Annotated in this window: 37 protein-coding genes and 1 tRNA gene; 31 read left to right on the top strand and 7 right to left on the bottom strand. The window is 67.8% G+C overall.

The window, feature by feature from the left end; genetic code table 11:
* The first annotated feature begins 351 nt into the window (after positions 1-351).
* Positions 352-1,419 (top strand): calcium-binding protein, encoded by a 1,068-nt coding sequence (locus VGC47_07435; protein ID HEX9855129.1) that lies wholly within the window; start codon positions 352-354, stop codon positions 1,417-1,419.
* Between the two features lie 64 nt (positions 1,420-1,483).
* On the opposite strand, the gene leuS is transcribed toward VGC47_07435, so the two are convergent.
* Positions 1,484-4,225, bottom strand: a complete 2,742-nt coding sequence (gene leuS, locus VGC47_07430) for a leucine--tRNA ligase (GenBank protein ID HEX9855128.1) — start codon at positions 4,223-4,225, stop codon at positions 1,484-1,486.
* A gap of 75 nt (positions 4,226-4,300) precedes the next feature.
* Here leuS and VGC47_07425 point away from each other — a divergent pair, with 75 nt between their 5' ends.
* The 5 genes from VGC47_07425 (at position 4,301) to VGC47_07405 (ending at position 9,417) form a co-directional block, all read left to right on the top strand.
* Positions 4,301-4,735 (top strand): hypothetical protein, encoded by a 435-nt coding sequence (locus VGC47_07425; GenBank protein ID HEX9855127.1) that lies wholly within the window; start codon positions 4,301-4,303, stop codon positions 4,733-4,735.
* A complete protein-coding gene (locus tag VGC47_07420) occupies positions 4,732-5,547 on the top strand; it encodes a CPBP family intramembrane glutamic endopeptidase (protein ID HEX9855126.1) in 816 nt (271 codons plus the stop codon). The genes VGC47_07425 and VGC47_07420 overlap by 4 nt, the downstream gene beginning before the upstream one ends.
* Before the next feature lie 229 nt (positions 5,548-5,776).
* Positions 5,777-6,235, top strand: coding sequence for a helix-hairpin-helix domain-containing protein (locus tag VGC47_07415; protein HEX9855125.1), 459 nt, complete (start codon positions 5,777-5,779; stop codon positions 6,233-6,235).
* Positions 6,232-8,379 carry a ComEC/Rec2 family competence protein gene (locus VGC47_07410; GenBank protein HEX9855124.1) on the top strand — a complete coding sequence of 716 codons (2,148 nt, stop codon included), beginning with the start codon at positions 6,232-6,234 and terminating at the stop codon, positions 8,377-8,379. Before VGC47_07415 ends, VGC47_07410 begins: the two co-directional genes overlap by 4 nt.
* 48 nt (positions 8,380-8,427) lie before the next feature.
* On the top strand, positions 8,428-9,417 hold the full coding sequence (locus VGC47_07405; GenBank protein HEX9855123.1) for a hypothetical protein: 990 nt from the start codon (positions 8,428-8,430) through the stop codon (positions 9,415-9,417).
* Positions 9,418-9,441: 24 nt separating this feature from the next.
* Here VGC47_07405 and greA read toward each other — a convergent pair whose 3' ends face one another.
* On the bottom strand, positions 9,442-9,918 hold the full coding sequence (gene greA, locus VGC47_07400) for a transcription elongation factor GreA (protein ID HEX9855122.1): 477 nt from the start codon (positions 9,916-9,918) through the stop codon (positions 9,442-9,444).
* A gap of 18 nt (positions 9,919-9,936) precedes the next feature.
* The gene (gene rpsT / locus VGC47_07395; protein ID HEX9855121.1) at positions 9,937-10,203 is read right to left on the bottom strand and encodes a 30S ribosomal protein S20; all 267 of its coding nucleotides are present in this window, start codon (positions 10,201-10,203) and stop codon (positions 9,937-9,939) included.
* A 92-nt stretch (positions 10,204-10,295) separates the two neighbouring features.
* Between rpsT and lepA the strand changes: the two genes are divergently transcribed.
* The 12 genes from lepA to VGC47_07335 all read left to right on the top strand — a co-directional run bounded on the left by lepA (position 10,296) and on the right by VGC47_07335 (position 26,022).
* On the top strand, positions 10,296-12,098 hold the full coding sequence (gene lepA, locus VGC47_07390) for a translation elongation factor 4 (protein HEX9855120.1): 1,803 nt from the start codon (positions 10,296-10,298) through the stop codon (positions 12,096-12,098).
* Positions 12,091-13,320, top strand: a complete 1,230-nt coding sequence (hemW, locus tag VGC47_07385; protein ID HEX9855119.1) for a radical SAM family heme chaperone HemW — start codon at positions 12,091-12,093, stop codon at positions 13,318-13,320. The genes lepA and hemW overlap by 8 nt, the downstream gene beginning before the upstream one ends.
* 9 nt (positions 13,321-13,329) lie before the next feature.
* Complete coding sequence (gene hrcA, locus VGC47_07380) at positions 13,330-14,331, top strand: heat-inducible transcriptional repressor HrcA (protein HEX9855118.1); 1,002 nt, start codon at positions 13,330-13,332, stop codon at positions 14,329-14,331.
* 2 nt (positions 14,332-14,333) lie between these two features.
* Complete coding sequence (locus tag VGC47_07375) at positions 14,334-15,416, top strand: J domain-containing protein (GenBank protein ID HEX9855117.1); 1,083 nt, start codon at positions 14,334-14,336, stop codon at positions 15,414-15,416.
* Positions 15,416-16,084 (top strand): 16S rRNA (uracil(1498)-N(3))-methyltransferase, encoded by a 669-nt coding sequence (locus tag VGC47_07370; protein HEX9855116.1) that lies wholly within the window; start codon positions 15,416-15,418, stop codon positions 16,082-16,084. Before VGC47_07375 ends, VGC47_07370 begins: the two co-directional genes overlap by 1 nt.
* Before the next feature lie 133 nt (positions 16,085-16,217).
* A complete protein-coding gene (locus tag VGC47_07365; protein HEX9855115.1) occupies positions 16,218-16,694 on the top strand; it encodes a transcriptional regulator in 477 nt (158 codons plus the stop codon).
* A gap of 213 nt (positions 16,695-16,907) precedes the next feature.
* Positions 16,908-17,843 carry a PhoH family protein gene (locus VGC47_07360; protein HEX9855114.1) on the top strand — a complete coding sequence of 312 codons (936 nt, stop codon included), beginning with the start codon at positions 16,908-16,910 and terminating at the stop codon, positions 17,841-17,843.
* Positions 17,840-20,149: an HDIG domain-containing protein gene (locus VGC47_07355; GenBank protein HEX9855113.1), complete on the top strand. Its 2,310-nt coding sequence runs from the start codon at positions 17,840-17,842 to the stop codon at positions 20,147-20,149. Before VGC47_07360 ends, VGC47_07355 begins: the two co-directional genes overlap by 4 nt.
* The gene (gene ybeY, locus VGC47_07350) at positions 20,146-20,613 is read left to right on the top strand and encodes an rRNA maturation RNase YbeY (GenBank protein ID HEX9855112.1); all 468 of its coding nucleotides are present in this window, start codon (positions 20,146-20,148) and stop codon (positions 20,611-20,613) included. Before VGC47_07355 ends, ybeY begins: the two co-directional genes overlap by 4 nt.
* A complete protein-coding gene (locus tag VGC47_07345) occupies positions 20,610-21,788 on the top strand; it encodes a hemolysin family protein (protein ID HEX9855111.1) in 1,179 nt (392 codons plus the stop codon). Before ybeY ends, VGC47_07345 begins: the two co-directional genes overlap by 4 nt.
* Positions 21,785-22,660, top strand: coding sequence for a GTPase Era (gene era / locus VGC47_07340; GenBank protein ID HEX9855110.1), 876 nt, complete (start codon positions 21,785-21,787; stop codon positions 22,658-22,660). The genes VGC47_07345 and era overlap by 4 nt, the downstream gene beginning before the upstream one ends.
* Positions 22,661-22,968: 308 nt before the next feature.
* The gene (locus VGC47_07335) at positions 22,969-26,022 is read left to right on the top strand and encodes a sigma-70 family RNA polymerase sigma factor (protein HEX9855109.1); all 3,054 of its coding nucleotides are present in this window, start codon (positions 22,969-22,971) and stop codon (positions 26,020-26,022) included.
* 9 nt (positions 26,023-26,031) lie between these two features.
* Here the strand turns inward: VGC47_07335 and VGC47_07330 are convergent, their stop codons facing one another.
* Positions 26,032-26,307 carry a 4a-hydroxytetrahydrobiopterin dehydratase gene (locus VGC47_07330; GenBank protein ID HEX9855108.1) on the bottom strand — a complete coding sequence of 92 codons (276 nt, stop codon included), beginning with the start codon at positions 26,305-26,307 and terminating at the stop codon, positions 26,032-26,034.
* Between the two features lie 127 nt (positions 26,308-26,434).
* Between VGC47_07330 and recO the strand changes: the two genes are divergently transcribed.
* The 7 genes from recO to rpoD all read left to right on the top strand — a co-directional run bounded on the left by recO (position 26,435) and on the right by rpoD (position 34,962).
* Entirely contained in the window at positions 26,435-27,157 is a 723-nt protein-coding gene (gene recO / locus VGC47_07325; GenBank protein HEX9855107.1) for a DNA repair protein RecO, read from the top strand.
* Positions 27,150-27,887, top strand: coding sequence for a polyprenyl diphosphate synthase (uppS, locus tag VGC47_07320; protein HEX9855106.1), 738 nt, complete (start codon positions 27,150-27,152; stop codon positions 27,885-27,887). The genes recO and uppS overlap by 8 nt, the downstream gene beginning before the upstream one ends.
* Before the next feature lie 123 nt (positions 27,888-28,010).
* The gene (locus tag VGC47_07315; protein ID HEX9855105.1) at positions 28,011-29,414 is read left to right on the top strand and encodes a multicopper oxidase domain-containing protein; all 1,404 of its coding nucleotides are present in this window, start codon (positions 28,011-28,013) and stop codon (positions 29,412-29,414) included.
* 137 nt (positions 29,415-29,551) lie between these two features.
* Positions 29,552-30,853 (top strand): glycine--tRNA ligase, encoded by a 1,302-nt coding sequence (locus VGC47_07310; GenBank protein ID HEX9855104.1) that lies wholly within the window; start codon positions 29,552-29,554, stop codon positions 30,851-30,853.
* 94 nt (positions 30,854-30,947) lie between these two features.
* On the top strand, positions 30,948-32,006 hold the full coding sequence (locus VGC47_07305) for a hypothetical protein (protein HEX9855103.1): 1,059 nt from the start codon (positions 30,948-30,950) through the stop codon (positions 32,004-32,006).
* Positions 32,007-32,074: 68 nt separating this feature from the next.
* Positions 32,075-33,829, top strand: a complete 1,755-nt coding sequence (gene dnaG / locus VGC47_07300; GenBank protein ID HEX9855102.1) for a DNA primase — start codon at positions 32,075-32,077, stop codon at positions 33,827-33,829.
* A complete protein-coding gene (rpoD, locus tag VGC47_07295; GenBank protein ID HEX9855101.1) occupies positions 33,826-34,962 on the top strand; it encodes an RNA polymerase sigma factor RpoD in 1,137 nt (378 codons plus the stop codon). Before dnaG ends, rpoD begins: the two co-directional genes overlap by 4 nt.
* Positions 34,963-34,993: 31 nt before the next feature.
* Here the strand turns inward: rpoD and VGC47_07290 are convergent, their stop codons facing one another.
* The gene (locus VGC47_07290; GenBank protein ID HEX9855100.1) at positions 34,994-35,257 is read right to left on the bottom strand and encodes a YtxH domain-containing protein; all 264 of its coding nucleotides are present in this window, start codon (positions 35,255-35,257) and stop codon (positions 34,994-34,996) included.
* 254 nt (positions 35,258-35,511) lie between these two features.
* Here VGC47_07290 and VGC47_07285 point away from each other — a divergent pair, with 254 nt between their 5' ends.
* Both VGC47_07285 and VGC47_07280 read left to right on the top strand, forming a co-directional pair.
* Complete coding sequence (locus VGC47_07285) at positions 35,512-36,732, top strand: MFS transporter (GenBank protein HEX9855099.1); 1,221 nt, start codon at positions 35,512-35,514, stop codon at positions 36,730-36,732.
* 68 nt (positions 36,733-36,800) lie between these two features.
* Positions 36,801-36,873, top strand: a tRNA-Asn gene (locus tag VGC47_07280).
* Between the two features lie 116 nt (positions 36,874-36,989).
* Here VGC47_07280 and VGC47_07275 read toward each other — a convergent pair.
* Positions 36,990-37,724: a hypothetical protein gene (locus VGC47_07275; GenBank protein ID HEX9855098.1), complete on the bottom strand. Its 735-nt coding sequence runs from the start codon at positions 37,722-37,724 to the stop codon at positions 36,990-36,992.
* A gap of 155 nt (positions 37,725-37,879) precedes the next feature.
* Between VGC47_07275 and VGC47_07270 the strand changes: the two genes are divergently transcribed.
* Complete coding sequence (locus tag VGC47_07270) at positions 37,880-38,467, top strand: TetR/AcrR family transcriptional regulator (protein HEX9855097.1); 588 nt, start codon at positions 37,880-37,882, stop codon at positions 38,465-38,467.
* Positions 38,468-38,500: 33 nt separating this feature from the next.
* Here VGC47_07270 and VGC47_07265 read toward each other — a convergent pair whose 3' ends face one another.
* On the bottom strand, positions 38,501-38,857 hold the full coding sequence (locus tag VGC47_07265) for a DUF5615 family PIN-like protein (protein HEX9855096.1): 357 nt from the start codon (positions 38,855-38,857) through the stop codon (positions 38,501-38,503).
* Positions 38,858-39,101: 244 nt separating this feature from the next.
* Here VGC47_07265 and VGC47_07260 point away from each other — a divergent pair, with 244 nt between their 5' ends.
* The 3 genes from VGC47_07260 to VGC47_07250 all read left to right on the top strand — a co-directional run.
* A complete protein-coding gene (locus VGC47_07260) occupies positions 39,102-40,031 on the top strand; it encodes an ethylbenzene dehydrogenase-related protein (GenBank protein ID HEX9855095.1) in 930 nt (309 codons plus the stop codon).
* 580 nt (positions 40,032-40,611) lie between these two features.
* Positions 40,612-42,093: an FAD-dependent oxidoreductase gene (locus VGC47_07255; GenBank protein ID HEX9855094.1), complete on the top strand. Its 1,482-nt coding sequence runs from the start codon at positions 40,612-40,614 to the stop codon at positions 42,091-42,093.
* A partial coding sequence (locus VGC47_07250) for a cytochrome B6 (protein HEX9855093.1) occupies positions 42,090-42,451 on the top strand: 362 nt, incomplete at its 3' end. The genes VGC47_07255 and VGC47_07250, both read left to right, overlap by 4 nt.

Below are 42,451 nucleotides of genomic sequence, written 5' to 3'. Positions count from 1 at the left end.
TCCCGCTTTGCGGGGGACCGGCGAGCGGTCGCTGTGCGACCCGAGCCGAGGGGGTGGCTTGGGTTGGCGGGGCCCCCCTCGACTCGGCCTGTGGCGCACTCCACGCTGTCTCCCGCTTTGCGGGGGACCGGCGAGCGGTCGCTGTGCGACCCGAGCCGAGGGGGTGGCTTGGGGATGGGGCCCCCTCGACTCGGCCTGTGGCGCTCGTCGATCCCCCGGCTGGCGCCGGGGGATTGCGTGTTGGGGGCAACCTATCCACGGAATCCCGGCGACCCTCGCCCCGCGTGACGTTCCCGGAACCACTCTGCGCCCTATAGGCTCGTGATGTCCGCGAATCCGGGAGTGTGAACGATGACCCGCAAGTTCTTGGCCGTGCCTGTCGCGCTTGCCCTGTCGGCGACGATGTTGTTCGCGCCGACGGCCGGGGCGGCGGCGGCGAGCTGCAACGGCGAGGCGGCCACGATCACGGGGACGGCAGGGGACGACATTCTCGTGGGGACCCCGGGTGACGACGTGATCGTCGGGCGCGCTGGTCGGGACCGCATCGACGGGCGCGGCGGGGACGACATCATTTGCGGAGGGGCCGACCACGACCGGATCGACGGCGGCGGCGGACGTGACTGGATCTCCGGGGGCGACGGCAAGGACTACCTGCTCGGCGGGAAGAAGCGGGACGAGCTGCGCGGGGGCTCCGGGCGCGACGCGCTCGCCGGGGGAGGCGCCGCAGACACGCTGCGCGGAGGTGCACAGCGCGACGTCATCGGCGGCGGCGGCGGCGCAGACGAGATGTTCGGAGGGAGCGGCCCCGACATGTTCCTGGGGGGCGGTGCCGTGGACTCGGCCAACGGAGGCGACGGCGTCGACTGGTGTGGCGCCGAGACGATCGTGGCGTGCGAGATGCTCCCCCACGCCCGTGAGCTCCACCCCGACGGGCTCGGAGCGCAGACCTTCGGCTCGAACACCGAGGCGGTGCTGCTCGAGTTCGCCGCGGCGCTCGGCGACCCGGCCGACATGGGCGATCCCGACGACGATTCCGGATGGATCGACAGCTTCTCGCCGTTCGGCACGTGCCCGGGTACACAGGTGCGCGTCGTTCGGTGGGGGAACGTCCAGATCTTCAACACGCGGGACAACATCGCCGAGGACGGCGAGTTCTTCACCGTCGAGGTATCCGACCCGGCCGGGAACCGCGCCGACAAGCGGATCCACACCGACGAAGGCCTCCAATGGAACGACACGAGAGCGCAGCTCCAGGTGATCTACGGCAGCAGGGTGACGATCGAGGTCGCCGACCCCTTCGGGTTCTGGCTGTTCTTCGTGGACGGGAACCCGAGCGGGATCCGCGGGACGTTGGAGAGCAACGGGCGCTACTACCACGACGTCTTCCTGCTCGGGGGAGGAATCGGCTGCGGCGAGTGAACGGTTCGGCGGACCCGGCGCTTGCACCTCCGAGGACGCCCGTCTGAGTCGTTGCGCCGAGTCGTCAGACGACGATGTTGACGAGCCTCGGGGCGCGCACGATCACGGTACGAACCTCGCCGCCCGCCAGCCACGCCTGGATGTTGCCGGTCGCCAGGGCCCTTTGCCTCGCCTCGTCCTCCGAGATGTCGGCTGAGACCTCGATCCGGTCGCGGACCTTCCCGTTCACCTGAACGACCATCGTGACGGTCTCGTCCCGTGCGAGGTCCTCGTCGGCGACGGGCCATGCCTCCAGATGGATGGAGCCGGGGTTGCCTCGCAGATGCCACAGCTCCTCGGTGACGTGTGGGGCTATTGGTGCCAGCAGCTTCAGCAGCGTGTCGACCGCCTCGCTCCAGACCTCAGGCGACGCCGTTGCGACGACATTGAGGTGCTGGGTGAGGTCGTTCCTGAGCGACATGAGCGCCGCGACCGCCGTGTTCCACTTGAAGTCCGTCAGGTCGGCCTCGACCTTGAGGATCGTCTGGTGCAGTGACCGAAGGAGCGCAACGTCGCCGCTGGAGGCGATCGACTGGTACTCGGCCGTCCCGATCTTCCAGACGTCCTCGATGAACCGACGAGCTCCGACGATCCCGCGACCGTCCCACCGACCACCCTTCTGCCACTCGAACGCGAACATGAGGAACGTCCGCATGGTGTCCGCCCCGTACAAGGCGACGAGATCGTCGGGTGAGACGACGTTGCCGCGCGACTTGGACATGCGTTGCACGTCGAGGTGGTGCTTGAGTTGGGTGACGTCGTTGTCCCCGGGGATGGTCGCGATGTCGACGACGGCGGACGCAGGCACCTCGACGGTGACGAGATCGCCGTCGACCTCCACCTGCAGAACGTTCTCGGTGCGCCGCTTCAGCTCCCCGGTGATGAGCCCGGCCTGCGCCGCTCCGTCGACCCGAACGGACGTGGCGACGATGCGTCCGTCGAGCCACTCACCGTTGACGACGACGACATCGCCGGTGCGCTCCTCGCCGAGGATCTGTCCTTGGTTGCGCAGGATCATGAACGGCTCGTCGAACAGACCGGCCGGGTCCCTGTCGTGCTCTTTCATGACGGCGACGGTGTCGTCGAACACGCCCATGTCCCGCATCGCCTTCACGAAGAAGCGGGCGTACAGGAGGTGCATCACTGCATGCTCAGCTCCGCCGGTGTACGTGTCGACGGGCAGCCAATAGGCCGCCTCCTCCGGGTCGAACGGTGCAGCTTGGAAGTGCGGCGAGAGGTAGCGGAACCAGTACCACGACGAGCACATGAACGTGTCCATCGTGTCGGTTTCCCTCCTGGCGGGCTGGCCTTCGGAGTCCGTGGTCTCGACGAAGGGCGGGTACTCGGCGAGCGGGCTACGCCCCTGGAACTCGACGTCTTCCGGCAGAACGACTGGTAGGTCGTCGTCGTGCACCGCCTCGATCCCACCGTCCTCGCGGTGGATGATCGGGATGGGCGAGCCCCAGTACCGCTGCCTGGAGATGAGCCAGTCGCGGAGCCGGTAGTTGATCGCCTCCTCGCCGACCGCTTCCTCCTCGAGCCAGTCGATGGCGGCCGCGATCGAAGGGTTGGCCCTGCCCTTGGCGTCGGTCGTCTCGGCTCCGTCGATCGGTCCGCTGTCGACCATCACGCCGGGACCCACGTACGCCTCGGCCATGTCGTCGGCAACGAGCGGGGCCGCGCCCGCAGGCTGGATGACGGGGACGATGTCGAGCCCGAACTGCCTGGCGAACTCGAAGTCGCGCTGGTCGTGAGCGGGGACTGCCATGATCGCCCCGGTTCCGTACGAGAGCAGCACGTAGTCGGCGATCCACACCGGGAGGCGCGCTCCGTTCACGGGGTTGATGGCGTGTCCGCCGGTGAAGACACCGCCTTTCTCGCGCTCGGCTTCCATGCGCTCCAGCTCGGTGCGCCTCGCCGTCTGTTCCCGATAGGCGTCGATCTCCGGGCGCATCTCGTCCGTCGTGAGCGAGTCGACGAGCGGGTGCTCGGGGGCGAGAACCATGAACGTCGCACCCCACAAGGTGTCGGGGCGGGTGGTGAAGACCTCGATCGGGTCGGCCTCTGTCTGGAAGGTGACCCTGGCGCCCTCGGAGCGACCGATCCAATTGGTCTGCATCGTCTTGATCGGCTCTGGCCAGTCGATGCCCTCGAAGCCGAGCAGCTCCTCGGCGTACCTCGTGATCGCGAAGAACCACTGCTCCATGATCCGCTGCACGACGGGCTGGCCGGTGCGCTCGTCCCTGCCGTCTATGACCTGCTCGTTCGCCAGCACCGTTTGTAGCGTCGGCGACCAGTTGACGACCGCCTCACCGCGATACGCGATGTCGTGCTCGAACATCTGCTTGAAGAACCACTCGCTCCACGTGTAGTAGTCGGGCTCGCAGCTGACCGCCTCGCGGGCCCAGTCGAACATGGCTCCCATCGACCGCAGTTGGCCCCGCATGTGTCTGATGTTCTCGTGGGTCCATTTGGCGGGATGGACGTTGCGCTGCACGGCGGCGTTCTCCGCCGGCAACCCGAAGGCGTCGAAGCCGATCGGGAACAGGACGTTGTGCCCCTTCATGCGCATGAACCTGGCGCGGGCGTCGGACGGCGTCATGGCGTACCAGTGCCCCATGTGGAGGTCGCCTGAGGGATACGGGAGCATCGTGAGCGCGTAGTGCTTCGGTTTGTCCCAATCGACGACCGAGCGGTAGAGGCCGTCTGCCTCCCAGCTCTCCTGCCAGCGCTTTTCGACGTCGGCGTGGTCGTATTGCCTCGACATTCCGGCTCCTCGTGGAGTGACAGCATGGTAGAGGGCGGACGGGGCGGTACGGTCGCCCATCGGTAGGCTCGCCCGATGGCGAACGCCGTCACGGCACTCGACTTTCTCCTGGCCGGCGGCATCGACGTGCAAGCCGTGCACGACCGGCTTCCTCATGTCGACCCCTCCACCGTCGAGGTCCGCATCGCCGGCCCGACCTTCCGTCGCTTGTGGGCAGAGGGTATCGCCGCGGTGACGACGCCGTGGGCGGTGTACGTGCAACCGTCCGTGATGGAACGCCAGCTCGCAGGCGGAGACACGACGGACATCGCCGTGCTGATGGTGCACGAGCTCGTGCACGTCGAGCAGCTGGCTCGACTCGGCATCCCGCGCCAGGTCGTGCTTTACGCGGCCGACTACGTGCGGGGCCGGGCGCGCAGGCTGGGGCATTGGGATGCGTACCGCGCCGTGCGCTTCGAGATCGAGGCGCGCCGGATCGCCAGCGAGTTCATGCCAGGATCTCCGCTGTGAGCTTCACGGATGAGCCGGTCGCCGAGAGCGGCCGGCCGGCAGGCGGCTACCTGCCGGGGACGCCCTGGACGTACGCCGACCCGATGTGGGTGTTCCTCGGCGGGCTGGCGGCCTCGTTCATGGCCGCGATACCTCTCGCGCTCCGGTACGGCGACTCCGGCGTGCCCGACTCGGCGATCATCGGGATCCTCGCTCCTGCGCAGTTCGGCGGCATGGCTTTCGTGATCTTCGTGCTGTGGAGGTCGCGCGACCCCCGCCCGCTCGGCGAGGCCCTCGGCCTGAGGATCCGGATGGCCGACTCATGGGCGCTCGTCGTCGGCGTCGCCCTCCAGATCGGAGCCGGTGTGCTGCTGCTGGCCCTCCGCGAGCTCCTCCCGATCTCAGATCCTCCCGATCAAGGGATCACGGAGTCGCTCGAGGTGATCGAGGGGGCGGGTGTCAAGCTCGTTGCCCTGTTCGTCGTCGTTGCCTTGGCGCCCACCGTCGAGGAGATCATGTTCCGCGGGATGTTGCTCTCCCGTCTCCTCCGCTCATTCGGCCGCCACACCGCGGTCGTGTTCTCCGCAGCGGCATTCGCCGTCTCCCACGTGATCGGCGATCCCAACTCGTGGTTCGCATCGATCGCGCTCCTGCCGGTCGGGATGGGGCTCGGCTACCTGGCCCTCTCCTGCAGGAGCCTGAGCAGGGCGATATGGGCTCACGCAGGGGTGAACCTCCTCGCCGCCATCGGATTGCTGTTCCTAGAAGACCTGCAGCGGATCCAGAACGAGCTGGAGCAATCCGTCGAGTCCGTCCTGCGGCTGCTCTTCTAGGTCGCCCCAACACGCCGGCTACCCCCCGGATCGGCGGAGCTCCGTCGGCTTCCCTCTTCAATCTGTCCGACTCCGGTGATATCTGTGATGCCGCGGAGTCTGCGGTGGGCCGGCCGAGGAGGTCCCCATCGAGCCACCCCGCAACATCGGTGGTGCAGCCTGGCTCGTCGTCGTTGCGCTCGCCGCCGGCGCATGGTTCGGCTGGCGGTCGATCCCTCCCGTCCCCGGCGTGGTCGCCCCCGGCATCGAGCTGACCTCCGAGCCGGGCAGCGGCCAGGTGACGGTGCACGTGTCGGGAGCCGTGGTCGCACCGGGCCTCGTCGAGATCGCCGAGGGCGGCCGGATCGCCGACGCGATCGCCGCAGCAGGCGGCGTGCTGCCGGGCGCCGACCTCGAAGGACTCAACCTGGCCGCGACGGTTCGAGAGGGCGAGCAGGTCGTGATCCCGTCGGCGGATGGGGGAGGTCCCCTCGGCCCCGCTGCCGTGACCGATACGGGCGTGCGGGTCAACACGGCATCCGAGAGCGAGCTGCAGCAGCTGACGGGCGTGGGTCCCGTCCTGGCGGCTCGCATTGTCGAGCATCGGGAGGCGAACGGCCCATTCGAGAGCCCCGAGGATCTGCTCGACGTGCCCGGTATCGGCGAGGCGACCCTGGCTGAGATGCGCGACGACCTCGTCGTGCCGTGAGTGGTGCCGCCGGGCTCGGCTGGCCCAAGGGGCGGGGGAGGCGGGTGTGCGCCTGCGCGGTGGCCGTCTGGGCGGGGGTGCTCGTCGGGGGTGCGCTCGGAGTCGCACCCGCCGTCTTGGCGGCCGTGCTCCTTGCCGGTGTCGGCGGCCTGGCCGGGCGGTTGCCGGTTGTCCTGTGCGTGGTGTGCGGCATGGCGTCCGGGGCACTCGGCGCCGCCCGGGTCTCGGCGACGCTGGCTGCCGACGTCCCGGTGGGGAGGGTGGAGGTCGGTGGACGGGTGGCGACCGAGCCGTACCGGGGTCCCTTCGGAACCTCGTTCGCCATCCGACCGGCATGGCTCGTCGTCGCGGGAGAGCCCGTGCCTTGGGACGGCCCCCGCATGACGGTCGATGTCGAGGACCCACCCGACGGCCTCGACGTGGGGGCTGCCGTCCTCGTCACCGGGAGGGCCACAGCCCGACCGTCGGCCACCAGGGCCGGGCCGGTCGCCGGATCGATCGACGCCGCCGCAGTCGCAGTGCTCGGTCCCGCCGGTGATCCCATCCTGCGGGCCGGATCGGCACTCCGCAACCGCGTGACGACTGCGGCCGCCCGCGAGACGGGCGCCGGCTCGGCGCTGCTCGCAGGCTTTCTCGTCGGCGACACCAGCCGATTGACTCCGGCCGACGTCGATGCTCTCCGACGCTCCGGACTGGCCCACTTCGTCGCAGTGTCCGGTGGCAACGTCGCCCTGGTGCTCGGCGCCTGGTGGCTCGTGATGGCTCCGCTCGGCGTGTCGGCAAGGGTCAGATCGGTTCTCGGCCTCGGCGCCCTCGGCGTGTTCGTCGCCGCCACCCGCTGGGAACCTTCGGTCCTGCGCGCCGCCGCCATGGCCGCCCTCGTCCTCGGCGGGAGGGTGGCCGGCGTCCCGGTCGATCCGTGGGTGGCGCTCGGTTCTGCCGTCAGCATCCTCCTCGCCGTCGCACCCGAGCTGGCGATGAGCGTTGGCTTCCAGCTGTCCGCCTTCGCCACCGCCGGTTTGCTCCTCGGCGCCCCCGTCTTCGGCGCCAAGCGGCCCCGCCTGCTCTGGACGGCCCTGGGGGCGACACTGTCGGCTCAGTGCGCCGTCCTCCCTCTGCTGCTGATGCGCTTCGGGACGGTGCCGCTGCTCGCTCCGGCCGCCAACCTGGTCGCAGCTCCACTCGTCGCCGCGGCGACATCGATCGGCGGAATCGGGACCCTGTCGGGCGTCTCGTCACTCACGGCTGCCGGGGCCGCGCTTGCCGGCGTCGTGCTCCGGCTGGCACACCAGGCGGCCGGGTGGCCGCAACTCGGGCCGGTGGCGGCTGTTGCCGTCGTTACCGGTGCAGGGGCGGCGCTCCGCCTGCCGAGGGCCCGGCCGCTCGTCGCGGCGCTCGCCGTGGTGGCGCTGGGCGCCTCACTCCTCCCCGTTGCCGGAGTCAGCGTTGCTACCGCCACGGTGCTCGACGTCGGCCAAGGCGACGCCATCCTGCTCCAGGTGCCGGGCGGGGCCGTGGCGCTCGTCGACGGCGGCCGCGACCCGCTCGTCTTGGCGAGCGGGCTCCGGCGTCACGGTGTCGACCACATCGATCTCCTGGTCGCCACCCACGGTGACGGTGATCATGTCGGCGGCCTCGTCGGTATCTTCGACGTCGTCGACGTCGGAGCGCTCTGGCTGCCCCGAGAGCAGGTGCTCGACGCCGTGCTGGACGGGATCGTCGCCGAGGCAATCGCCCGCCGGATCGCCGTCGCATCCCCGCCACCTGGTACGCGGGTGGCTCTCGGCGAGCTCGAGATCGAGGTCATCGGACCACAGCGGCGCTTCGCCGCCCAGAACGACGGGTCGGTCGTGCTCTGGTTGGAGGCAGGCGGGAGGACGATGCTCCTCGGAGGGGACATCGAGGCGATCGCCCAAGGCGAGCTGCCACCGTTGCGACCAGACGTGCTGCTGGTGCCGCATCACGGCTCGAAGACCACCGACCTCGAATGGCTGGCCGACACCGTCGGCGACGTGGCGATCATCAGCGTCGGTGAGAACTCGTACGGCCACCCGTCGCCGGCAGTGCTCGAGACGCTCGCCGGTCGAGGCGTCGAGGTTCACCTCACACGGGACGAGGGAGACATCGGAGTCCCGTTTCGGTGACACCGGGTCCTCGAGCTCCTGTCGGGCTCGCTGCCTATCGTCCGGACCGTGAAGTCGATCGTCGTCATCAGCGGCCCTGCGGACGGTGGGCCGGGAGAGCGCGAGCTGATGTTGGAGCGCGCCGCTGCCGCCTTCGTGCAGCTCGGTGCCGATGAGGTCACTCGCGTCGACGTGCCGGGCAGGGGGGCGGGGGAGGAGTCGAGCGACGCCGGCGTTCGGGGCCCGGTCCAAGTGGCCATTCCGGCGCTGCAGAGCGGGTCGCTCTTCGGGGGTGTGACCGGGCTGCTCGTGGTGGACGCCCAGTCCCTACTCAAGGCCGAAGCGACGATCCTGTCCGAGGTGCTGGCATCTGCGGATCAATCGGCCGTCGCCGTCGTGTTCGTCGCATCCGGTGCGATTCCGGCTCCTCTCTCCAAGACGCTCACGGCGATCGGCGAGAAGATCGAGGTCAAGCGGATCAATGAGCGCGGCGCAGCGGAGTGGTTGGCCGGCGCCGTGCGTGATCGGGGCATACGAATCGATCCGCCGGCCGCCGAGGCGCTCATTCAACGGTTCGGCACCGACGTCGCCTCGATCGGCCAAGCGCTCGATCAACTGGCGTCCTCGGGAGCGCCGATCACGGCCGAGGAGGTCTATGCCCGGTTCAAGAACCGGCCGGACGAGCCGACCTGGATGTACATGGACGCCGTGTCGTCAGGCGACCGTGCCGAGGCGCTCCGCCGCCTCGAGGACTTCCTGCTGCACGGCCACCCGCTCGTGCTGCTCGCCACCATCCAGACCGACCTGCGTCGGCGGTCCCTCAGCACGGCGGCCAAGACGTACGACGAGTTCGCCGAGATGGAAGGGGGGCGCAGGGGCTTCCCACTCGAGAAGGTCTGGAAGCAGCGCAATCGCGTGAACGACTCGGACCTGCGCCTTGCTCTGGGCGCCCTGGCTCGGGCGGATCTCCAACTGAAGACGGCGCCCGAAGCGACCCATCGGGTGACCATGGAGCGGCTGACCGTGGCGTTGTGCCGCTGGTACGGCGGGAGGAGATGACCGGGGCGCTCAGGGAGCCGGGCGTCAACCGCCGTAGACCCTGACGTCCTTCACGAGGTAGCTGAACGTGCCGCCCGGAGCTTGGTACGTCACCTTGTCGCCGGGAGCGGCGCCGAGGAGGGCGGCGCCGAGCGGGCTGTCGGGAGAGGCGAGCAGCATCCCGGCGATCTTGTTCTCGGCTGGTGCGACGAAGAACTCCACCTCGTCGCCATCTTCGTCGACGACGGTTGCGATCGTCCCGACCTCGACGGCGCCGCTGTCGGAGGCGGCGCGCACCTCGCTGTTCTCGAGGATGTGCGTGATCTGGCGGATCCTCGCCTCCAGGAGGCCCTGCTCGTTCTTGGCGGCGTCGTACTCGGCGTTCTCCCGCAGGTCACCGTGGGAGCGAGCCTCGGCGATGCGCGCCTCGACCTCTGCTCGGCCACTTGTGGTGAGCTGCTCGAGCTCCTCGCTCAGCTTGGCGTGCGCGGCAGGTGTGAGCCACGTCTTGTCATCGGTCATGTGGGGGCTCCGGGGCGGTCAGCCGGCGATCTGGCGCACGCGCTTGGCGAGTCGCGCCTTGCGTCTGGCTGCGGTGTTCTTGTGGATCACGCCCTTGCTGGCAGCCATGTCGATGCGCTTCTGGGCGATCTGCAATGCCTCGTTTGCTGCGTCGGCATCGCCTGCGTCGGCCGCCGTGAGCACGTTGCGCGACCTCGTCTTCAGCTCTGAGCGGATCGCCTTGCTGCGCTCGTGGTTCGCCTCGTTCTGGCGATTGCGCTTGATCTGGGACTTGATGTTGGCCATACGAAATACGCCCTCAGGTCGGTGGGGAAGCCGCTACGTTAGCAGCGCTCCAGGCAACGGTACAATGCCGTTTCCGCCCTCTCCGGAACGAAATGACCGCCGCGGCGCGCATTCGCAACTTCTGCATAATCGCTCACATCGACCACGGGAAGTCGACTCTCGCCGATCGTCTCCTCGAGCGCACCGGGGCGGTCACAGCCCGCGAGATGCGCGACCAACTGCTCGACACGATGGACATCGAGCGGGAGCGCGGCATCACGATCAAGGCGAACGCCGTGCGGCTGCAGTACCGCGCCCGGGACGGGCATGAGTACACGCTCAACCTGATCGACACGCCCGGCCACGTCGACTTCTCGTACGAGGTGTCGCGCAGCCTGGCGGCGTGCGAGGGGGCCCTGCTCGTCGTCGACGCGTCGCAGGGCGTCGAGGCGCAGACGCTCGCCAACGCCTACCTGGCGATCGAGGCCGGGCTCGACGTGGTCCCGGTGGTCAACAAGATCGACCTGCCGGCGGCCGACCCGGACAGGGTGGCCGGCGAGCTCGTCGGCATCCTCGGCGGGTCGAAGGAGGACGTGCTCCTCGTTTCCGCCAAGTCCGGTGAAGGCGTCGACGAGCTCCTTGAGACGATCGTCGCCCGGCTGCCGCCTCCTGGGGGAGAGGACGAGGCGCCGCTGCGTGCGCTCGTCTTCGACTCGTTCTACGACACGTATCGCGGGGTCGTCTGCCACGTGAGGGTGGTCGACGGCGCCCTGGTGGCCGGGTCGGCGGTTCGCTTCATGGCCACGGGCGAGCGAGAGATGGCGGACGAGGTCGGCGTTCGCACACCGGCCGCCAGACCCGTTCCCCGGCTCACCCGAGGCGAGGTCGGGTTCCTGGTGACGGGCATCAAGGAGATCGACCTGGCCCGCGTGGGAGATACTGTCACGGCGACGGATCGTCCGGCGTCCGAGGCTCTGCCCGGATACCGCGAGCCGAAGCCGATGGTGTACGCCGGCGTGTTTCCGACGGACGGTGACGACTTCGAGCGGCTGCGAGAGGCGCTCGAGAAGCTCCGCCTCAACGACTCGTCACTCGTCTATCAGCCGGAGTCGTCCCGGGCGCTCGGGTTCGGTTTCCGCGTCGGGTTCCTCGGGTTGTTGCACATGGAGATCGTTCGCGAGCGGCTCGAGCGAGAGTACGACCTCGACCTCGTGTCGACGGCGCCTTCCGTCGCCTATCGCGCCACGACGGTCGACCGAAGACAAGTCGAGGTGCGCTCCCCGCAGGACCTCCCCGAGGCAGGCTCGCTGGCGTCGATCGCAGAGCCGGTCGTCAAGGTCATGATCCTGACTCCTTCCGAGTACGTCGGGACGGTGATGGAGCTCGTCCAGCAGCGGCGCGGGCAGATGGGCGAGATGACATACCTGTCCCCGGAGCGCGTCGAGCTCCACTACCGGTTGCCGCTCGGTGAGATCGTCTTCGACTTCTTCGACCAGCTCAAATCGAGGACGAGGGGTTACGCCTCACTCGACTACGAGGCGGACGGTTACCAGGAAGCCGACCTCGTGAGGGTCGAGATCCTGCTCAACGCAGTCCCGGTCGACGCCTTCTCGACGATCGTTCACCGTGACAAGGCCTATCAGTACGGCAGGGCGATGGTCGCCCGCCTCAAGGAGCTCATCCCGCGCCAGCTGTTCGACGTTCCGGTGCAGGCGGCGCTCGGGAGCCGGGTGATAGCCAGGGAGACGATCAAGGCCAAGCGCAAGGACGTTCTCGCCAAGTGCTACGGAGGCGACATCACTCGCAAGCGCAAGCTCCTCGAACGCCAGAAGGAGGGCAAGCGCCGCATGAAGATGGTCGGGCAGGTCGAGGTGCCGCAGGAGGCGTTCATCTCGGCACTGCGGATCGATGAGTAGCGCGGCGCTCTCCACCGTCGCACCTGACTCGCCGGAGCTGGCGGACACCGCCGCCGCGTGGCGGTCTGCGTATGTCCACATCCCCTTCTGCCGCAGGCGGTGCCCGTACTGCGACTTCGCCGTCGTCACACCGGAGGAGGGGGGGACGGCGCCGACCGTCGATCGCTACGTCGCGGCGGTCGCCGCCGAGATCGCTGGCGCCGAGCCGTGGCGTCCGCTGGACGCCGTCAACTTCGGCGGTGGCACGCCGTCGTCGACGGCACCAGGCGACATCACCCGGCTCATCCGAGCGCTCCGTGACCGATTCGGCCTCGCCGGCGCCGCCGAGGTGAGCCTGGAGGCGAATCCCGAGGACTGGTCGGACGAGATCGGCGCCGCCTACCTGGACGGCGGCGTCACCAGGGTGACGTTGGGCGTGCAGTCTCTCGACGATGGCGTCCTGGGCTCGCTTGGAAGGGTGCACGTGGGCGAACAGGCGGTGTCGGCAGTGGCGTCCGCCCGGCGCAGCGGAGTGCCATCCGTAGGGATCGACCTCATGTACGGCGCCCCTGGAGAGTCGCTCGACTCCTGGCGGGCGACGGTGACCAAGGCTCTGGCGCTCGGCGTCGACCACGTCTCGGCGTACGCGCTGACAGTCGAGCCCGGCACGGCCCTGGCCTCGGCCGTCACGGCTGGTGCTCCTGGCCCCGATCCGGACGATCAAGCCGACAAGTACGAGCTGTTCGATGCGCTCGCTGCCGGCGCCGGCCTGATTCGTTACGAGGTCTCCAACTGGGCTCGTCCGGGACACGTCTGTCGCTACAACCTGTCGACGTGGGCCCAGGGCGAGTACGCCGCATTCGGGTTGGGAGCCCACGGCCACCGGGGTGGGAGGCGAACCCGCAATGCTCGAGTCCTCGACGTGTACCTCGACCGCGTGGAGAGCGCGAGCTCTCCACAGGTTGCGGTCGAGGAGGTCGCCGGCTGGTCACGCGAGCAGGAGCGGCTCATGGTCGGGCTGCGCCGCGCCGCCGGCGTCGTCGCCGGGTGGGGTGGCGAGATCCTCGCCGGCTCCGAGGAAGGCAAGCGCCTCATCGCCGCCGGAGTCCTCGAGCTTCGAGCAGGAAGGCTCGTCGTCAGCCGTCCCCTACTCACCGACGAAGTGGTTCGGGCGGTATTGGCGCTGAAGGAGCCTCAGGGCGGCGGGCGGGCCTGGTTATCACTCTCACCTCGCGACTGCTAAATTCTCCACATGCTCGATGACCGCAGGTCGCACATCCTGCAGGTACTCGTCGAGGAGTACATCCGCACCGGCGAGCCGGTCAGCTCGCAGACGATCCTCGATCGCAGCGGCCTCCCCGTCTCGAGTGCCACCGTCCGCAACGATCTGGCGCGGCTCGAGTCGTATGGGTTCGTGGTCCAGCCGCACACGTCGGCGGGCAGGGTGCCGACTCAGGCGGGCTACCGGTTCTACGTCGACCACTGCTCGCCTGCCCAGCTCCGGTCGGCCACGAGAGCCCGCATCGAGGGGTTCTTCGCCGACATGCACAGCGAGCTGAGCAAGCTGCTCAAGGAGACGACCGGCCTGCTGTCAGACCTGGCACACTACCCGGCCATCGTGATGGGCCCCGGCTTCGGCTCGGAGACGATCCTCGGTATCCACCTCGTCCCGGTTGCCCCCAACGTCGTCCTGACGGTGACCGTCGCGCAATCAGGGCGCGTCAACCAGGAGGTCGTCCGACTGCAGCGGTCGCCGACCGCCGCCGACCTGATGGACGCCGAAGACGTCCTCGAGCGCATGTTCGTCGGCAGGACGATCAAGGCCGGTCAGGACGAACTGGCGGCGACCGGACAGAGTGACGTGCCGGACCGTGTCGCCGGGCTCGTGACAACGGTTGCCGGCTCGCTTGCCGGGGCCGAGATGTCGACGAGCGATCTGTATGTGGGTGGGACGAGCCAGCTGGCATCCCTCTGGGAGGACCTCGCCAACGTGCAATCGATCCTCAGCCTCCTCGAGCGCGAGGGTGAGATGCGCCAGATCCTCGGAGACGCGCCGGAGGGCACATCCGTCCGGTTCGGCAGCGAGTTCAACGTCGAAGAGCTCGACATCGCGGTTGTCGCCGCCAGTTACGGCGCCGGCGAGAGCGGGGTCGGCAGGGTCGGCGTCCTCGGGCCCACCCGCATGGACTACCGCAGGACGATTCGGATCGTCGAGCAGGTCGGAGAGGGTCTCGAGGATCGTCTCGGGCACTGAGGATGAAGGACTATTACGACATCCTCGGGGTGGGCCGCGATGCATCGCCCGAAGAGCTGAAGAAGGCATTCAGGAAGCTCGCCAGGGAGAGCCATCCCGACGCCAATCCAGGCGACCCGACCGCCGAGGCCCGCTTCAGGGAGATCGCCGAGGCATACGAGGTCCTCTCCGACCCGCAACGCCGCGCCGCATTCGACCGGGGCGACCAACTGAACATCGGCGACCTGTTCACCAACTTCGCGGGTCTCGACGAGATACTCCAACAGTTCTTCGGCGGAGCGGGATTCGGAGGGGCGGGGCGGGCGAGCGCGGCTCGGGGACGCGACGTCGCGGTGGTCATCGAGTTGTCGCTCGAGCGCGCCGCAGCAGGCGCGAGTCGCGAGGTCACGTACGTCGCTCCTCAGAGGTGCGAGGTCTGCTCGGGCAGCGGCGCCGAGCCGGGGCACGACCCCATCCGTTGCACGACGTGCGGCGGGCACGGCCAGGTTCAGGTCAACCGGCAGACGTTTCTGGGCTCGATGACGACCGTGACGACGTGCGCCACCTGTCGGGGCCGCGGCTCGATCATCGAGGATCCATGCCGACGGTGTCGCGGGTCGGGGATCGTCGACGACGAGGTGACGGTCACCGTCGAGATCCCGGCCGGCGTCGATGACGGGACGCGCCTCCGGTTGGCGGGCCGGGGCGGCGCCGGGCAGAACGGGTCGCTCCCGGGCGACCTGTACGTGCAGCTCCGGGTGGCTCCCGATCCCCGCTTCGAGCGCCTGGGCGACGACCTGCGGCACACGGTTCGAGTCGGCATCGCAGAGGCCTCTCTCGGGGCGGTGGTGGCCGTTCCACAAATCGACCAGGAACCCATCGAGATCGACATCCCGCCGGGCACGCAGCCGGGCACGGTGTTCAGGATGGCGCGGCGCGGCATGCCGGCGCTACGCCGGCGAGGGCGCGGCGACCTCATCGTCGTCGTCGACGTGGTGGTTCCCTCCGAGCTGAGCGAGGAGCAGGAGACCGCTCTGCGTGCGCTCGCCGAGGCCTTGGGAGAGACGCCGGTCGCTCGAGGCAGGCGGCGTCGCCGCTCTCGTTGATGGCCCACGTTCCCCACCTCCTGCTTCCGCGACCCTGGGCGGCCGAGTTGCTCGAAGTCGCGGCCGCCACTCGAAGTCACCTGGAAACGGTCCTGCGGCGCGCCGACAGCGCCGTCACGTACACCGACGGGAACGGCACGTTCGGGTCGGGCTGCTATCACGCCGGGATCGTCGAGCGCGGCGAGGAAACGGACGTGGCGGCGTCGTCGCCTGCCGTGACGCTCGTCGTAGCCGCCCCCCACTCGTCCGACCGCCAGCGATTCGTGGTCGAGAAGGCCGCCGAGCTCGGGGTCACGGAACTGGCGTGGACGACGAGCAAGCACTCACAGGCGCGCCTACCGCAGCACCGCAAGTCCGAGGCATGGGCCGTTTCCGCTCTCGAGCAGTCGCGAGGCAGCCATCTCATGGTCGTTCGTGAAGGCGCCGGCCTGGATCGTCTCGGACTCGGCGGGCTCGTGCTCCTGTGCGATCGCGATGGCGGGCCCATGCCGGCGCCCGGCGAGCGCGTGACGATCGTCGTCGGACCGGAGGGCGGATTGGCCGACGACGAGGCTGCCCCAGACTGGATTCGGGTCAGCCTCGGCCCGACCATTCTCCGTACCGAGACGGCTGCGATCGTCGCCGCAGCGATGGCCCTCGCAGTCGGGCGGGCAGCGTCGAGGGACTAGTCATCTTCGGCGTTGTGGAAATCCCTGTGCCGCGTGGGCAAAATCCGACGAGGGAGTAGTCATCGCGACTATCATCACGCCTACCGAGCGCGTTCTTAGTGACCGCGCTCAGTGCTGGGCCTTAGGAGGGTGTGTGCCGAGCTACAACGAGCAGGTGGGCAAGCGGCTCCGCTCGATCCGGAAGCAGCGTGGTCTGTCCCTGCAAGACGTGCAACGGCTGTCGGAGCAAGAGTTCAAGGCCGCCGTCCTCGGGGCCTACGAACGCGGCGAGCGCAGCCTTTCGCTGCCCCGCCTCCAGCGACTCGCCGAGTTCTACTCGGTGCCGATCGGTCAACTGCTCCCACAGGACGATTCGGAGCAGCAGGCTTCATCGCTGCCTACGGGTGGCCTGACGATCGACCTGAACCGGGTGGAGAACCTCTCGGGTCCCGACGCCATTGTCGTGGAGAGGTTCCTGCGAGGCATCCAGATGCTGCGCCAGGATTTCAACGGCAAGGTGCTGACCATCCGCAGCAACGACTTGAGGACGCTGGCAATGCTCCTCGATCAGAGCGAGCAGGGCTTCAGTCAGCGTCTCACGCAGCTCGGAGTGACCGCCGAGGGTGATTGATCCGGCGCCGGGCGGCGGTGTTCCCCGGGCGCCGGGCGTGAACGCGGGGTCGCGCCGACACCGAAGCTCTTGGTGTGTCCAAGTCGGTCTGCCGACGGTATCATTCGTCGCTCCTGATGCGTTCGTAGCGCATTCCCCCTTTCCCGAGAGCATGTGGCTGGCGTGACGTCTGCTCCAACCGAGATACGACTGCGAGTGCCGAGCAACCACCTCATGGTTGATCTCCTCGGCGAGAGAGACGCGTTCATGCGCCAGGTCGAGCGCGCCTTCCCGCATGCCCGGATCGTCGCCCGGGGCAACGAGGTCGACATCGCCGGGCCGGGAGACGATGCCGACATGGTTCGCACCGTGTTCGACGAGCTGCTCATCCTGATCCAGGAGGGCGAGCGCCTGGACACCGATCGGGTCGAGCGGGTCATCCAACTCGTCAAGAAGGACGTTCCGTCTCCTTCCGGGATCTTCACCGACTCCATCAAGGTGGGGCGCGGCAAGGTGGTTCGTGCCAAGACACTCGGCCAGAAGCAGTACGTGGATGCCGTCAGGGAGAACACCATGATCTTCGGCGTCGGCCCCGCCGGCACCGGCAAGACGTACCTGGCGATGGCGTGCGCCGTCGAGGCCCTGCTGAGCGGGTCCGTGCGGCGGATCGTGCTCACCCGGCCCGCCGTCGAGGCGGGTGAGCGTCTCGGTTTCTTGCCGGGCGACCTGGCTGCCAAGGTCGATCCCTACCTCCGCCCGTTGTACGACGCCCTGTACGAGATGCTCGGCCCGGAGGAGACGGCTCGGCTCATGGAGCGCGGCACCATCGAGATCGCCCCGCTCGCCTACATGCGGGGCAGGACGCTCAACGACGCCTTCATCGTGCTCGACGAGGCTCAGAACACGTCGCCTGAGCAGATGAAGATGTTCCTCACCAGGCTCGGGTTCAATTCGAAGATGGTGGTGACGGGGGACGTCACGCAGGTCGATCTGTCGGACGGCAGGCAGTCCGGGCTGCGGGTCGTGCGCCGCGTCCTGAACGACGTCCCGGGCGTGGCATTCCGGGAGCTCACGGGTGACGACGTGGTTCGCCACCGCATCGTTGCAGCCATCGTCGAGGCATACAGCCGATTTGAGGCGGAAACCGCGGCGAAGGGTTCGACGCCGTGACCTCCGAGCGCACGAGCAAGCGCAACGTCGTGCTCAACATCGGCGTGATCATCGTGACCGTCCTGTTCGTGGCGCTGTCGCTGACGATCGGCAGGCCGGAGCCGTCTCCTGCGATCAGCCTCGTGCTCGGCGAGCCGTCGCCCGTCGACTTCCTCGCACCTTCGACGATCCAGGTCGTCGACGAGGGTGCGACCGAGCAACAGCGCGAGTTGGCGCGGCTCAACGAGCCCTCGGTGTTCCGCGTGGACCCCTCCGTTCAACAGACCGTGGAGGCCTCGCTGGCGCGCTACTTCGCCGCCCTCAGGTCGGCCCCACTCGGAGGCGACGCCGAGGTGTCCTTGACGACGACCACGACGACGACCACGACGACGACCACGACCACGACCACGACCGCCCCTCCTGAGGAGGAGCAGGACACCACGACGACCACGACCGAGGCGACGACCACGACCGAGCCGCCGACGACGACGTCGACGACCACCCTGCCTCCTGAGGACCAGGTCGACCTCGTTGAGAGCCAGCACCCGTCACGCAACGAGGGTGCAACCCGTGTGCTTCTCGGTCAGCTGAACGCCGACCTGGCCGCGCTCGAGGAGGGAGAGGACGCCATCTACCCGCTCGTCGAGCAGCAGATCGTCAACACGGTGGACACGCAGCTTCGCGAGGCGTTCTCGGCCAACGAGCTCGAGGGGCGGCGCAACCAGCTGACGGCAAGCCCCCCGCCGTTCTTCCCAGGACCGGGCTACGAGGGCTTCGAGTACCTGGGCGTGCAGTTCACCTTGTCCGACGTCGAGCAGGCCATCGCCGACGTCGCCGCCGACTCGCTCCTCCCGAACAGGGTTCTGGACGAGCAGGCAACGGACGAGACCAAGCAGGCGGCCGCCGACGCGGTGTTGGACGTGCAGGTCACGTTCTTCGACGGCACCCCGATCGTCAGGGCCGGCGAGCAGCTCACGGCCGTGCAGATCGAAGCGATCGAGTTGCTCGGCCTCGTCGATCCCGGCGAGGGCACGTCGTCATCTGCCGCTTCTGCGCTCGGCGCCATTGCGGTGCTGCTGGCGGCCTTCTTCCTGTGGCGCATCGCTCCGGGCTTGTGGTCACAGCCGAAGCACTTCGCGCTACTCGGCGTGCTGCTGATCCTGGCCGCCATCGCAAGTCGAATCCCGGACCTGATCGTCGGCGAGTCGAATCCGGAGTTGGCGTTCGTGCTCCCCGCGGTGATGTTCGGCTACATCGCCGCCATCCTCTACGACCCGAGGACCGCGGTCCTGATGGCGGTGCCCGTCGCCACGTTCACCGCCATCTCGACGACAGACATCGGCCTGACGGTCTACGCCGCAGCTGCCACCGTCGCCCCCGTCGCCTTCGTCTCTGCGGTGTCGAGCCGCCGTGAGCTGAGGCTGGCAGTCACCTTGTCGGCACTCGTGCTCGCCCCGCTCGCCGGGGCCGTTGCCTGGATGTACCTGGGGTGGGAGTCGGTCGTCACCGCTGCCATGTTCGCCGTGATCGGCGGCATCATCGCCGGCCTGGCCGCGCAGGGATTGCTCTCGTTCCTCGAGAACCTGTTCCAGATGACGACGACGATCACGCTCCTCGACCTGACCGACAGGAACCATCCCGCCCTGCGGCTGCTCGAGGAGCACGCCCCCGGGACGTTCAACCACTCCATCCTCGTGGGGACGCTTGCCGGCAAGGCGGCCAGGGCGATCGGGGCGAACGCCTTGCTGGCGCAGGCCTCGGCCTACTACCACGACCTCGGCAAGACCGAGCAGCCTCAGTATTTCATCGAGAACCAGTTCGGCGTGTCCAATCCGCATGACGAGCTGGCGCCTGAGGAGTCTGCGACCATCATCCGCGACCACGTGACGAACGGCCTCAAGCTCGCCCGCCAGTACCGCATCCCGGACGAGGTCGCAGACGGCATCCGGATGCACCACGGGACCGGGCTGATGCGCTACTTCTATCACCAGGCATTGGACGCCGATCCCAGCGTCGACCCGGGGCTCTTCCGCCACGCGGGAGACAAGCCGCGGCGCAAGGAGATGGCGATCCTCATGATCTCCGATGCAGTCGAGGGCGCCGCCCGGGCACTCGCCCAGCAGGAGGACCCGACCGCCGACAGCCTCAGGAAGCTCGTCGACTCCGTCGTCGGCGAGAAGCTCGAGGACGGCCAGCTCGACCAGTCGGACCTCACGTTCGGAGACCTGACTCGCGTCAAGCACGCCATCGTCCAGGCGCTCATCGGCTACTACCACACCCGCATCCCGTACCCCGGCTTCCCGGGGCCGCGGGCGGAGGATCGATGAGCGTCCAGTTCGCGGACGAGCAAGACGACCCTCTCGAACCCGGACAACTCGTGGAGCTGGCTGAGCGTGTCCTGGCGGCGGAGCTGTGCCCCGAAGGCACGGAGGTCTCGCTCACGATGGTCGACGAGCAGGCGATGTCGGAACACAATGAGCGGCACCTCGGGAAGCTGGGAGCCACGGATGTTCTCTCGTTCCCGATCGAGGACCTCTCGCCGGGGGTGCCGCCGCAGCGGGTGCCTGGGGGGCCGCCTCCGGTGCTCGGTGACGTGCTCGTCTGCCCGGCAGTCGTTCGTGCCAACGCCGCGGCAGGCGCGGTACGCTTCGAGGACGAGATGGCGCTGATGGTGGTCCACGGGCTCCTCCACTTACTGGGCTACGACCACGTCGATGACGCCGAGGCGGAGTTGATGGAGGGTCGGGAGCGAGAGCTGCTCGCCTCGGCCGGCCGGGTGAAGCCCTCATGACGACCCTCGCTCTGGCCTTCGCGGTGATCCTCGTCGGTCTCACCTCCGTCATCCGGGCGGCGGGCGCATCGCTCGTCCGCACGCCACGGGCCGACGCGCTCCACGACGCCGCCGAAGGCGACGAGCGGGCGGCGCTCGTCGCCGAGCTGCTCGACGACCGTCCCCGCATCCAGCCGGCGCTCGCCGCCTATCACACGGGACTGCTCGTGGCGGCGGCAATGCCCGCCTCGTGGGCGCTCGCTCGCCTGCTCGACGGGTGGCCGCTGCTCGTCGCCCTCGTGATCGTCGGGATCCTCTTCGTTTTCATCGGCGACCTCATCCCGCGGATCGTCGGGAGATCGCGCCCCCGCGTCCTCGCCTATCGGTTCGCAGGGCTGCTGCACCACGCGGTGACGTTCGGCGAGGCGGCGGCGGACTTCATCTCCGACCTCGACGAGGACGAGCACGAAGAGGTGGAGGACGTCGACACCGAAGACGACGAGCGGGAGCGCGAGCTGATCACCTCCGTCCTCGAGTTCACGGACACGCTCGTTCGCGAGGTCATGGTCCCGAGAACCGACATGATCACCATCCGAGCAGACGACTCGACGGACGAGGCGCTCGACCTGGTGATCGCCGAGGGCCGCTCCAGGGTGCCCGTCGTCGGCGAGGGCATCGACGACGTGGTCGGCGTGCTCTACGCACGCGACTTGCTCGAGCTCCTGGACAGGGGAGAGGGTCCGATATCGGCGAGGGACGTGATGCGCCCCGCCTACCTCGTGCCGGAGTCGAAGCGGGTCGCCGAGCTGCTCAGGGAGATGCAGGGAAATCGGGTGCACATGGCCATCGTCGTCGACGAGTTCGGCGGGACCTCCGGCCTCGTCACGATCGAGGACCTCCTCGAGGAGCTGGTCGGCGAGATCGTCGACGAGTACGACTCGGAGGAGCCCATGGTCACCGAGCTCGGCTCAGGCGAGTTCCTCGTCGACGCTCGCCTCGGCGTCGACCAGCTCGCTGCCATCATCGGCTCGGACCTCCCGGCCGACGAGTGGGACACCGTCGGCGGACTGGTGCTGAGCCTTGCGGGTCGGGTGCCGCGTGAAGGCGAGGCCTTCGAGCTCGACCACCACGTCTTCGTGGCCGATCGGGTCCAAGGGCGCCGGGTCGCCAGGGTGCGGCTCACGCCGCGTCGATGACCCGGTCCGGGTTCGTGGCTGTGGTCGGTCGGCCCAACGTCGGCAAGTCGACCCTCGTCAACAGCCTCGTCGGGACGAAGGTCGCCATCACGTCTAGCCGCCCGCAGACCACCCGCAACACCGTGCGCGGCGTGCTCACCCGCGGCGACGCCCAGCTCGTGTTCGTCGACACCCCCGGTTTACACAAGCCGCGTACCGCGCTCGGAGAGCGTCTCAATCGCCTGGTCCACGGCACCCTGGCGGAAACGGACGGCGCCTTGTTCGTGCTCGACGCATCGCAGCGCATCGGCCCGGGCGATCGCCTCGTCGCCGAGCGGCTCGCCGCCTCGTCCGCTCCGGTCGTCGTTGCGGTCAACAAGGTCGACAAGGCGACGAGAGAGCAAGTGGTCGAACAGCTCGCCGAGGCGGCCGAGTGGGACTTCGCCGGGTACGTGCCCGTGTCGGCACTGCACGGCGAGGGGTTGGAACCGATCCTCTCCGAGTTCCTCGATCTCGTGCCCGAGGGGCCCTTCTTCTTCCCGCCGGACGTGACGAGCGACCAAGCGGACGAGCAACTCGCCGCCGAGCTCATTCGTGAGAAGTTCCTGGAGCGGCTGCGCGACGAGCTGCCGCACTCTCTCGCCGTGGTCGTCGACGAGATCGAGACGCGCCAGTCCGGCCTCGTCTACGTCGGGGCGTCGATCTTCGTCGAGAAGACGTCACACAAGGGGATGGTCATCGGTAAGGGTGGAGCGCTTCTCCGTGCGGTCGGCACCGAGGCGAGAGAGGAGTTGGAGCGACTCTTCGGTGCCCAGGTGTTCGTGGAACTGCGCGTCAAGGTCGAGGCCGACTGGCAGCGACGCGACCACGCACTCGACCGGCTCGGGTACTGAATCCGGGCCGAGGTCGTCGGCAGGGGGGCTCCCGGCGAGCCCTCTGGGTCCGTCGGCTCATATCGGCCTTTTCTCAGCCGTTTCGTGTAAGAACTAGTCCATTCGGGTGTCTCATACTCGAAGGTCTTGCAACGGCGGGCCGCTCGGGAGTAGGAAGGCCGTGATCGTGCCGAACAGCCTGGTGGGGGCGGCATGATCGATCGAGGGACCGTTCCATCGGGAGCGGTCCCTCTTGGTCTCTCCGCTCCCCTGCCACGCTGACGCAAAGTACGGCTACCGTTGGTCACCACGGGGGGCTCGGAGAAGGCATGACAACTGCGCTACCGACCGAGGACGCCGACCTCGTCGTGCTCGCCCGCCGGGGCGGTGTCGATGCGTTCGCGATCCTCTACGAGCGCTACTTCGCGGAGATCTTCGACTTCCTCACGAGGCTGCTCCGCGATCGCGACGAAGCCGCCGACGTCGCCCAGGACACCTTCGTGAAGGCGTTCGAGCGCCTCGGCCACCTCAAGAACCCCGCTTCTTTCAAGAGCTGGCTCTTCACCATCGCTCACCGCAACGCCCTCAATCGCATCAAGCGCTCCAAGAGGGCGGTGGCCGTCGGCGGGTTCACGGATGTCGAGGTCGAGGAACGGATATCGCTCGCCATTATCACCGTCGACCTCACCGACGATCCGGTGCACCAGGTCGAGGTTCGTGAGGCGGCCGAGATCGTCTGGGAGGCGGCGGCCGGGCTCGACGAGCGCACGTACACGGTGATGGACCTCCACGTCAGGCACGGTCTCGACAGCGCCGAGATAGCCGAGGTGCTCGGTGTCTCCAAGGGCAACGCCTACACGATGGTGAGCCGCATGAAGAAGTCGGTGTCGGACACCATGGCGACGTACCTGCTCGTGCGGAAGGGTCGTCGCGACTGCGAGGGGCTGGCCGCCATCGTGAACGCCCACGGGGGACCGGAGCTGACTCCAGAGTTGCGCAGGTCCGTCGACAAGCACGCCAGGGAGTGCGGCGTCTGCCACGAGAACCGCAGGACGCTGTTCGTGCCCCTGAAGCTGTTCGCTGCATTGGCGGCGGTGCCCGTTCCCATCGGGCTTCAGGAATCGATCTGGGGCTCCGCCGCGGCCACTGCGGCAGCGGGCGCCGCAGCAAGCGCCGCCGCCACGATCGGCACCAATGGAGCGTCGGGTGCAGGGGGGGCCACGGCAGCCGGCGCCGGGGCGACAGGCGCGGCGGCGGGTACCGCGACGACCGCGGCGACGGCCGGGACCGCGACGACCGCCGCGGCGGCGGCCGTCGCCACGACCGCGGTGGTCGGCGCCGGGGCGCAGAGCATCGCCGGGATCGCTGCCGGGGTGCTGCTCCTCGTGGCCGCCGCAGCAGGCGGCATCGCCGTGATCACGTCGGACGACGTTCCGGCCGGTCCGGCCGCCATCGATCGCGTCGCCGACCCGAGCTCCGACACGACCGTTCTCGCAGGCGGCACCGGACCGGTCGTGGGAGACGACGGGGAGACGACCGACACCACCGTCGGCTCAGGCGACCCTGCCGTCGATCCGCCCGCCACCGACGAGCCCCGGTCGCCGCTGCCACCGCTCGTCACCCGCGACGACGTGGTGGTCGTTGCCGAGGACACCACGGCCGTCATCGATGTCCTGGCCAACGATGGCGGCGCCGGTGTGCCGGGCATCTCGATGGCGATCGGGGACGCTCCTCGCAGTGGGACCGCCACCGCCGGCGAGTCCGCCATCACATACCGTCCGGCACCCGACTTCAACGGACAGGACACTCTCACCTACACCGTGACGCGCCCGGAGGGTGACACGGCATCGGCAACCGTGCGGATCTCCGTCACACCGGTGAACGACGCACCGCGACTGGTCGACGCACCATCGTTCTCGGTTGCCGAGGACTCGGTCCTCCGCATCGATCCGCTCGCCGGGATCGTCGATCCCGAGGGCGATCCCATAGAGATCACCGGGTTCGACCGCTTCACCGCCCAGGGAGGAGTGGTCGCCTCAGGCGTGACGGCATACGTGCCCGCCGACGATTTCTTCGGCAGCGACTCGTTCACGTACCAGGTCTCGGATGGCGAGGCGACCCTGACCGTGCCGGTGAGCGTGACGGTCGAGGGGCGCAACGACGCGCCGCGCCACGGGGCACTCGAAGTGTCCGGCCGCGAGGACGTCGACATCTCGTTCGACGCGCTCTCCGGCTGGTACGACATCGAGGGCGATCCCGTGAGCATGGCCACGTCGGGTGAGCTCATCACTGAACAGGGTGGAACCGCGACTATCTCGGCGGCGGGATCTGTCATCTATCGGCCGCCGCCGAATCACAACGGCGCCGACTCCTTCGTGTACGACGTCACGGACGGCGTTGCCATCGCCTCGGGGACGATGGCGATCGATCTCGCTCCGGTGAACGACGCGCCCACCGCGAGCGACTTGCGGGTCTCCGTCGACGAGGGGCTCGGGAGCGGGTCCACCGTCGGGTCCCTGTCGGCGAGCGACATCGACGGCGACGAGCTCACCTTCGTGGTGACCGACGGTGACACGGACTGGTTGGCCGTCGATGACGATGGCGTCGTCACTGCCTCGAGAACCCTCAACCACGAGGAGTCGGCGGCGCTCGAGCTGCGCGGAAACGTCGTCGACCCCAGTGGGGCGCATGCCGGATTCGTCGTGGCGGTGGCGGTCGGTGACGTGCCGGAGCCGCCCCTCCTCGACGACCACGCCTTCTCGATCGAGGCGGGGGCCGCTCCCAACACGGTGGTCGGAACGGTGGTCGCCCGCGACGAGGACGAGGGGGATTCGGTTTCCTATGCGATCCTCGACGATCCCAACGAGGTCTTGAAGATCGACGCGGCGTCCGGGCAGGTCACGCTGGCGAGGCGAGGCCTCGGGCGGTTCTTCCCGCTCACGGTGCGGATCAGAGCCGCGGACACGACCGGCAACTCGACAATCGCTCAACTCACCGTGACTGCCCGCGACGTCGAGGGGCCCCGGCTCAGCAGACCTCTCGTCGACAACTACGTCGTGTACGAGGCGCTCGGCCCTGGTCAGGCGTGCCCGCTGGGCCCGAACAGGGCCCGCATCGGCGTGAGGGTCAGCGACCCGTCGGGGATCGACTCCGTCGTGCTCGACTGGTCGGCGGTCTTCAATGGCAGCCGGGTGACGGGCGTCACCGCCATGGCGTTCGACGATCCGTATGCCACCGGCTCGTTCACCTTCGAGGCGGGCCTGGTTCCCGAGGGGGAACGGACGACGCTCGAAGCGACCATCGTGGCGACGGATGGAGCCGGCAACCGGAGTCGTTCCGGGACCATCGTGATCACGGTGAGGTCGTGCGACGTCGGCGGCTAGGCAGGGCCGCTAGAGCTCGTCGATCGCCGAAGCAAGTGACGTGTCACGCTCCGTGAGGACGCCCTCCGAATGGGTGCTGAGAACGAGCGTCACCTTGTTCCATCGGATGTCGATGTCCGGATGGTGGTCGGCGACCTCGGCGGCGAGCGCCACCTGTGTCACGAAGCCCATCGCGTCCCTGAAGTCCCTGCGCACGAACGTCCTGCTGATCGACTCGCCCTCGAGCGCCCAGTCCGGGTGCTCCTCGAGGAACACGCCGCGGGATTCGTCGTCGAGTCGCGTCATCACACGCCTCCTCATCTGCCACTCGGGAACCAGGGTAAGCCGGACGGCGGACTATCCGGGTGATCCCGGTGCCCGGCACCGCGCAGGCGTCGTGCGCCGTTACCCTCGCGGCTGGAGGACACCTGCAATGGCGTTGCGACACGACCAGGGGATAGTGCTGCGCTCCTATCCGTTCGGAGAGGCCGACCGTGTCGTGGTTCTGCTGAGCCCCAATCGAGGGAAGCTCCGTACCGTCGCCAAGGGTGTCAGGAAGACCAGGAGCCGGTTTGGGGGGCGCCTCGAGCCGTTCTCCCACGTCGACCTGGTGCTCTACGAGGGCCGCAACCTCGACACGATCACTCAGGTATCCCTCATCGAGCCGTTCCATCGACTCCGCAACGACCTCGACCGGGTCGTCGCCGCCGGGACGATGGTCGAGGTGGCGGACGCCGTCTCGGCGGAAGGCGAGTCGTCGGTGCGGCTGTTCCTCCTGCTGCAGCGGGGTTTGCGTGCTCTCGACACCGTCACAGAACCGCACCCCGACCTGGTCACCTCGTTCCTCCTCAAGTCGGCGGGGACGGTGGGTCTGGCGCCGGCGCTCGAGGCGTGCGCAGGATGCGGGCGCCGAGAAGAGCTGAGCCGGTTCAGCTTTCCCTCCGGCGGGGTGCTCTGCGAGCGGTGCCGCACCCCCGGCGCCTACGCGTTGCGAGCCGGTCTGACGGGCTACCTGGCTGCGGTAGCTGCCGCCGATCTCGCTGCTCTCCCGGCTGTCGATCCTCACCTCTCGAGGGACGCGATGGGCGTGGCGAGACGGTTCCTCGAGTACCACCTCGAGAGGCGGCTCGAGAGCCTGGCGGTGCTCGATGTCTGACCAGGGCGAATACGCTCCCGGCGTCGACCGCGCCCGCGTCCCGAGGCACGTGGCGCTGATCATGGACGGCAACGGCCGATGGGCGGAGGCGAGGGGCTACCCGAGGACAGCCGGCCACGCCCAGGGGGAGCCGGCGCTCTTCGACGTCATCGACGGTGCCCGGCTCCTCGGCGTCGAGTGGCTCACGGCGTACACGTTCTCCACGGAGAACTGGACCCGGTCGGCCGACGAGGTCGAGTTCCTCATGCACTTCAACGCAGACGTGCTGGAGCGGCGCCGCGACCAACTCCACGCCGCCAACACCCGGATCATCTTCATCGGTGACCGCCACGACCCTCGCGTGCCTGATGCGCTCCGGTCCCGGATCGCTTCGGCTGAGAGCCTCACCGAGCACAACACCGGCATGACGACCGTGTTCGCATTCAACTACGGGGGCCGCTCCGAGCTCGTCGCAGCCGCCAGGGCGATCGCCCAGCAAGCGGCAGCGGGCGGGCTGTCATCCGTCGACGAGAAGGTGTTCGCCTCCCACCTCTCCGTGCCGGACATGCCGGACGTCGACCTCGTCATCCGCAGCTCCGGTGAACATCGCACGTCGAACTTCCTCCCGTGGCAGGCGGCCTACGCCGAGTACGTGTTCAGCCCGGTGCTCTGGCCGGACTTCGACAGGGAGGTACTGGCGGCGTGCATCGAGGAGTACCAGGCCAGGGAGCGCCGCTTCGGCAAGGCCTGACCGAGGACGCCGGTGTTGGCGGCGTGGTCCCGGGCGGGCCCATTAGGGACCTTCGGCCGTGGTCGATCGGATGCTCATTCGTGATCCTCGCCACAACTCGATCTTCACAGTGGAGGACCAGTCGTGGCGGAGTCTCGCTCGTTCACAGGCCAGGGCAAGCTGTTCGACATCTTCGTGATCCTCGCGGTCGTGCTGGCGATCGGTGTCGTCGTCGTGGCCGGTATCAGCGCGGCGCGAGGTGAGACGACGGTCGCCGCGCAGCCGGACGGCGACGGGGCAGCACCCACGGTCGAAGGCCAGGCGATCACGGCACACGTCTCACTCTCCGAGTACAAGATCACCGGTGACCTCATGGTCCCGCCGGGCCACATCCAGCTGGCCGTCCACAACGACGGCAGCGCCGAGCACAACCTCATCGTCCAGGGCATCGGCGGCACCGACGGCAACATCCAGAGCGGCGCAAGCGAGACCGTCGACCTCGGCGAGCTCGGCCAAGGCACGTATCAGCTCATCTGCAGCGTCGCCGGGCACGAGGCGTCCGGTATGCATGCGGTCCTGACCGTGCAGTCGGGGGCGCCGACGCCGACCGGCGAGGGGACGCGCGGTGGCGAGGACACCGACTGGGCGGCTCTCGACCAGGCGATGATGGACAGCATCCTCGCCTTCCCTGCCGAGACGGAGGGCAAAGGGAACCAGCCGCTCGAGCCGGCGATCCTGGAGGACGGGACGAAGCAGTTCGACCTCACCGTCGCCATCACGCCGTGGGAGGTCGAGCCGGGGCGGGTCGTCGATGCCTGGACGTACAACGGACAGGTTCCGGGCCCTGCGATCAGGGTCGACGTGGGCGACAACGTGCAGGTCGTCGTGCACAACGAGCTCCCCATGGGCACCGACGTTCACTGGCACGGCATCGCGACCCCGTTCGCCATGGATGGCGTCGCCCCGATCACCCAGGAGCTCATCGACTCCGGTGAGGACTTCACGTACGAGTTCGAGGCTCGCGCCCCGGCCATCGGCATGTACCACGCCCATCACCACGGCCAGATGCAGGTGACGAACGGGCTCTTCGGGACGTTCATCATCGGCGACACGCCGATCCCGTACGGGCAGACGATCTCGGGCGTGACGATTCCAGAAGATCTCGAGATCTCGCAGGAGATACCGCTCGTGCTCAACGACGCAGGCGTCATCGGCTTCTCGCTCAACGGAAAGTCGTTCCCGGCCACCGAGCCGTACGTGGTCAGCGAGGGAGACTGGATCGCCGCCCACTACTACAACGAGGGTCTCCAAGTGCACCCGATGCACCAGCACCAGTTCAAGCAGCTCGTCTTCGCCAAGGACGGTGTTCCGCTCGATCATCCGTATTGGGCCGACACGGTGCTCGTCGCCCCGGGCGAGCGGTACTCGGTGCTGATGCACCCGGACGAGACCGGGATCTGGGTGTGGCATTGCCACATCCTCACGCACGTCGAGCGTGAGGAGGGCATGTTCGGCATGGTGACCGCCCTCATCGTCGAGGTGGCGTGACCTCCTCAACGAGGAGGCGTGACCTCGAGGTTTCCCGAGTTGAAGGGGCTCGGGAAACCTCGGACCTCCCGTGGGCGGCTCCCCGGCCGTCCGCATCGTGGCCGGGAGGCGGTGCCCGACAACTACCATCCGCGGCCATGCCCGCCGACTTCGACACGATCGTCAACCTCGCCAAGAAGCGGGGATTCGTCTTCCAGTCGTCGGAGATCTACGGGGGCCTACGGTCGGCGTACGACTATGGGCCGCTCGGTGTGGAGATGCTCCGCAACGTCAAGGAGCAGTGGTGGCATTCGATGGTGCGGACCCGCGACGACGTGGTCGGGATCGACACTGCGGTGATCCAGGCACCGGAGGTCTGGGAGGCGTCCGGCCACGTGGCATCGTTCACGGATCCCCTCGTCGAGTGCCGCAACTGCAACAGCAGGCATCGGCTCGACAAGCTCGAGGATGCCGACCAATGCCCGACGTGCGGCATGCGCGGCACGTTCACGGAGCCCAGGCAGTTCAACCTCATGTTCCGCACCCAGATGGGGCCGGTCGAGGACGCCGGCGAACAGGTGTACCTCCGCCCGGAGACCGCCCAGGGCATCTTCATCAACTTCGAGAACGTCCGGCGCACCGCGAGGATGAAGCTGCCGTTCGGCATCGCCCAGATCGGCAAGGCCTTTCGGAACGAGATCACACCCGGCCAGTTCGTCTTCCGAACCCGCGAGTTCGAACAGATGGAGATGGAGTACTTCTGCCATCCGAAGGACGCCGAGACGTGGTTCCGCTACTGGGTCGACGAGCGCAGGCGCTGGTACACCGACCTCGGGATGAGCGAGGAGGCGCTGCGGCTGCGCGAGCACGAGAAGGACGAGCTCTCGCACTACTCGGCCGGCACGTTCGACGTCGAGTACCGCTTCCCGTGGGGCTGGGACGAGCTGGAGGGCATCGCCAACCGGACGGACTTCGACCTCAAGGCACACGCCGAACACTCCGGCAAGGACCTCATGTACTTCGACCAGGACACAGACGACCGCTTCTACCCGTATGTCATCGAGCCGGCTGCCGGAGCGACGCGAACGACGTTTGCCTTCCTCATCGACGCCTACGACGAGGAGGACGTGAAGGGCGAGATCAGGGTGGTGATGCGCCTCGACAGCCGCCTCTCCCCGATCAAGGTTGCGGTGCTCCCGCTTTCCAAGAAGTCCGAGCTCATCGAGGTCTCCGAGCGGTTGGCGGCCGAGCTACGACCGCGGTGGACCGTCGAGCACGACGTCACCCAAGCGATCGGGCGGAGATACAGGCGCCAGGACGAGATCGGCACGCCGTACTGCGTGACGATCGACTTCGACACGCTCGAGGATCACCAGGTCACCGTGCGCGATCGGGACACGATGGCGCAGGATCGGGTCTCACTCGACAAGGTCGGCGACTACCTGGGTGAGCGGCTCTGAGGCCGTACAGTCGAACCGACGTGGTCGAGTCCCCAGGAGCAGTCACCGCCCTCGAGCCTGCCGGCCTGCGTGGCGATATGACCCGTGATCATCGATGAACGGTCGGTTGCGCTTCGGAGACTTCTTCTCGGCCAGGACGAGGAGCGCCCAGTTCGGCAGCACCGACTGGGAGGAGATCGCCGACAGCCTCGGCGTTTCGGTCGATCATTCCCTGGGCGGTGGTGATGCGTTCTTCGGCTCGCGGGGCGAGCTTGCGGTGGCGATCGGTAGGGTCGTGGCCGGCGATCGGTTCGTCACTCGGTACCGCATCCACTATCCGGCGTTCGAGTTCGGCCTGCAGATGCTCGGCCGAGACCACGAGCCGGCCTTCGAGCCGCGCCGCCTGCCGGTGGTGTCGACCGGGTGGGAGGGCCTCGACTCGCTCATCGTGACGAGAACGGACGACGAGGAGGCGCTTCGCCGCTGGCTCAGCGACGACAAGGCGAACCTGCTTCGCGATCTCTTCCGGGCGTACCGGCCCATCGAGGTGACGAGCATCGCCATGGTCCACGAGTCGCAGCTAACGGACTCGGTCGACCAGCTCGTGCAGAAGGGCCGCGACCTCATCGCGTCGGCGAGCGCCCTGCGAGTCATGCCCGCCGTCGTCGAGCAACCGACCCCGCCGCCCGCCAGGCTCGACATCCTCGGCGAACCCCGGCCGCCGGCTGCCGTCGATGAGCCGGTAGCCGGCCGGGCTCCCGACCAGGCTCCCGAAGCCGCTATCCCGACGCCGCCGACTCTCGACACCGCCGTCCTCGACAGGATCGTGACAACGATGTTCTCAGGGAATGCGCTGAGCTTCGCCGTGGACCGCGAGCTGGAGGATCTCATCGGCTCCCGGGTCCGGTGGGAAGGGTCGCTTCGCTCGCTCAGGGCGTACACGTCCGATCTCGACCTCGGGTCGATACCGGGCACCAAGGCAACGGTGACCGTCCGACAGGTCACGGGCGAGTCGGCCGGCAGCTCACTCGTCGACGCCACCGTCGGTCTGCCTTCCGACACCGGCAGCGGCATCGAGCGAGGCGACCCCGTGGTCATCGAGGGAACTATCGCCCGCATCGACTCGCTGATGCGGTCCATCGTCCTCGCCGACGGCACCATCGCCCTCCGCTAGCCGAGCCGCATCGGGGGTGGCTGGGCGGGGCACCCGGGTGGATCCTGTGTCACCGGTACACTCGCCTGGTGGCCTATTCCCGCGAAGACATCGACAGGGTGCGGGAGCGCACAGACCTCGCCGAGCTCGCCGCTGAGGTGACGAAGGTCAAGCGGAGCGGCCGCTCGATCATGGCCGTCTGCCCGTTTCACCAGGAGAAGACACCGTCGCTGTCGATCGATCCGGCTCGCGGGCTCTACCACTGTTTCGGGTGCGGCAAGGGCGGCGACGTGTTCCAGTGGGTCCAGGAGACCCACGGTCTCGACTTCGTGGGTGCACTGGAGCTGCTGGCGAGGCGGGCCGGCGTGACGCTCACCGAGGACCCGGCGGCGGAGCGACGTCGCGGGCACCGCGAGGAGTTGATCGCCGCCGTCGCTGCGGCCGTCGACTTCTATCACGATCGTCTCAAGGTCGGATCGGACGCCGCGTCGGCGAGGGCATACCTGCGCAATCGAGGCTATGACGCCTCCGTCGTATCGGAGTTCAAGCTGGGCTACTCGCCCGATGCCTGGGACGGGCTCGTCAAGCACCTCGGCGGGCTGAAGATATCGGAGGCGGCGCTCGTCGGGGCGGGCCTGGCGTCCAGGAGCAGGCAAGGACGCCTCGTCGACCGGTTCCGGAGCCGCGTGATGTTCCCGATCTACGACACTCGAGGTGATCCGGTCGGGTTCGGCGCTCGTCAGCTCGACGGGGAGCCACCGAAGTATCTCAACACCTCCGAGACACAGATCTATCACAAGTCCTCGCTGCTCTACGGCCTCAACCTGGCCAAGGGGGAGATCGTGCGCCAGGGCGAGGCGGTGGTGGTGGAGGGGTACACCGACGTGATCGCCTTCCACCAGGCAGATCTCCCGGTGGCGGTCGCCACATGCGGCACGGCGCTCGGCGAGGAGCACCTCGACCTCTTGAGGCGCTTCACGGAGCGGGTCGTCCTCGCATTCGACGCCGACGAGGCAGGGGCGGGGGCGGCGCTGCGCGGATTCGAGAAGTCGGTCCCAGGTGACCTCGACCTGCGGGTCGCCTTGCTTCCCGAGGGTCGTGACCCCGCCGAGATCGTCGCCATGGGGGAGCGGGCGATCCTGCTCAAGGCGATCGACGAGTCGATTCCCCTCCTCCAGTTCCGAATCGAGAAGGAGCTGCAGTCGTTCGATCTCGACGAGGCCGAGGCGCGCGGCAGAGCGGTCCGTGCCGTGATCCCCGTCATCGCGGCGCATCCCGACCCGCTCGTCAGGCACGAATACGCGGTCCTCGTGTCCCGGCGGACCGGGGTGGAGCTGCGCGCCGTCGAGGATGCTCTCGCAAGGGCGACCCAACCGCACCGGACCGCCAGGCGCACCCAAGGAACCGGCGAGCAGCTGACCGGCGAGCACAAGGCGGAACGTGAGTTGCTTCGCCTCCTCCTCGCCAACGACCACGGGCTTGCCGGACACGAGATCGACGCCGACCTGTTCACCGACGCGCTCCATCGGGAGGCGTACGGTCTGATCGCCCCCGCCATCGAGCGTCTCGCCCCGGGGGTGCCGCCCGACCTCGGCGCCGTGATCGGAGGCGACGCCTCGGATGCCGTCAGCCTCCTCCGGCGTCTGGCGCTCGTCGACATGCCGCCCGCCACCGCAGACGAAGTCGTGATAAGGCTCAAGCTCGGTGCGGTCGAACGCCGAATCGAACACTTGCGCACCGAGATCGACAGGAGCGGGCCCGGCCAGGGCGAAGGACATTCCGACAAGTTCGCCGAGTTGATAGCGTTGGAGCGCCGAAGACGAGACCTGCGGAGGCGTGAGTGACCGAACTGGAACGAGCCGTGCTGGAGCGCCTCATGCAGAGAGGCAAGCAACGCGGCTTCCTCATCGCCACCGAGGTGCACCAGGAGCTGGAAGACGCAACCGCCCCCCCCGAGTCCTTCGACGACGTGTTCGTGGCCCTCCTCGAGGGCGGTATCGCGGTGCGTGAGGACTCGAACGACGCCCTCGCCGCCACGGCGCTCACGAACGATGAGCTCGTGCACGTCTCCGATCCCGTCCGTATGTACCTGCAGGAGATCGGCCGCTACCCGCTGCTCACGCCGCAGCAGGAGGTCGAGCTGGCGATGCAGATGGAGACGGGGATGCGAGCCGACGAGAAGCTCGATTCCGTCGAGGAGCTGTCGCCCGGGGAGCGGGCGATACTCGAGCGCGCCGCCCGCCAGGCGGACAGGGCCCGCAAACGCCTCGTCGAATCGAACCTGCGCCTCGTCGTCTCGATCGCCAAGAAGTACGTCGGCCGGGGATTGTCTCTACTCGACCTCATCCAGGAGGGCAACCTCGGCTTGATCAGGGCGGTCGAGAAGTTCGACTATCGCAAGGGCTTCAAGTTCTCCACCTACGCAACGTGGTGGATTCGGCAGGCGGTGACCCGGGCGCTGGCCGATCAGGCGAGGACGATCCGCGTGCCGGTTCACATGGTCGAGACGATCAACAAGCTCGCTCGGTCGCAGCGCTCGCTGATGCAGGATCTCGGCCGGGAGCCGACGATCGAGGAGATCGCGGTGGAGATGGAGATGGAGCCCGACCGGGTGTCCGAGCTGCGCAGGATCGCCCAGGACCCGCTCTCGCTCGAGTCACCGCTCGGCGAGGAGGACGAGTCGACCCTCGGCGACTTCGTCGAGGACACCGAAGCGGACGTGCCCGTGGAGGCCGCCTCCTTCCGCCTCCTCCAGGAGTACCTCTCGCTGGCGCTCGAGGGCCTCAACGAGAGGGAACGCCAGGTGCTCATCATGCGCTTCGGGCTGGCGGACGGGAAGATCCGCACGCTCGAAGAGGTCGGCGCCCACTTCAGGGTCACCAGGGAGCGGATCCGCCAGATCGAGACGAAGGCGCTCGCCAAGCTCCGTCAGCCGGCACGGGCGCGCAAGCTCGAGGGCTACCTCGAGGGTGCATGATCGTGGCGATCACCGGCACGCACACGCTCGTCTAGACCCCGGACCCAGAGGCGGTGCCTGCGGAACGGCGGATCGAGCTTCCCACGCTGTGGAGCCGTTCGCTCATCGCAGAGCGCGTCGCCGCCGTTCCGGCGTCGGCGAGGTAGCCGACGTCGTCGAGCACCCGGCGGATCGGTGGGTTCTCGGCGATGGTCCTGGCGATACCGCGGATCTGCTCGTATCGCTGACGGCCGGCCTTGGCCCCGAGCACGTATCCGATCCCGAAGCCGGCCATCAAGGCGGTTCGTCGTTTCATCATCGACATTCTTGCACCCTCGGGCTTCCACCGACCCGGCGACAGGTCCGTGTGTATTGTGCACAAATCACCCTCGACACGGCGCGCTGCCCGGCTCCAGGTCGCCGCGCCGTCTGCGAGGCGGTGCCTGAGTTGGAGATCATGTGACCGCAGACCTCGACAACCATCCAGGGCTCGCTCTCTCCGGGCTGTGTGCATCGGCCCGAAACGGGTGGCCGCCTCCGGCACTCGTCGAACCGGACTGAGCTCCAGACGTGGCGGCCCCGATGCCGGAGCCTTCGAGCTTCCGTGTGCGCTCGCTGTCGACCTCCGTCTACCTGCCGACGTTCCTGTTCGCCGTCGGCCAGGGCGCCACGCTGCCGATCCTGCCGTTGCTGGCATTGAGCCTCGGCGCTTCCGTGCCGGCGGCCGGGGCGATCGTCGCTCTGCGAGGCATCGGCACGTTCATGTTCGACGTGCCGGCCGGGCTCATCGTCGCCAGGCTCGGGGAACGCAAGGGCATGGCCATCGGCACCGTCATCCTGGCGGTCGTCGGCGTGGGGATCGCCATGCGGCCGTCACTCCCGCTGTACGCCGTCCTCGTGGGGATCATGGGCTGGGGCTGGGCGCTTTGGCTGCTCTCCCGCATGTCGTATGCGACCGAGATCTCGCCGCCGGAGTTCCGGGGCCGCGTGATGTCGATGCTCGGTGGCGTCAACCGCGTCGGGAACTTCGTCGGGCCGATCATCGGGGGCACGGCCGTGGCGATCTACGGCCTCGAGGCTGCCTTCGTGACTCAGGCAGTCGTGGCGCTGGCGGCGCTCGTGGCGCTCGCCCTCTTCACCGCCGAGACACCGCGGCGCGCCGAAGTCACGGTGCGGGCCTCGCTCGGCCGCATGAGAGACTCCTTCACGGGGCGACGGCGGCTGCTCGTGAGCGGGGGAGCGGTTTCGATCATCCTGCAGCTCATCAGGACGTCGCGTGACACGCTCATCCCGCTGTGGGGCGGTCACATCGGCGTCGCCGCCAGCGGGATCTCGTTCGTGTTCGCCGCCGGGTCGGCCATCGACATGCTGCTGTTCTATCCCGTCGGCCAACTCATGGACCGGTTCGGCAGGAAATGGGCAGGGGTTCCCGCCATGGCGTTGATGGCGACCGCGCTCGCTGTCATGACCCAGGCGTCCACCTTGACCGGGCTGGTGCTCGCCGGGGTGCTCTTCGGTTTCGGGAACGGGTTCGGGGCGGGGCTCGGCATGACGCTCGCTTCCGACCTCTCGCCCCGTGTCGGGCGCAACGAGTTCTTGGGCGGGTGGCGCCTCGTCAGCGACATCGGGGGCATCACGGGTCCGCTGACCGTTGCCGCCGTGACGTCTGTGGCGAGCCTCGCGGCGGCATGCCTGGCCATTGGCGGTATCGGCTTCGTGGGCGCCTCGGTTTTCTTGTGGATCTTCCCTGAGACGATGCCGATGAGTGAGGGACCGGCGAGCGATCCGTGACGCCATCACGGCTTCCTGGCGTGAAGGGACCGTGTAGTACCATCGCTCGCCTCCAGTCGGAGGAACCTTCCGGGGTAGCTCAATTGGCAGAGCGGCGGACTGTTAATCCGTAGGTTGTGGGTTCGAGTCCCACCCCCGGAGCCGGACGGAATCCGTGGCCCTGAACGGGTTCCTGCCTCCCCGAAGGATCGATTCACGAGGCCGATCGCGACCCCGGGGGCGGCGGAGAGGGCGCGCTGGGTGAGATGTTCGTCTCGTCAGGCGGTTGTCGGCACTGATCGCTTGATCATCAACCCAGCCGTCGAGAAGAGCCACAGCACGAAGAGAAGCTCGGACAGGAACCACGGATATTGGAACCACCCCTCATTGACAACAGAGCCAACACCGATTCCACCCGCCAGGCAAAGCGCAGCCACGACGATCCCATAGCCGCCCAGCAACCTCGGAAGTGATTCGTTGACCACGCCGGCCATCGTGAAGCCGAGAACGAAGGTCGCCCACGCGATGGCGTTGGCAACGAACATCACGCTGGCCAGACTCCATATGGTCATCAGCATCTCAGGTCGCGTATCCAGACTCCCGGCTTGCCACACCCCGGCCAGCTCGATCGAGTTCGAGACCGTTCCCACAGAGACGAGCCAAACCACGCCAGCCATGCCCATGACAGCCCAAGCTCGATGATGGCCCTCGGATGAACCTCTCGACAACCGATAGAGCCCTACCCCAAAGATGACCAAGAGAAAGAACACGCCAAACCTTGCCGTTGTCGAAGCCATGAGTGCTTCCGTATGCCCTTGCACATATGCCGCGATCTCACTGACTGGCGCGTTCGGGTCGGGGGTTTCGGATCCCAGCAGGATGAAGTTCAGGCTCAGGGCGAGGAGCCCGGCCAATAGACCGGCGATGCCACCGATTCGGATCGTGATCGCTTCGCCTCTCTCGGCGGGGGCGTTGCGTGTGTGGCTGTCTCTCAACTGAGTGTCCGTTGCCAAGGCGGCTCCTCCCTGTCAGACTTGGATGCCCACATACTCATTTAAGTAAGACCCCAGTGATCTGAGTGACACTACAACCACCCGACGATGGAGTCAATCGGCAATATCGAGCACCGCGGCGAGAGGCACAAGCGCGGGAGACGAGAGAGGCGATCATGGATGCGGCCCTCTCGTTGTTCATGAGACAAGGGTTTCAGAACACGTCCGTCAGACAGGTCGCCGAATGCGCCGAGGTCTCCGAGCAGACCATCTACAACATCTTCGAGGACAAGATCGGTCTGCTCAGAGACTCCACGGCCCATTACGTTGAGGTCCAGGGCAGCGACGCTGACGCTGGACTCCTCGACGCTCTCCGAAGCGAACCCAACCCCCTGAAAAGGATCCGTATCGCCGCACGAGACTCTCGGGAGACTTGGGAGAGCACCGCCCTGGAGCTCGAACTCATGGTGTTTCACGCCAACTCGTCCGATCCCAGACTCAAGGACCTCGAACGGATGGGACGCCAGTACAAGCTCGAGGGAGCATTGGCCGTCTGCGAACTCCTCTTTCCCGACGAGGTCAGAAGACCCGATCTCAGCCTGGAACAGATTGCAGAGCTAGTCACCGCAATCGACTCGGCAGCGACAGTGACCAGCCTCATGGAAACGGGCTGGACAATGGACCAATGGGAAGGTTGGGTTGCGGACTTCCTCAACCACTTCTTCGACCCGACATGGCTCAACGAACAGGGGTCTGCGCGTTGAGGTGGGCACATCGTGCGGTGGCCGGCCGCATCGTCACAGCCACCAGATCCACGACACGCCGGTGATCGGCGGATCGGCGAGGAACTCCCGGAGGGCGGCGATGAGGTTCCCCGGGTAGGCGAGTGTTGCCCGGTTGAACCGTCTCGGGTTGGTGAAGATCAAACCGGCGTGTGCCTCGCCCGCGCCGGCCCATTGCGTAGCGAGCGGCATGAAGTCCGCCACGTTCTCGGTGACCAGAGCACGTCCAGGAGCCGCAGCGTGGGTGAGGAGATCTTCATCCGACCTGCCGCGCAGTCCGGGATCGGCGGCGACCGCGATGACATCGAAGGACTGGTCATTGAGGCTGCCGGCGATGCTCGGAGCATGCATCTCGTCGAGAAGGGCCTTCACTTCTCGAGCAGTTCGCGTTGGCGCCGCCACGACGCTTCGGCCTCGTCGGCGAGGCGAGTGCGTTCGGCGACCAGCACGTCGTGCGGCCCGCGGCCGCACCGCCTTCTGGTCAGAAGCCCCGAGTGTTTTGGGACCTTCGCCTCTGGCATCGAGCTGTGGGCGCGGCAAAGTCCCGTAGCAATAGGAACGATCTGGCCACCCAGTGTCAAGTGGCCCGTTTGGCCTGTCACGCAGAGGAGGACCGATGAGGATCCCGCTGACTGTTGGCGCAGCCTTGGTGTTGCTTCTGGCCGCCTGTGATGGCGGTGGGACGAGCACCACAACTGCCTCAGAAGCGACGACTGCGACAACTGCGGTCTCGGCGACCACCACCGTTCCGGAAGCCACCACTACGGCCGCAGGCGTGACTACCTCGGCCCCGGGGGACGAGCATGAGGAGGGCCCGGTACGGACATTGGAGGCTCCCTTGGCCACGATCAACGTCGACGGGGATCCCGCCGATTGGGGCGGAATCGAAGGTCTTGATCTCACCTTGGAGGCTATCGAAGGCGAGGACGTCGAGCCTCTGGCGGCGACGGTGCAGGTGGCCCACGACGGGGAGTTCGTCTATGTGCTGTTCCAGGTCGAGGACGACTACAACTGGAACGCTGAGGATGCCCATCAGTCGGGGTCTTCTGCGGTCATGTGGCGGATCGACGCCGAGGCCGGGGAGCACATGGGAGCCGAGGAGCCGGATCGCGAGACCAGTCTGGGCATGGTCGACATCTGGCATTGGGAGCTCGAGTGCACCGCCGGAGAAGAGAATGGAGGGGCGGTGGCGGGTCCCGGTGACGGTGAGCCTGGCAACGACTCGGGGTGCAACTTCGATGACGAGTGGGCGACGATCCCCGACGAGCGTGAGGATGACAACAGTGCTACCGGTGAGAACAGCCTGTTGGGCGTCTGGAATCACACCAATCCTGTCGATGACGGGGAGGGGATCTGGATCTTCGAGATGCGGCGACCCCTCCAGACCGGTGATGAACACGACGGGCAACTGGAGGTGGCCGGCGCCTCGTCAGGCATGGCCTTGGCCTTCTGGGATCCGGATTTCGGGCCGGAGGGTTGGGAGGACGAAAGCCATGCCCAAAGTGCCAACCAGGGCTGGATCGAGGTGACGCTGGCGGCCGGCTAGCCGAAATAAGCGCGGGGGTGCCCATGGCGCCAAGAGATAGAGGTTGGGCTGAAGCCGGGCTGACCGGCCTGGGCATCGTGGGGTACTTTGCCCTGGCGACGGTCTGGCTGCCCTCCCGGGTGCTGCGGTTACCTGTCGTTGCCCAAGCCTCTCGGCCCGTGGCCGACCTCGTGGGCACGATGGTGTGGGCGGCTTTCCTGGTGCTGGGAATGTGGGGCCTGCGCGTAGCCCAGCGCAGGGGGTGGATCTGATGGAGACGCTCCGGTTTTTCGATCGCAACATCCCCTGTCTAGCCGCCTGTCCGGTTCACACCAACGCCGGCATGTATGTGGCCGCCATAGCCGACGGGGACGATCTGACCGCCTACCTGACAGCCCGCCTGCCTAACCCGTTCGCTTCGGTCTGCGGGCGGGTGTGTGCCGCCCCCTGCGAAGATGCCTGCCGGCGGGGTGAGATCGACCAGCCAATCGCCATCCGGGCGCTCAAACGTTTCGTCACCGAGCAATACGGGGTGGAGGCTGGGCCCAACGCCCGTTGGGCCCAGGTGGCAGCTCCACCTCGGACGTCGCGGCCCCAGAGCGTGGGGATTGTCGGCGGCGGACCCGCCGGCCTGGCGGCCGCTCACGATCTCCGTCTCCTCGGATACCGCGTAACCGTGTACGAGGCGACCGGGGAACTGGGCGGGATGATGGTGCTGGGGATCCCTGAGTATCGCCTCGACCGGCGGCTGCTGCGGGCCGAGATCGACGCAGTCGTCAGCCTGGGGGTCGAGGTGCGCCTGGACATCCGCCTGGGAACCGACGTCACGTTCGGCGATCTGAGGGAGCGCCACGATGCGATCTTCCTGGCGTTTGGCGCCTCGCTGGGACGCGGTCTCGACATCGACGGCCACCAGGCCGATGGGGTGTTCCGGGCATTGGAATTCCTCATCAACCTCAACCAGGGGTTCCACGTCGATGTAGGGAATCGTGTCGTGGTGATCGGTGGAGGCAACGTCGCCCTGGACGCCGCCAGAACGGCGCTGCGGGCCGCCGCCTACTCGGAGGCGCAGCGGTTCTCCGGCTTCGACGAGCCTGAGCCCCTCCCAGAGGCCAGCTTCACCGAGGCGGTGGACGTGGCGCGAAGTGCGGTAAGAGCCGGGGCCACCGACGTGACCGTGGTGTCCCTCGAGGCACGCCATGAGATGCCGGCCGCCGAATTCGAGATCCACGAAGCCCTTCTCGAAGGGATCAAGTTCGTCCACCGAAGGGGACCGGCTCGCATCCTGGTCGAAGACGACAGGGCGATAGGGGTCGAGACGGTCGGCGTGCTCTCGGTCTTCGATGAGACAGGCCGCTTCGCCCCAACGCTAGACCAGGAAGACCGGGAGGTCTTGGCCACCGACACCGTCATCCTCGCCATCGGTCAGGCAGTGGACCTGTCCGCACTTCAGCCGGACGGTCCCACCGCGAGTCGCCGGGGCACCATCGAGGTCGACTCCGAGACCCTGGCAACCTCCATCCCGGGTGTGTGGGCAGGAGGTGACGTCGTCCATGGCCCTCGTAGCCTGATCGAGGCGATCGCCGACGGGCGGCGAGCGGCGGCGTCGATCCACCGCGCCTTCGGGGGCGGACGAGAAGAAGACACTCCCGGCCGGATGGTGGTGCTCGACCAGTTCCACCGTCTACAAGACCCCTATGACCGTCAAGATCGGGTGTCGGTCCCTTCGCTCAGCACCGAGCGGCGTATCGGTCTTCGCGAGGTGGAGGTCGGATTCAGTGAGGAACAGGCTCGATGTGAGGCTCAGCGCTGTCTCCGCTGCTTCGCCAACATCCTGCTCGACGTCCACGCCTGCGTGCTCTGCGGGTTGTGTTCCGACGTCTGCCCGCTCGACCTGATAGCCCTGGTACCGGCCCCAGAGGTGGGGGGCACCGAGGGCACCGCCCTGCTCCTCGACGAATCCACCTGCATCCGTTGTGGCCTGTGCATCGAGAGGTGCCCGACCAATGCCCTGTCGATGGGTGTGTGGAACGGGGTCGGGGTTCCCGACAGGGTGCCGCTCAGCATCGGGAGCCTCTCATGAAGCTCGGGGAACAACTACGCCGGAGCGTCGTCGGACGGTCGATTGTGCGTCAGCCCACCCGAGAGACGGCGCGGGACCGGGCCGCGGCGCACTGGACAAGCTTTTTCCTCCACATCTACCCGGTGAAGGTACGGCGCGAGGAGGTTGGGTTCGGCTACTCCTGGTTCCTGGGCGTGGCCTCCTTCACTCTCTTCGTCTCACTGGTGGTGTCGGGGATCTATCTGATGTTCTTCTACGTGCCCAGCCCCGGCTCGGCCTACGGCAACATCCAGTTCCTGCAGAGCGAGGTGGGCTTCGGCCAGTTCATCCGGAACGTGCACCGCTGGTCGGCCCACCTCATGGTGGTGACCGTGGCGGC

The sequence above is a fragment of the Acidimicrobiia bacterium genome, from assembly GCA_036396535.1.
Lineage (GTDB): Bacteria > Actinomycetota > Acidimicrobiia > Spongiisociales > UBA5794 > DASWKR01.
The sequence above is the reverse complement of the archived record's forward strand: the minus strand, read 5'-3'. Positions and strand labels throughout refer to the sequence as shown.

Coding starts and splice junctions, on each gene's coding strand:
- leuS (HEX9855128.1), bottom strand. CDS start 4,225: ATGTCGAGGCAATACGACCACGCCGACGTCGAAAAGCGCTGGCAGGAG.
- VGC47_07360 (HEX9855114.1), top strand. CDS start 16,908: ATGGTTGATCTCCTCGGCGAGAGAGACGCGTTCATGCGCCAGGTCGAG.
- VGC47_07305 (HEX9855103.1), top strand. CDS start 30,948: ATGAACGGTCGGTTGCGCTTCGGAGACTTCTTCTCGGCCAGGACGAGG.
- VGC47_07310 (HEX9855104.1), top strand. CDS start 29,552: ATGCCCGCCGACTTCGACACGATCGTCAACCTCGCCAAGAAGCGGGGA.
- rpsT (HEX9855121.1), bottom strand. CDS start 10,203: ATGGCCAACATCAAGTCCCAGATCAAGCGCAATCGCCAGAACGAGGCG.
- VGC47_07435 (HEX9855129.1), top strand. CDS start 352: ATGACCCGCAAGTTCTTGGCCGTGCCTGTCGCGCTTGCCCTGTCGGCG.
- era (HEX9855110.1), top strand. CDS start 21,785: ATGACCCGGTCCGGGTTCGTGGCTGTGGTCGGTCGGCCCAACGTCGGC.
- VGC47_07375 (HEX9855117.1), top strand. CDS start 14,334: ATGAAGGACTATTACGACATCCTCGGGGTGGGCCGCGATGCATCGCCC.
- VGC47_07345 (HEX9855111.1), top strand. CDS start 20,610: ATGACGACCCTCGCTCTGGCCTTCGCGGTGATCCTCGTCGGTCTCACC.
- lepA (HEX9855120.1), top strand. CDS start 10,296: ATGACCGCCGCGGCGCGCATTCGCAACTTCTGCATAATCGCTCACATC.
- hrcA (HEX9855118.1), top strand. CDS start 13,330: ATGCTCGATGACCGCAGGTCGCACATCCTGCAGGTACTCGTCGAGGAG.
- greA (HEX9855122.1), bottom strand. CDS start 9,918: ATGACCGATGACAAGACGTGGCTCACACCTGCCGCGCACGCCAAGCTG.
- hemW (HEX9855119.1), top strand. CDS start 12,091: ATGAGTAGCGCGGCGCTCTCCACCGTCGCACCTGACTCGCCGGAGCTG.
- ybeY (HEX9855112.1), top strand. CDS start 20,146: ATGAGCGTCCAGTTCGCGGACGAGCAAGACGACCCTCTCGAACCCGGA.
- VGC47_07270 (HEX9855097.1), top strand. CDS start 37,880: ATGGATGCGGCCCTCTCGTTGTTCATGAGACAAGGGTTTCAGAACACG.
- VGC47_07370 (HEX9855116.1), top strand. CDS start 15,416: ATGGCCCACGTTCCCCACCTCCTGCTTCCGCGACCCTGGGCGGCCGAG.
- VGC47_07260 (HEX9855095.1), top strand. CDS start 39,102: ATGAGGATCCCGCTGACTGTTGGCGCAGCCTTGGTGTTGCTTCTGGCC.
- VGC47_07330 (HEX9855108.1), bottom strand. CDS start 26,307: ATGACGCGACTCGACGACGAATCCCGCGGCGTGTTCCTCGAGGAGCAC.
- uppS (HEX9855106.1), top strand. CDS start 27,150: ATGTCTGACCAGGGCGAATACGCTCCCGGCGTCGACCGCGCCCGCGTC.
- VGC47_07335 (HEX9855109.1), top strand. CDS start 22,969: ATGACAACTGCGCTACCGACCGAGGACGCCGACCTCGTCGTGCTCGCC.
- VGC47_07290 (HEX9855100.1), bottom strand. CDS start 35,257: ATGAAACGACGAACCGCCTTGATGGCCGGCTTCGGGATCGGATACGTG.
- VGC47_07425 (HEX9855127.1), top strand. CDS start 4,301: ATGGCGAACGCCGTCACGGCACTCGACTTTCTCCTGGCCGGCGGCATC.
- recO (HEX9855107.1), top strand. CDS start 26,435: ATGGCGTTGCGACACGACCAGGGGATAGTGCTGCGCTCCTATCCGTTC.